The sequence below is a fragment of the Rhodanobacter caeni genome (assembly GCF_039523575.1).
GTDB lineage: Bacteria > Pseudomonadota > Gammaproteobacteria > Xanthomonadales > Rhodanobacteraceae > Rhodanobacter > Rhodanobacter caeni.
In genome coordinates, this window is sequence record NZ_BAAAFO010000005.1 from 1 (window position 1) to 55,997 (window position 55,997).

The 55,997-nt window shown below is 66.8% G+C and carries 52 protein-coding genes, 2 tRNA genes and 1 riboswitch (1 of these 55 running past the window's edge); of the genes, 36 read left to right on the forward strand and 18 right to left on the reverse strand.

All coding sequences use genetic code 11. The annotated features are described in order from the left end of the window. Positions 1–2,162 (forward strand): beta strand repeat-containing protein (locus ABD017_RS15890; RefSeq protein ID WP_425543753.1); only part of this gene is annotated, 2,162 nt, incomplete at its 5' end. Then, a complete protein-coding gene (locus ABD017_RS15895; RefSeq protein WP_343883789.1) occupies positions 2,152–3,303 on the forward strand; it encodes a hypothetical protein in 1,152 nt (383 codons plus the stop codon). The genes ABD017_RS15890 and ABD017_RS15895, both read left to right, overlap by 11 nt. Before the next feature lie 15 nt (positions 3,304–3,318). On the opposite strand, the gene tssA is transcribed toward ABD017_RS15895, so the two are convergent. Continuing rightward, the gene (tssA, locus tag ABD017_RS15900) at positions 3,319–4,380 is read right to left on the reverse strand and encodes a type VI secretion system protein TssA (protein ID WP_343883863.1); all 1,062 of its coding nucleotides are present in this window, start codon (positions 4,378–4,380) and stop codon (positions 3,319–3,321) included. 168 nt (positions 4,381–4,548) lie between these two features. Further along, complete coding sequence (locus ABD017_RS15905; protein WP_343883790.1) at positions 4,549–5,085, reverse strand: GspH/FimT family pseudopilin; 537 nt, start codon at positions 5,083–5,085, stop codon at positions 4,549–4,551. 171 nt (positions 5,086–5,256) lie between these two features. On the opposite strand from ABD017_RS15905, the gene uvrB reads away from it, so the two are divergent. The 3 genes from uvrB (at position 5,257) to ABD017_RS15920 (ending at position 8,147) form a co-directional block, all read left to right on the forward strand. Beyond that, positions 5,257–7,272, forward strand: a complete 2,016-nt coding sequence (uvrB, locus tag ABD017_RS15910; RefSeq protein WP_343883791.1) for an excinuclease ABC subunit UvrB — start codon at positions 5,257–5,259, stop codon at positions 7,270–7,272. Between the two features lie 290 nt (positions 7,273–7,562). Continuing rightward, a tRNA-Val gene (locus ABD017_RS15915) sits at positions 7,563–7,637 on the forward strand. A gap of 60 nt (positions 7,638–7,697) precedes the next feature. Next, positions 7,698–8,147, forward strand: a complete 450-nt coding sequence (locus tag ABD017_RS15920; RefSeq protein ID WP_343883792.1) for a CopD family protein — start codon at positions 7,698–7,700, stop codon at positions 8,145–8,147. Between the two features lie 100 nt (positions 8,148–8,247). Here the strand turns inward: ABD017_RS15920 and ABD017_RS15925 are convergent, their stop codons facing one another. Continuing rightward, on the reverse strand, positions 8,248–9,255 hold the full coding sequence (locus ABD017_RS15925; protein ID WP_343883793.1) for an NAD-dependent epimerase: 1,008 nt from the start codon (positions 9,253–9,255) through the stop codon (positions 8,248–8,250). A 160-nt stretch (positions 9,256–9,415) separates the two neighbouring features. Here ABD017_RS15925 and ABD017_RS15930 point away from each other — a divergent pair, with 160 nt between their 5' ends. From ABD017_RS15930 to ABD017_RS15975, 10 genes are all read left to right on the forward strand, one after another. Continuing rightward, the gene (locus ABD017_RS15930) at positions 9,416–10,291 is read left to right on the forward strand and encodes a glycine betaine ABC transporter substrate-binding protein (protein ID WP_343883794.1); all 876 of its coding nucleotides are present in this window, start codon (positions 9,416–9,418) and stop codon (positions 10,289–10,291) included. Positions 10,292–10,522: 231 nt separating this feature from the next. After that, positions 10,523–12,424 (forward strand): threonine--tRNA ligase, encoded by a 1,902-nt coding sequence (thrS, locus tag ABD017_RS15935; RefSeq protein WP_343883795.1) that lies wholly within the window; start codon positions 10,523–10,525, stop codon positions 12,422–12,424. 55 nt (positions 12,425–12,479) lie between these two features. After that, positions 12,480–13,004, forward strand: coding sequence for a translation initiation factor IF-3 (infC, locus tag ABD017_RS15940; protein ID WP_343883864.1), 525 nt, complete (start codon positions 12,480–12,482; stop codon positions 13,002–13,004). A gap of 239 nt (positions 13,005–13,243) precedes the next feature. Further along, positions 13,244–13,438 (forward strand): 50S ribosomal protein L35, encoded by a 195-nt coding sequence (rpmI, locus tag ABD017_RS15945; RefSeq protein ID WP_007080321.1) that lies wholly within the window; start codon positions 13,244–13,246, stop codon positions 13,436–13,438. Positions 13,439–13,454: 16 nt separating this feature from the next. Then, positions 13,455–13,814: a 50S ribosomal protein L20 gene (gene rplT, locus ABD017_RS15950; RefSeq protein WP_343883797.1), complete on the forward strand. Its 360-nt coding sequence runs from the start codon at positions 13,455–13,457 to the stop codon at positions 13,812–13,814. Between the two features lie 185 nt (positions 13,815–13,999). Beyond that, positions 14,000–14,995 (forward strand): phenylalanine--tRNA ligase subunit alpha, encoded by a 996-nt coding sequence (pheS, locus tag ABD017_RS15955; RefSeq protein ID WP_343883798.1) that lies wholly within the window; start codon positions 14,000–14,002, stop codon positions 14,993–14,995. Between the two features lie 107 nt (positions 14,996–15,102). Further along, positions 15,103–17,481 (forward strand): phenylalanine--tRNA ligase subunit beta, encoded by a 2,379-nt coding sequence (gene pheT / locus ABD017_RS15960; RefSeq protein WP_343883800.1) that lies wholly within the window; start codon positions 15,103–15,105, stop codon positions 17,479–17,481. A gap of 1 nt (position 17,482) precedes the next feature. Next, a complete protein-coding gene (ihfA, locus tag ABD017_RS15965) occupies positions 17,483–17,782 on the forward strand; it encodes an integration host factor subunit alpha (RefSeq protein ID WP_007080317.1) in 300 nt (99 codons plus the stop codon). Continuing rightward, positions 17,763–18,119, forward strand: a complete 357-nt coding sequence (locus ABD017_RS15970; RefSeq protein WP_343883801.1) for a MerR family transcriptional regulator — start codon at positions 17,763–17,765, stop codon at positions 18,117–18,119. Before ihfA ends, ABD017_RS15970 begins: the two co-directional genes overlap by 20 nt. 50 nt (positions 18,120–18,169) lie before the next feature. Next, a tRNA-Pro gene (locus tag ABD017_RS15975) sits at positions 18,170–18,246 on the forward strand. Positions 18,247–18,443: 197 nt separating this feature from the next. Here the strand turns inward: ABD017_RS15975 and serA are convergent. Next, on the reverse strand, positions 18,444–19,676 hold the full coding sequence (gene serA / locus ABD017_RS15980) for a phosphoglycerate dehydrogenase (RefSeq protein ID WP_343883802.1): 1,233 nt from the start codon (positions 19,674–19,676) through the stop codon (positions 18,444–18,446). 119 nt (positions 19,677–19,795) lie between these two features. Between serA and ABD017_RS15985 the strand changes: the two genes are divergently transcribed. Both ABD017_RS15985 and pip read left to right on the forward strand, forming a co-directional pair. Further along, positions 19,796–21,187: an FAD-binding oxidoreductase gene (locus ABD017_RS15985; RefSeq protein WP_343883803.1), complete on the forward strand. Its 1,392-nt coding sequence runs from the start codon at positions 19,796–19,798 to the stop codon at positions 21,185–21,187. 70 nt (positions 21,188–21,257) lie between these two features. Then, positions 21,258–22,214 (forward strand): prolyl aminopeptidase, encoded by a 957-nt coding sequence (gene pip / locus ABD017_RS15990; protein ID WP_343883804.1) that lies wholly within the window; start codon positions 21,258–21,260, stop codon positions 22,212–22,214. A gap of 35 nt (positions 22,215–22,249) precedes the next feature. Here the strand turns inward: pip and upp are convergent, their stop codons facing one another. The 3 genes from upp to ABD017_RS16005 all read right to left on the reverse strand — a co-directional run bounded on the left by upp (position 22,250) and on the right by ABD017_RS16005 (position 24,835). Further along, positions 22,250–22,894, reverse strand: coding sequence for a uracil phosphoribosyltransferase (upp, locus tag ABD017_RS15995; RefSeq protein ID WP_343883805.1), 645 nt, complete (start codon positions 22,892–22,894; stop codon positions 22,250–22,252). A gap of 82 nt (positions 22,895–22,976) precedes the next feature. After that, positions 22,977–23,201: a PsiF family protein gene (locus ABD017_RS16000; protein ID WP_425543755.1), complete on the reverse strand. Its 225-nt coding sequence runs from the start codon at positions 23,199–23,201 to the stop codon at positions 22,977–22,979. A gap of 137 nt (positions 23,202–23,338) precedes the next feature. Further along, complete coding sequence (locus tag ABD017_RS16005) at positions 23,339–24,835, reverse strand: aminotransferase class III-fold pyridoxal phosphate-dependent enzyme (protein WP_343883806.1); 1,497 nt, start codon at positions 24,833–24,835, stop codon at positions 23,339–23,341. A 277-nt stretch (positions 24,836–25,112) separates the two neighbouring features. Between ABD017_RS16005 and ABD017_RS16010 the strand changes: the two genes are divergently transcribed. The 5 genes from ABD017_RS16010 to queA all read left to right on the forward strand — a co-directional run bounded on the left by ABD017_RS16010 (position 25,113) and on the right by queA (position 29,875). Continuing rightward, entirely contained in the window at positions 25,113–26,042 is a 930-nt protein-coding gene (locus ABD017_RS16010) for an ABC transporter ATP-binding protein (protein ID WP_343883807.1), read from the forward strand. Between the two features lies 1 nt (position 26,043). Further along, positions 26,044–26,823 carry an ABC transporter permease gene (locus tag ABD017_RS16015; protein ID WP_425543756.1) on the forward strand — a complete coding sequence of 260 codons (780 nt, stop codon included), beginning with the start codon at positions 26,044–26,046 and terminating at the stop codon, positions 26,821–26,823. 40 nt (positions 26,824–26,863) lie between these two features. Then, positions 26,864–28,075 carry a sensor histidine kinase gene (locus ABD017_RS16020; protein WP_343883809.1) on the forward strand — a complete coding sequence of 404 codons (1,212 nt, stop codon included), beginning with the start codon at positions 26,864–26,866 and terminating at the stop codon, positions 28,073–28,075. Between the two features lie 64 nt (positions 28,076–28,139). Then, entirely contained in the window at positions 28,140–28,742 is a 603-nt protein-coding gene (locus ABD017_RS16025; RefSeq protein WP_343883810.1) for a response regulator transcription factor, read from the forward strand. A gap of 101 nt (positions 28,743–28,843) precedes the next feature. Next, positions 28,844–29,875, forward strand: a complete 1,032-nt coding sequence (gene queA, locus ABD017_RS16030; protein ID WP_343883811.1) for a tRNA preQ1(34) S-adenosylmethionine ribosyltransferase-isomerase QueA — start codon at positions 28,844–28,846, stop codon at positions 29,873–29,875. Between the two features lie 172 nt (positions 29,876–30,047). On the opposite strand, the gene ABD017_RS16035 is transcribed toward queA, so the two are convergent. Together ABD017_RS16035 and ABD017_RS16040 are read right to left on the reverse strand one after the other, a co-directional pair. Continuing rightward, positions 30,048–31,064, reverse strand: a complete 1,017-nt coding sequence (locus ABD017_RS16035) for a cysteine synthase A (RefSeq protein WP_343883812.1) — start codon at positions 31,062–31,064, stop codon at positions 30,048–30,050. Positions 31,065–31,169: 105 nt separating this feature from the next. Further along, complete coding sequence (locus ABD017_RS16040) at positions 31,170–31,805, reverse strand: peroxiredoxin (RefSeq protein ID WP_343883813.1); 636 nt, start codon at positions 31,803–31,805, stop codon at positions 31,170–31,172. Between the two features lie 142 nt (positions 31,806–31,947). Further along, positions 31,948–32,069: riboswitch (SAM riboswitch) on the forward strand. Between the two features lie 79 nt (positions 32,070–32,148). Between ABD017_RS16040 and metX the strand changes: the two genes are divergently transcribed. The 3 genes from metX (at position 32,149) to ABD017_RS16055 (ending at position 35,505) form a co-directional block, all read left to right on the forward strand. Beyond that, positions 32,149–33,171: a homoserine O-succinyltransferase MetX gene (metX, locus tag ABD017_RS16045; protein WP_343883814.1), complete on the forward strand. Its 1,023-nt coding sequence runs from the start codon at positions 32,149–32,151 to the stop codon at positions 33,169–33,171. A 70-nt stretch (positions 33,172–33,241) separates the two neighbouring features. Further along, on the forward strand, positions 33,242–34,429 hold the full coding sequence (gene metB / locus ABD017_RS16050; RefSeq protein ID WP_343883815.1) for a cystathionine gamma-synthase: 1,188 nt from the start codon (positions 33,242–33,244) through the stop codon (positions 34,427–34,429). Further along, positions 34,426–35,505, forward strand: coding sequence for a homoserine dehydrogenase family protein (locus tag ABD017_RS16055; protein ID WP_343883816.1), 1,080 nt, complete (start codon positions 34,426–34,428; stop codon positions 35,503–35,505). Before metB ends, ABD017_RS16055 begins: the two co-directional genes overlap by 4 nt. A gap of 165 nt (positions 35,506–35,670) precedes the next feature. Here ABD017_RS16055 and ABD017_RS16060 read toward each other — a convergent pair whose 3' ends face one another. Then, on the reverse strand, positions 35,671–38,127 hold the full coding sequence (locus ABD017_RS16060) for a TonB-dependent receptor plug domain-containing protein (protein WP_343883817.1): 2,457 nt from the start codon (positions 38,125–38,127) through the stop codon (positions 35,671–35,673). A 301-nt stretch (positions 38,128–38,428) separates the two neighbouring features. On the opposite strand from ABD017_RS16060, the gene ABD017_RS16065 reads away from it, so the two are divergent. Then, entirely contained in the window at positions 38,429–38,875 is a 447-nt protein-coding gene (locus ABD017_RS16065; RefSeq protein ID WP_343883818.1) for a DUF3574 domain-containing protein, read from the forward strand. Between the two features lie 28 nt (positions 38,876–38,903). Next, complete coding sequence (locus ABD017_RS16070; protein ID WP_343883819.1) at positions 38,904–40,496, forward strand: hypothetical protein; 1,593 nt, start codon at positions 38,904–38,906, stop codon at positions 40,494–40,496. A 54-nt stretch (positions 40,497–40,550) separates the two neighbouring features. Here ABD017_RS16070 and ABD017_RS16075 read toward each other — a convergent pair whose 3' ends face one another. Continuing rightward, positions 40,551–42,215 (reverse strand): APC family permease, encoded by a 1,665-nt coding sequence (locus ABD017_RS16075; protein ID WP_343883820.1) that lies wholly within the window; start codon positions 42,213–42,215, stop codon positions 40,551–40,553. A gap of 308 nt (positions 42,216–42,523) precedes the next feature. On the opposite strand from ABD017_RS16075, the gene ABD017_RS16080 reads away from it, so the two are divergent. The 3 genes from ABD017_RS16080 to tpx all read left to right on the forward strand — a co-directional run bounded on the left by ABD017_RS16080 (position 42,524) and on the right by tpx (position 44,063). Continuing rightward, positions 42,524–43,006, forward strand: coding sequence for a DnrO protein (locus ABD017_RS16080; protein ID WP_343883821.1), 483 nt, complete (start codon positions 42,524–42,526; stop codon positions 43,004–43,006). 92 nt (positions 43,007–43,098) lie between these two features. Next, a complete protein-coding gene (locus tag ABD017_RS16085; protein WP_343883822.1) occupies positions 43,099–43,536 on the forward strand; it encodes a CopD family copper resistance protein in 438 nt (145 codons plus the stop codon). A 26-nt stretch (positions 43,537–43,562) separates the two neighbouring features. After that, positions 43,563–44,063 (forward strand): thiol peroxidase, encoded by a 501-nt coding sequence (tpx, locus tag ABD017_RS16090; RefSeq protein WP_343883823.1) that lies wholly within the window; start codon positions 43,563–43,565, stop codon positions 44,061–44,063. 148 nt (positions 44,064–44,211) lie between these two features. Here tpx and ABD017_RS16095 read toward each other — a convergent pair whose 3' ends face one another. Both ABD017_RS16095 and azu read right to left on the reverse strand, forming a co-directional pair. Next, complete coding sequence (locus tag ABD017_RS16095; protein ID WP_343883824.1) at positions 44,212–44,619, reverse strand: group III truncated hemoglobin; 408 nt, start codon at positions 44,617–44,619, stop codon at positions 44,212–44,214. Between the two features lie 74 nt (positions 44,620–44,693). Next, positions 44,694–45,140: an azurin gene (azu, locus tag ABD017_RS16100; protein ID WP_343883825.1), complete on the reverse strand. Its 447-nt coding sequence runs from the start codon at positions 45,138–45,140 to the stop codon at positions 44,694–44,696. Positions 45,141–45,280: 140 nt separating this feature from the next. Between azu and fdxA the strand changes: the two genes are divergently transcribed. Next, the gene (gene fdxA, locus ABD017_RS16105) at positions 45,281–45,616 is read left to right on the forward strand and encodes a ferredoxin FdxA (protein WP_343883865.1); all 336 of its coding nucleotides are present in this window, start codon (positions 45,281–45,283) and stop codon (positions 45,614–45,616) included. A 133-nt stretch (positions 45,617–45,749) separates the two neighbouring features. Here the strand turns inward: fdxA and gap are convergent, their stop codons facing one another. Further along, positions 45,750–46,751, reverse strand: coding sequence for a type I glyceraldehyde-3-phosphate dehydrogenase (gap, locus tag ABD017_RS16110; protein ID WP_343883826.1), 1,002 nt, complete (start codon positions 46,749–46,751; stop codon positions 45,750–45,752). A gap of 146 nt (positions 46,752–46,897) precedes the next feature. Here gap and ABD017_RS16115 point away from each other — a divergent pair, with 146 nt between their 5' ends. The 4 genes from ABD017_RS16115 (at position 46,898) to ABD017_RS16130 (ending at position 50,952) form a co-directional block, all read left to right on the forward strand. Further along, a complete protein-coding gene (locus ABD017_RS16115) occupies positions 46,898–47,740 on the forward strand; it encodes a S1/P1 nuclease (protein WP_343883827.1) in 843 nt (280 codons plus the stop codon). Positions 47,741–47,773: 33 nt separating this feature from the next. After that, complete coding sequence (pyk, locus tag ABD017_RS16120) at positions 47,774–49,246, forward strand: pyruvate kinase (protein ID WP_343883828.1); 1,473 nt, start codon at positions 47,774–47,776, stop codon at positions 49,244–49,246. A gap of 103 nt (positions 49,247–49,349) precedes the next feature. Then, positions 49,350–49,802 carry an energy transducer TonB gene (locus ABD017_RS16125; RefSeq protein WP_343883830.1) on the forward strand — a complete coding sequence of 151 codons (453 nt, stop codon included), beginning with the start codon at positions 49,350–49,352 and terminating at the stop codon, positions 49,800–49,802. Between the two features lie 145 nt (positions 49,803–49,947). Beyond that, positions 49,948–50,952: a class I fructose-bisphosphate aldolase gene (locus tag ABD017_RS16130; protein WP_343883831.1), complete on the forward strand. Its 1,005-nt coding sequence runs from the start codon at positions 49,948–49,950 to the stop codon at positions 50,950–50,952. 109 nt (positions 50,953–51,061) lie between these two features. Here the strand turns inward: ABD017_RS16130 and ABD017_RS16135 are convergent, their stop codons facing one another. The 3 genes from ABD017_RS16135 to ABD017_RS16145 all read right to left on the reverse strand — a co-directional run bounded on the left by ABD017_RS16135 (position 51,062) and on the right by ABD017_RS16145 (position 53,242). Next, on the reverse strand, positions 51,062–51,649 hold the full coding sequence (locus tag ABD017_RS16135; RefSeq protein ID WP_343883832.1) for a porin family protein: 588 nt from the start codon (positions 51,647–51,649) through the stop codon (positions 51,062–51,064). Positions 51,650–51,793: 144 nt separating this feature from the next. Continuing rightward, a complete protein-coding gene (locus tag ABD017_RS16140) occupies positions 51,794–52,390 on the reverse strand; it encodes a porin family protein (RefSeq protein ID WP_343883833.1) in 597 nt (198 codons plus the stop codon). A 207-nt stretch (positions 52,391–52,597) separates the two neighbouring features. Further along, a complete protein-coding gene (locus ABD017_RS16145) occupies positions 52,598–53,242 on the reverse strand; it encodes an outer membrane protein (RefSeq protein ID WP_343883834.1) in 645 nt (214 codons plus the stop codon). Positions 53,243–53,493: 251 nt separating this feature from the next. On the opposite strand from ABD017_RS16145, the gene tkt reads away from it, so the two are divergent. Then, the gene (gene tkt, locus ABD017_RS16150; protein ID WP_343883835.1) at positions 53,494–55,503 is read left to right on the forward strand and encodes a transketolase; all 2,010 of its coding nucleotides are present in this window, start codon (positions 53,494–53,496) and stop codon (positions 55,501–55,503) included. 97 nt (positions 55,504–55,600) lie between these two features. On the opposite strand, the gene ABD017_RS16155 is transcribed toward tkt, so the two are convergent. Next, on the reverse strand, positions 55,601–55,997 hold the final stretch of the coding sequence (locus tag ABD017_RS16155; protein ID WP_343883836.1) for a XylR family transcriptional regulator. The gene runs 794 nt beyond the window's last position; 397 of the gene's 1,191 nt are visible here — the last part of the coding sequence; the start codon falls outside the window, past its right edge; its stop codon occupies positions 55,601–55,603.

The following is a 55,997-nucleotide window of genomic DNA, read 5'->3' on the forward strand; positions in this document are numbered from 1 at the left end:
GTTTCGGCCTGACCAACAGCCAGTCGCTGGCGGTCGCCGGCCCGGTCAATGGCGGCGCCAGCACGACGCTGGCCACCTCGGCCGGCAACCTGGCGATCAACGGTGCGGTGAGCGGCACCACCACCGCATTCGACGTGGCCGGCAACATCAGCCAGGGCGCCGGTAGCGTCATCACGGCCAATACCCTGCGCGGCAACGCCGGCGGCGCCGTGGCGCTCGGCGGCAACAACCGCATCGACACGCTGGGCGATTTCAGCGCGGCCGGCTTCAGCCTGAAGAACGTGCAGGACCTGACCGTCGCCGGTCCCGTGAATGGCGGCGCCAGCGTGGGGCTGGCGACGACAGGCAACCTGGTCATCAACGGCACACTCACGGGTGCGACGACCACGCTCGATGTTACCGGCGCCATCAGCGAGGCCAGCACGGGCAGCATCGTCGCCGGCACGCTCAGGGGCGATACCAGCGGGGCGGTAAGCCTTACCGGCAACAACCGCGTCGGCGCGCTGGGCGATTTCAGCGCGGCCTACCTCAACCTGCGCAATGCGCTGTGGCTGACCGTGGCCGGCACGGTGAACGGCGGCACCAGCACCACGCTGACCACCACCAGCGGCGACCTGACGATCAATGGCGCGCTCAAGGGCACGGCCATGACGCTCGACTCCGCCGGTGCGATCGGCCAGGGCAGCCACGGCGTGATCACCGCCGCCACGCTGAGCGGGCGCTCCACCGGCCTCACCGCGCTCAACGGCGCCAACCATGTCGGCACCCTGGGCAGCTTCGCCGCGGCGGGCCTCGACCTGACCAACGCGCAGGCGCTGGCCGTCAACGGCCCGCTGACGATCGCCAACGGCGGCCGCTTGCACCTGACGACGACGTCCGGCCTGCTGTCGGTCAACACGGCGGTGCGCGGTGGCGACGTGGGCCTGGCCTCCGCCGGCGACCTGACCCTGACCCACGCGGTGCAGGGCGATACGGTGACGCTGGTTTCCGGCGGCGACATCCGCCAGACCGCCAGCGGCATCATCACGGCAGGCACGCTCGGCGGCCGTTCGGCCGGCAGCACCGTGCTCGATCCGGTCAACCATGTCGATGCGCTGGGCAGCTTCAGCGCCGAGGGCTTCGACCTGGCCACCGACCGCACGCTGACCGTCACCGGTCCGGTCGATGGCGGCGACCACGTGAACCTGACCACCACCAACGGCGACATCGTCATCAATGGCCTGGTCAGTGGCACCCGCACCGCGCTTACCTCGGCCGGCGCCATCCGCCAGGGCGCGAGCGGCGGCATTGCGGCCAGCACGCTGACGGGCCGCTCCGCCGGCGCCACCGCGCTGGATGGCAGCGGCAACCGCGTGGCCACGCTGGAGGCTTTCAAGGCCGCCGGCTTCAGCTTCACCAATGGGCAATCGCTGATCGTGGCCGGTCCGATCGATGGCGGCGCGCGGACCACGCTCACCACCACCCGCGGCGGCGACCTGTCGATCGACGGGGCGGTCCAGGGCGGCATGATGACCCTGGTTTCCGCTGGTGCGATCAACGAAGGGGCCAGCGGCAAGCTCACCGCCGATACGCTCACCGGCAGTGCGGCGAGCATCGTCACCCTTGGCGACGCCGCGCACCCGCTGGCCAACTACATCGGCACGCTGGGCGGCTTTGCGGCGCCGGCCGGGTTCCGCCTCACCAACGCCCAGACCCTGAACCTGGCATCGGTGAACGGCAGCAAGTACACGGTGGATGCGGGCACGTCGTCGACCTACCTTTCGGTGACCAATGGCGACCTGCTGCAGAGCGACCAGGCGCCGCTGTACAACGGCGTGGGCGTCTGGGCATCGACCGGCCATATCGGTCTCGGCGGCGCCCCGGTCTACGTGGTGGGCGACGACGCGCAGGTCATCGTTCCGGGCGGGATCTCGCCAGCGTATTTCTATGCGGTGGACCGGCAGGGCAACATCCTGCCGCTCACCGGCGGCAGCAGCATCAACGTGCCCACGTCGGCGTTGACCAGTCGCGCGCAGAACACCAACAGGCACACCGATTCCTACATCGACCCCAGCGTGATCTCGGCGAACTACCGCGCCTTCGGCATCGTGCCGACCGGTTTGCTGCTGCCGCCCGACCAGCAGCGCTGCGCACCCGATGCGGTGGATTGCGATGACGAGTAACGCCGGCCCCGCTCCCGCGCACACCCTGCGCAGCAGCACCGCGTTGCGCTGGGGGATGGCCCTGGCCGGCTGCGCGCTGGCGGCCCCGGCCGGCGCCCAACTGGCGCCGCGGCTCACGGGCGAAGCCGTGATCGCCCAACTCGATTCGGCGCAGCGCGACCTGGCGGCCAGGGCGCAGGCCTCGGCCGATCCGCAGCTTGCGGCCACCAGCGGGCGACTGGCGCGCATCGCCAGCGACCTGCGCGCCGCCCTCGGCGGCGCCGATGCCACCCGGCCCGTGGACCTCATCGACGCGCGTGCGCAGGCCAAAGCCCGGCGCGCACAGGCTGCCGCGCAACGCACCCGCGCCTACCTGGACATTGCCGACGGGTGCCTCGGCGGCGATGCCAGCGCGATCACCGATGCCCTGGCAGCGAGCGTCAAGCGGTTGGCCGAGGCGGCGGATTCATCGCGGGAGGCGCAACCGGTGATCGACGCGGTCGAAACGCTGGACCACCAGCCGTTGTTCGCCGTGCAACCCGGCGACAAGCCGCTGGCGTTCGCCCTGGTGGGCGCCAACCTCTCCGACGCGCAATGCGCCGATCCCCAGATCATCGCCACCGACGCGCAAGGCGCGCCGCTGGCCGTGCAGCCGGTGATCACCGGCGTCTCGCCTGCCCGCATCGAACTGAAACTGCCGCCCAGCCAGATGCTCGATCCGGGCAACTACGTGCTGCACGTCGTGCCCAGGCGCAAGACCTTCCTGCTGGGTTGCACCGTCCAGCCCGAAGCGGTTGCCGTGGTGCAGGTCGCCAGGTCGCCGCAGTTTTCGGTGGACTACACCTTGACCGCGATGTGCGCTGCCGATGGCGGCGCGCAGAAAAGCGTGCCGCTGGGCGCGGGCACGCTGCCCGACATCGCCTACGGCAGCACCGTCTCGCAACAGATCGATACGACCGCCTGTGGCGATCCGTTGAGCTACGCGCTGACCGCCACCGTGCGCCGCGGGGATGGCAGCCGTGCGTCGGTCGGGCCGATCGTGCAAAGCGCCAACGCCAGCATCACCGCCGGCCTGCCCGGCGGGCTTTCGCTGAGCTGGAACCCCTCGGTCCACACAATGTTCGTGCGCTCCGGCGCAAACACCTGCAAGGGCGTCCACTGACGCCCTTGCCGTCGTTCATTCGTATTCCGAGCGGCCGGAGATGGCCTGCAGTTCGCTGACCCCGCCCGGAGCCAGGTCGTTCAGCAGGTCGACGAAGCTCTTGTCGACCAGGCGCTTGGCGCGTTCCAGCAACAACGGGATGGGGCTGGACGGCTCGTTCTTCGCGTAGTACTCGCACAGTTCGTCCAGCCGCCGGACGACGTCGCGCGAGTTTTCGATGCGGCCGCTGGCCACGGCCTTGGCCTGGCCCGATGCGGCAGCTTCGCCGGCTTCCTCCGCGCCGCTTTCGCCGACGGCGGCGTCGTCCTGCGGCATGCGCTTGCCTAGTTGCGCCTCAACGAATTTTTTCAGTTCGTGGATATCGCCGATCAAGGCCTTCAGATCCGGGCCGGCGGTACCAATCTGCTCGCTGAAAATGCCGTCGATCGCCTTGGCCTGATCCAGTGCCTCGTTAATCGCCGCGGCATTGGCCAGGAGTTGCTCTTCCGGGCAATCCAGGCAGCAGGCCTCGATCTCCGTCAGGGTGGGCAGTTCCTCGCCCTCGTCGGTGGACGTGCTGATTTTCAGCGTGCCCTGGGCAATCTCGAGATCGCGCAATGAAAAACGCCCCAGTCGCGGCGATTGCACAAACGGCGTGGTGCGGAAATAGCCGAGCACGCTCTGGGCATCGCTGATCGGCACCACGGCGTTGACGCGGGCGGTCGGATCGTTGTCGTCCTCGGCGTCCAGTTGCGGGTGCACGCTATCCCAGAAGTTTTCCAGCAGCGCGCGAATCAGGCCCAGGCCCGCCGCCCAGCCGGGCATGCCGTCGATACGCACCCAGGCCGTCGCCAGGTGCGTGGCGATGCGCAAATCCTTGGAACGCCCCAGCAGCGCCTCGGCCATGCTGGCGACCCTTTCCCAGTCCGGTTCCTCGGCGGCCTTGACGCTGTCGCCGATGGCGCGCTCGGCCTTGGGCGCGGCGGCGCGTTCAAGCGCCAGGAATTCCTGGTCGTACTCCAGGTTTTCACCGGTGGGCAATTCGTCGCCGAGCGGCGCAATCAACGATTCCAGATGATGATTTGACATGGCGTCCATATATCGCGGCAATGGAGGCCCACATGGTAACGCAGTTGCGCCGTTCCATACGTGTCGACAGACACGACGGAACAGTCTCCGATAATCGTTGTTTTTGGCTTCCGGCGGGTTAATGCGGGCTTTGCCAGATAATCGCCCGGACAGTCGCTGCAATCCCGCCTGGCGGGCTCATTGCTGTTGTGCGCAGCTGGCCGCCTGCGCGACGCTCGCGCGGCCGCCACGGATGCGACCGGAATTGGCGACCACGACGCTGAGCGCCTGCTCGGCCCTGCCGCGACGGCAGAAGACGAAGGTGAGATTGCTGCCGTGGGCGCTGCCATCGGCCTGGAAACGCACGTGGCGTCGACCCGCCGTACTCTGGATCGTGAGAGGCCCGTAACTTCCGTTGACAAACAGCGGCTGGCCGTCGGGCTGGTTGTCATGGTCGCCATCGGCGGCCAGCAACCAGCCGTGGTCCCAGCGCTCTTCATCGGCGCATTGCTGGCCGTCGTGGCTGGGACAGAACACGGCTGCCTGCCGCGCCAGCACGGCCGCTTCGCGGGTGTGATGCAGGGCGCCGATGAAGTCCGCCTGGGCGGTCTGCAGCCGGTTCCGATCGAGCAGGCGCCGCATCGACGGCATCGCCGCGCCGATCAGGGTCGCCATGATCGCCACCACCATGGCCTGCTCGACCAGCGTGACGCCACGCGCCCGGTGCCACCTCATCCATCCCTGATCCGGCACGTTCACGCTCCTGCGTCGCCTGGAACCGCCATGCTAGGCATGCGTCGGGAGCGTGGCTGTCGCCCAGTTGCCGGCCCCGGCGTCGGTCACTGCTGACGCCAGCTGTCAGCAGCCCCGATTTAAAATGCCCCGCCGCACCCACACATGTAGCCGATGACCGACCGCTTCCAGCTCGTTGCTCCGTACCAGCCCTCCGGTGACCAGCCGCAGGCGATCGCCCGCCTGGCCGAAGGCTTCGAGGCGGGTCTGGCTGCGCAGACGCTGCTGGGCGTCACCGGTTCGGGCAAGACCTACACCATCGCCAACGTGATCGAGAAGGTGCAGCGGCCCACCATCGTGATGGCGCCGAACAAGACGCTGGCGGCGCAGTTGTACGGGGAATTCAGGGAGTTTTTCCCGCACAACGCGGTGGAGTACTTCGTCAGCTACTACGACTACTACCAGCCGGAAGCCTACGTGGTGGCGTCTGACACCTTCATCGAGAAGGACGCCTCGATCAACGAGCACATCGAGCAGATGCGGCTGTCGGCGACCAAGGCGCTGCTGTCGCGGCGGGATGCCATCATCGTCGCCACCGTGTCGGCGATCTACGGCCTGGGCAATCCGGAGGACTACCTCAGCCTGCGCCTGATCCTGGCCAAGGGCGAGCGCATCGACCAGCGCAAGCTGATCCACCAGTTGACCGAACTGCAGTACACCCGCAACGAAATGGAACTGCGCCGCGGTACCTACCGCGTGCGCGGCGAGATCATCGACGTGTTTCCGGCCGAATCGGAAACCGAGGCGCTGCGCATCGAGCTGTTCGATGGCGAAGTGGAGGGCATGGCGCTGTTCGATCCGCTGACCGGCGAGACGATCCGCAAGATCCCGCGCTACACCGTCTATCCGCGCACGCACTACGCCAGCACCCGCGAGAGCGTGCTCAACGCCACCGAGACGATCAAGGCCGAGCTGAAGGACCGGCTGGAGGTGCTGTACCGCGACAACAAGCTGGTCGAGGCGCAGCGGCTGGACCAGCGCACCCGCTTCGACCTGGAGATGATGGTGGAGGTGGGTTACTGCCAGGGCATCGAGAACTACTCACGCCACCTCACCCGCCGCTTGCCGGGCGAGCCGCCGCCGACGCTGTTCGACTACCTGCCGCCCGACGGCCTGCTGGTGGTGGACGAGTCGCACGTCACCGTGCCGCAGCTGGGCGCCATGTACAAGGGCGACCGCTCGCGCAAGGAGACGCTGGTGGAGTTCGGGTTCCGCCTGCCTTCGGCGATGGACAACCGGCCATTGAAGTTCGAGGAATGGGAGCAGCGGGTGCCGCGCGCGATCTACGTCTCGGCCACCCCGCGCGACTACGAACTGCAGAAATCCGGCGATGCGGTAACCGAACTGGTGGTGCGCCCCACCGGCCTGGTCGACCCGGAAGTGGAAGTGCGTCCAGTGCGCACCCAGGTCGACGACCTGCTCAGCGAGGCACACAAGCGCATCGCCATGGGCGATCGCGTGCTGGTCACCACGCTGACCAAGCGCATGGCCGAGAACCTCACCGAATATCTCTCCGAGCACGACATCAAGGTGCGCTACCTGCACTCGGACATCGAGACGGTCGAGCGCAGCGAGATTATCCGCGACCTGCGCCTGGGCGAGTTCGACGTGCTGGTCGGCATCAACCTGCTGCGCGAGGGCCTGGACATGCCCGAGGTGTCGCTGGTGGCGGTGCTCGATGCGGACAAGGAGGGCTTCCTGCGTTCCACCGGTTCGCTGATCCAGACCATCGGCCGCGCCGCGCGCAACGTGCGCGGCAAGGCGATCCTCTACGCCGACAATGTCACCCGCTCGATGCAGGCGGCGATGGACGAAACCGCCCGCCGCCGCGAGAAGCAGATCGCCTGGAACGCCGCCAACGGCATCACGCCGAAAACCGTGGTGCGGCGCATCGCCGACATCATGGAGGGCGCACGCAGCGACGTCGGCAACCGCCGCGGCAGCAAGACGCGCGGCCGCGCCGTGGCCGAGCAGCCGGCCGACTACGCCGGCCTCAGCGCGTCGCAGGCTGCCAGCCTGCTGAAGAAGCTGGAGTCGCAGATGTACAAGCACGCGCAGAACCTGGAGTTCGAGGACGCCGCGAAGCTGCGCGACCAGATCCACCAACTGCGCGAGCAATCGCTGCGCTAGCTTTTCGCTCCCCTCGCGCAGCCCGCCATTGGCGAAAGCTCACTGCTGTGCAGACTGTTTCCCGCTGCCGGATAGGCACTTCCCCCTGCAAGCAGGGGAGGGTGCCTTGCGAGGCCCCTTCGGCGCGGGCTAGCAGTGAGCGAAAGCTGGGCCCCGGCACCCCAGGCGGCCCATCCGGCTGCGCAGCTTCCGCCGCGTCGCGGGAAGAAGGAAACCTGTTGCGCGGGTTATTGTCGACCGTCCACCGCTACCGTATACTGCGCGGCTCGCACGGCATGCCGTGGCGAGACGGGCGGTTAGCTCAGCGGTAGAGCACTACCTTGACATGGTAGGGGTCACAAGTTCGATCCTTGTACCGCCCACCAATACCCCGAACGGCGCGGCCCACAGGCCGCGCCGTTTTTGTTTGCCCACGGAGCGTTGTCATGACCTATCTGCTGATCAAGTCGCTGCATCTGCTGTTCGTGATCGCCTGGATGGCCACGGTGTTCTACCTGCCGCGCATCCTGGTGAACCTGGCCGAGACCGCCAACGAACCGGCCGTGCAGGCGCGGCTGCAGCTGATGGGGCGGCGGCTGTACAAGTTCGGCCACAACATGTTCGGCGTGGCTTTCGTGTTTGGCCTGGCCTTGTGGCAGGGCTGGCGGTTGTTTCCGACGACGCTGCCCAACGTCACTGCCGGCATGCACTGGATCGACGCCAAGCTGACCCTGGTGGCCGTGCTGCTGGTGTATTTCGTATGGGCCGGACGTGCGCTGAAGCGCAAGGCCGCGGGCGGCAACCTGCCCTCGGCCAGGGCGCTGCGCTTGATCAACGAACTGCCGGTGCTGCTGCTGCTGGGCGTGATCTTCCTGGTGCTCGCCAAGCCGTTCTGATGGGCCGGGCCTGATTGTAGGAGCGGCTTCAGCCGCGATGCTTTTCGGTGAGCTGCAAGAGCAAGAGCATCGCGGCTGAAGCCGCTCCCACAAGAGTTGTCTATTGCCCGTGGTATTGCCGGTACCACGCCACGAAACGCGCCACGCCCTCCTCGATCGAGGTGGCCGGTGCGTAGCCGACGTCGCGACGCAACGCCGAGACGTCGGCCCAGGTGTCGGCCACGTCGCCGGGCTGCATCGGCAGCAGGCGTTTTTCCGCGGTGCGGCCCAGGTTCTGTTCCAGCAATTCGATGAAGCGCATCAGCTGCACCGGCTGGTCGTTGCCGATGTTGTAGACGCGGTAGGGCGCGCTCGACGTGGCCGGGTTGGGGTTTTCGGCGTCATACATCGGGTCGGGTTCGGCGGGATGGTCGAGGGTGCGGACCACGCCTTCCACGATATCGTCGATATAGGTGAAATCGCGGCTGTGGTGGCCGTGGTTGAACACGTCGATCGGCTCGCCGCGGCTGATGCGGTCGGCGAAAAGGATCGGCGACATGTCCGGCCGGCCCCAGGGGCCGTACACGGTAAAGAAGCGAAGGCCGGTGGTGGGCAGGCCGTATAGATGGCTATACGTATGTGCCATCAGCTCGTTCGCCTTCTTGCTGGCCGCATACAGGCTCACCGGATGATCGACCGCATCCTCCAGCGAAAACGGCATCTTGCGGTTGGCACCATAGACCGAGCTGGACGAGGCGTAGACCAGATGCTCGATCCTGCCGTGGCGGCACGCTTCCAGCACGTTGACGAAACCTACCAGGTTGCTCTGCACGTAGGCACGCGGGTTCTGCAAGGAGTAGCGTACCCCCGCCTGCGCCGCCAGGTTCACCACCCGCTGCGGCTGGAACGCGGCGAACGCCTGATCCACCGCGGCGGCATCGGCCAGGTCGGCGCGCTGGTGCGTGTAGTTCGGATGGTCGACGAAGCGCGCCAGGCGCGCTTCCTTCAGTGCCGGGTCGTAATAGGCATTGTGGTTGTCGAAGCCGTACACCTCGTCGCCGCGGTCCAGCAGCCGTTGCGCCAGGGCGGCGCCGATGAAGCCGGCGGTGCCGGTAACCAGAATGCGCATGGATGGAATCCGGTGAGTGCGGGTCTGCGCATTCTACCGGCCGCCGCCTGCGTGGCGGCGCGCGACCGCCTGGCCTCGTCCTAGAATGGTTGTCGCGGGCCCATTCAGGGGGAATGCCATGATTGACAAGCCGCTCCAGCGTTGCCGGATGTTTGCCTGCATGCTCATCATCGCGCTGGTGAGCGGTTGCGCCGCATCCCCGGGCGACCCTGCGGATGCGCCGGCCGGAGCAGCGGCGCACGACGTGAAACTGGTCTATGTGGACTGGTCCAGTTGCGTCGCCGCCACCCGCGTCGTCAAGGCCGTGCTCGAGCAACAGGGCTTTCGCGTGGAAACGGTTCCCCTGACCGGCTCGGCAATGTATTCGGCCCTCGCGCAAGGCACCGCCGACGCCACGGTCTGCGCGTGGTTGCCCAGCACGCACGCGGCTTATTACGCGCGCGTGCGGAACCGGGTGACCAATCTCGGGCCGAACATGGCCGGCACGCGGATCGGCCTGGTGGTGCCCGATTACGTGTCGATCGACGCCATCGACCAGTTGGCTGCGCAGGCCGGCCGGTTCGGCCATCGCGTCATTGGCATCGATCCGGGCGCCGGCGAGATGGCCATTGCGCGCAAGGCCATCGCGATCTACCAGCTGCCGCTGACCCTGGTCGAGGGCACCGACGCCAGCATGACCGCCGCGCTGGAGCACGCGATCAACGAGCACGAGTGGATTGTGGTGACCGGCTGGACGCCGCACTGGATGTGGGCACGCTGGAAGCTGAAGTACCTGGCCGATCCCAGGGGCAGCTTCGGCGGCGCCGAGGATATCGACACGCTCGTGCGCAAGGGCCTGCAACGCGACAAGCCCAAGGCCTGTGCGGTACTCGATGGCTTTCGCTGGACCGCGGCGCAGATGCAGGAGGTGATGGCGGCCGATCTGCAGCCGGACGTGGATGCCGACGAGAATGCCCGCGCGTGGGTAAGCGCCCACCCGGAACGGGTGGCAGGCTGGGTCAGTGGCGGCGTTGACACCCGCACAGGCGCGAAGTAACTTTTCGATCCCTTCGCGCCCGCCGTGGTGGCCAGCAGGTAACTGCCGGTCGAGTGTGTGACATGGACACTACGAACGTTTCCGGTTGATTCCCCCCGCAAGGCAGAACCCGAAGGGCGCGCTTTGCGCCCTTTTTTGTGGCCGCTGTCCGGTCCGTTGCGGCCAATGGCCGCGCATGCAGTCATACTCCACTTTCGATCCGCCACCGGGGCGGATCATCAGGTGCCATCCATGATCGAGATCACGCTACCCGACGGCAGCAAGAGGCCGTTCGACCATCCCGTTACCGTGCAGGACGTGGCCGCCTCCATCGGCGCCGGCCTGGCCAAGGCCACGCTCGCCGGCAAGGTCGACGGCCAGCTGGTGGATGCCGGTTTCACCATCGATCGCGACGCCAGCGTGCAGATCGTGACCGACAAGAGCCCCGAGGCGCTGGAGATCCTGCGCCACTCCACCGCGCACCTGATGGGGCAGGCGGTGCAGCGGCTGTTCCCTGGCGCGCAGGTGACGATCGGGCCGGTGATCGACAACGGCTTCTACTACGACTTCGCCTACGAGCGCCCATTCACGCCCGAGGATCTGCCCCGGATCGAGGCGGAAATGCACAAGATCGTGGCCGAACAACTGCCGGTGACGCGCACGGTGAAATCGCGCGACGAGGCGGTGGCGTTCTTCCGCGGCCTGGGCGAGGAATACAAGGCCGAGATCATCGAGGGCATTCCCGCCAACGAGGCGCTTTCGCTGTACTCGCAGGGCGAGTTCACCGACCTGTGCCGCGGCCCGCATGTACCCAACACCGGCAAGCTGCGCTCGTTCAAGCTGATGAAGGTGGCCGGTGCCTATTGGCGCGGCGATTCCAACAACGCCATGCTGACCCGCATCTACGGCACCGCGTGGCTGAACGACAAGGACCTGAAGGCCTACCTGTTCCAGCTGGAGGAAGCCGAGAAGCGCGACCATCGCAAGATCGGCAAGCAGCTGGACCTGTTCCACCAGCAGGAAGAAAGCCCCGGCATGGTGTTCTGGCACCCTAACGGCTGGGCGATCTGGCAGCAGGTCGAGCAGTACATGCGCGGCGTGTACCGCAAGAGCGGCTACCAGGAAGTGCGCTGCCCGCAGGTGCTGGACGTGTCGCTGTGGAAGAAGTCCGGCCATTGGGACAACTACCAGGAGAACATGTTCTTCACCGAGTCGGAGAAGCACACCTTCGCGCTGAAACCGATGAACTGCCCCGGCCACGTGCAGGTGTTCAACACCAGCCTGCACAGCTATCGCGAGCTGCCGATCCGCTACGGCGAATTCGGCGGCTGCCACCGCAACGAACCCTCCGGCGCGCTGCACGGGATCATGCGCGTTCGCGCCTTCACCCAGGATGACGGCCACATCTTCTGCACGCCGGAGCAGATCGAATCCGAAGTCACCGCCTTCCATGCCCAAGCCATGCAGGTCTACGCCGATTTCGGTTTCGACCACATCGACGTGGCGCTGGCGCTGCGCCCGGAAAAACGCATCGGCGATGACGACGTGTGGGATCGCGCCGAGGCCGCGCTGCGCAGCGCGCTGTCGGCCGCCGGGGTGAAGTGGACCGAGCTGCCGGGCGAGGGCGCGTTCTACGGCCCCAAGATCGAGTACCACATGAAGGATTCGATCGGCCGCGACTGGCAGGTGGGCACCATGCAGGTGGATTTCATGATGCCCGAGCGCCTGGGTGCCGAGTACGTCGACGAGCACTCGCACAAGCGCCACCCCGTGATGCTGCATCGGGCCATCGTGGGCTCGATGGAGCGCTTCATCGGCATCCTGATCGAGCATCACGCCGGCCTGCTGCCGACCTGGCTGGCGCCGGTTCAGGCAGTGGCGTTCAGCATCACCGACGCGCAGGCCGACTATGCCGCCCAGGTGACGCAAGCCCTTGTCGACAAAGGTTTCCGGGTACAATCGGATTTGCGCAACGAGAAAGTCGGCTATAAAATCCGCGAGCATACGATGCAGAAAGTGCCTTACCTGCTCGTGGTCGGTGACCGCGAAAAGGAGACAGGGACGGTTTCTGTGCGTACCCGTTCCGGCGAGGACCTGGGCAGCATGCCGCTGACCGACTTCATCGAACGACTGGAGACCGAAACCCGGCGCTGAGCCCGATGCTCAGACTCGGCGGTCTTTTTCATCACTTCTTCTGGAGGATCGTGGTATCGCAACCACCGACAACAAGGGCAATCGCCGTAACCTCGAAATCCGCGTGCCGCGGGTGCGTGTCATCGGTGCCGATGCGGAACAGCTCGGTATCCTGAGCCGCGACGAAGCGCTGGCACTGGCGCAGGAAGCGGGCATGGATCTGGTCGAGATCCAGCCCAACGGCGATCCGCCGGTCTGCCGCATCATGGACTACGGCAAGTTCAAGTTCGAAGCCCAGAAGAAGGCGCAGGCCGCCAAGAAGAAGCAGAAGCAGGTCGAGATCAAGGAAGTGAAGTTCCGCCCTGTCACCGACGTGGGCGACTACCAGATCAAGCTGCGCAACATGCTGCGGTTCCTGGAGGAGGGCGACAAGGTCAAGGTCACCATCCGCTTCCGCGGCCGCGAGATGTCGCACCAGGACCTGGGCCAGAACCTGGCCCGCAAGATCCAGGAAGACATCGGCGACAGCGGACAGGTGGAGTCCTACCCGCGCCTGGAAGGCCGCCAGATGGTCATGATGATCGGGCCGAAAAAGAAGTAAATCCGGCATCACCCCCGTAGGAGCGCACCCTGTGCGCGATCGCTTTTCGTCACGCGGCGAAAGGCATCGCGCACAAGGTGCGCTCCTACTGGTATCGGCGGTTCCAACTCCGTATAATCACCGGTTCGGCCCGCCTGGATGGGCCGTGCACCGATCGTGGCAGGATGGAAAGCGCAACCTGCGGTTGCCGCCAGGTCAGTCAGAAACGGGGGTTTTTCCCCACCCTAAGGAGCATCACCATGCCCAAGATCAAGACCAACCGGGCGGCGGCGAAGCGTTTTCGCAAGACCGCGTCGGGCAAGATCAAGTGCGGTCACGCTTACCGGTCACACATCCTGACCAAGAAGTCGACCAAGTTGAAGCGCGGCCTGCGTGCCAAGAACCACCTGAAGGCGTGTGACGCCCCGGGTGTCGCCCGCATGTTGCCGTACTGAGACGAGGAGATAGACCATGGCTCGTGTAAAGCGTGGCGTTACCGCCCGTCGTCGTCACAAGAAAATCATCGGCCGCGCAAAGGGTTACTACAACGCCCGTCGCAAGGTCTTCCGCGTTGCCAACCAGGCCGTCATCAAGGCCGGTCAGTACGCCTATATCGGCCGCAAGCAGCGCAAGCGTCAGTTCCGCGCCCTGTGGATCGTCCGCATCAACGCCGCTGCGCGGATGTTCGGCCTGTCCTACAGCCGTCTGATCAATGGCCTCAGCAAGGCCGGCGTCACGGTGGACCGCAAGGTGCTGGCCGATATCGCCGTGCACGACATCAAGGCGTTTGGCGTGATCGCCGAGAAAGCAAAGGCCGGTCTGGCCGCTTGATCGTCGGACGCATCTGCGTCAGCACGATATGATGTAAAGCAAGCGGGGAGGAGGCTTTGGTCTCCTCCCCTTTTTTTTTGGCGGGATTCGGGATTGGGGATTCGGGATTGGCAAGAGCCACAGGGGCAGCCGATCCGGATATCCAATCCCTGATCCTGATTCCCGAGCAACCCGGAATCGCATCGATGGATGATCTGGAAAGCCGCGCCGCGCAGGCGCTGGCCGATATCGGCAACGCCGCCACGCTCGACGCGCTCGACGCCTTGCGGGTGGGCCTGCTGGGCAAGAGCGGCATCGTCACCGCCGCGCTGAAATCGCTGGGCACGCTGGCGCCGGACGAGCGCAAGGCACGTGGCGCCGAGGTCAACACGGTCAAGCAGGCCCTGGCCGACGCATTGGCCGCACGCAAGCAGCAACTGGAGCAGGTGGAGCTCGACCGCCGCCTGGCCTCCGAGAAGCTGGACATCAGCCTGCCCGGACGCGACGGCGAACGCGGCGGCATCCACCCGATCACCCGCGCGCTGGAGCGTATCGCCTCGATCTTCGCGCGGCTGGGCTACCAGCGTGCCGACGGCCCCGAGATCGAGGACGACTGGCACAACTTCGAGGCGCTGAATTTCCCGCCCCATCATCCGGCGCGCGCCATGCACGACACGTTCTATTTCGGCGATGGCCGCCTGCTGCGCACGCATACCTCGCCGGTGCAGATTCGCGCGATGGCCGGCCGCCAGCCGCCCATCCGCATCATCGCGCCGGGCAAGGTCTATCGCAGCGATTCGGACCAGACGCACTCGCCCATGTTCCACCAGATCGAGGGCCTGCTGGTCGACGAAACCTCCAGCATGGCCGACCTCAAGGGCACGCTGACGGAATTCCTGCGCGCGTTCTTCGAGCGCGATTTCGAGATGATGTTCAAACCCACCTATTTCCCCTTCGTGGAGCCGGGTGCGGACGTGATCATCCGCTGGGAGCAGGAGGACGGATCGAGCCGCTGGCTGGAGGTGCTCGGTTGCGGCATGGTGCACCCGAACGTGCTGAAAAACGTGGGCATCGATCCGGAGCGCTACACCGGTTTCGCGTTCGGCATGGGTGTCGAGCGTCTCGCCATGCTGCGTTACGGGGTGAAGGATCTGCGCGCGTTCTTCGAGAACGACCTGCGCTTCCTGAAACAGTTTGCTTAGAACGGGAATAGGGAATGGGGAATGGGGAATCGTAGAAGCGGCCGCGGCGCCTTGCCTTCTGCTCTTCCCGTCCTCCATTCCCGATTCCCCATTCCCGGGTCAAAACAATGAATTTTTCCGAGAACTGGTTGCGTGAGCTGGTCGAGATCGATGCCGATCGCGATACCCTGGTTCGCGCATTGACGATGGCTGGGCTGGAAGTCGAGGACGTCACTCCGCTTGGCGAAGGCCTCGACCATGTCGTCGTGGCGCAGATCGTTGCCGCCGAAAGGCATCCGCAGGCCGATCGCCTGCAGGTTTGCCAGGTGGACGCGGGCCTGGGCCAGCCGTTGCAGATCGTGTGTGGCGCGCCGAACGCCCGCGCCGGCATCAAGGTGCCGCTGGCGATGGTTGGCGCGAAATTACCCAATGGCATGGCGATACAGGCCGCGAAACTGCGCGGCGTCGAATCGAACGGCATGCTGTGCTCGGCCAGGGAACTGGCGATCGACACCGACGCGTCCGGCCTGATGGAACTGCCGTCCGATGCACCGGTCGGCCAGCCGCTGGCCGCTTACCTGGGGCTGCCCGATGCCAGCATCGAACTCAGCCTCACGCCCAATCGTGCCGATTGCCTCAGCCTGCATGGCCTGGCCTACGACGTGGCCGCCCTGTTCGGCAGCGTCGCGAAGCTGCCCGCGCCGGTCACGGTTCCGGTCGGTTCCGACGCGCGCCGCGGGATCCGGCTGGAGGCAGGCAAGGATGCGCCGCGTTACCTGGGGCGTGTCGTGGAGGGCGTCGATCCTTCCGTACGCACGCCGCTGTGGATGGCCGAGCGCCTGCGGCGCGCCCACCTGCGACCGATCAGTGCGGTGGTCGACATCACCAACTACGTGATGCTGGAACTGGGCCAGCCGATGCATGCGTTCGACAACGACGCGCTGCATGGCGACATCGTGGTGCGCCATTCGCGCGCGGGCGAGACGCTGAAGCTGCTCGATGGCAGCGATGCCCGCCTCGACGAGGGCTTTGTGCTCATCACCGACGCGCAGCAGGTGCTGGCCGTGGCCGGCGTGATGGGCGGCTACGATTCGCGCGCCACCGAGAGCACCCGCAACGTCTTCCTGGAATCGGCCCATTTCGCGCCGGCCGCAATCATGGGGCGCGCACGCAAGCTGGGCCTGCATACCGAGGCGTCGCACCGTTTCGAGCGCGGCGTGGACCCCGAACTGCCGCGGCGCGCGCTGGAGCGTGCCACCGAACTGCTGGTCGCCATCGCCGGCGGCAAGGCCGGTCCGATCCTGGTGGCAGAGAACATCGCCGACTTGCCGCGGCCCGCGCCTGTCGCACTGCGCCGCGCACGCCTGAAGCGCGTGCTCGGGGTGGATGTGGACGATAGCGAAGTGACGCGCATCTTCACCGCGCTGGGTATGCAGGTCACCCTCCTTCCCGATGGCTGGCAGGTCGTCGCGCCGAGCAGTCGTTTCGACATCGAGCGGGAGGAAGACCTGATCGAGGAAGTGGCGCGCATCTTCGGCTACGACAACATCCCCACGCTGCGCCCCAGCGGTGCGCTGGCGCTGGCGGTCGAGCCGGAAACGCGTATCGGCGAACTGGCCTTGCGCGAGCAGTTGGCGGCGCGCGGCTATCACGAGGCGATCAATCTGTCGTTCGTGCCATTGGACCTGCTGACTCGCTGGGGTTTCACCGACGAGCTGGTTTCATTGGCCAATCCGCTTTCGGCCGACCTGGCGGTGATGCAGCCTTCGCTGTTGCCCGGCCTGATCGAAGCCCTGCGCCACAACCGCGCGCGCCAGCAGGAGCGGGTGCGGTTGTTCGAGGTGGCCCGCGTTTTCGCGGCGGGCGATCCGCCGCGGGAGACGCCGAGCCTCGCCATCGTGGCCTGCGGCAACGCCCGGGCCGAGCAGTGGGGCGAGCCGTCGCGCGCGCTGGATTTCTACGACCTCAAGGGTGATCTCGATGCCCTGGTCGCCTGGGGCGGCGAGCCGTCGCGCTGGTCGGTCGACGCCACCGACCTGCCGGCCTGGCTGCATCCCGGCCGCGGCGCGCGGGTCATGCGCGATGGCCAGACGGTGGGTTACCTTGGCGCGCTGCATCCGCAGCTGGCCAAGGCTCTGGACCTGGGCGCCGACGTGCATGTGATGGAGCTGGCGCTGGAGCCGCTGCTGGCGCGCCGCCTGCCGATGGCGCAGGCAATCGGGCGGTTTCCCTCGGTACGCCGCGACATCGCCCTGGATCTGCCCGAGGAGGTGCGTTGGGCGCAGGTCGAGGAGGCGGTTCGGCAGGCCCTGGGCGATCGTTTGCAGGAACTGCGCCTGTTCGACCGCTACAGCGGAAAGGGCGTTGAAGCGGGCCGAAAAAGCCTCGCTATGGGCTTGATTTTGCAGGACGCTTCACGCACGCTTACCGATGACGACGCGGACCGTTGCATACGAGAAGCGGTGGCCGCGTTGGAGCACACATGCAAGGCAAAGTTGCGAGGATGAGATGGCGCTGACCAAGGCGGAGATGGCCGAGCGGCTTTTCCTCGACGTAGGCCTGAACAAGCGTGAGGCGAAGGAATTCGTGGATGCCTATTTCGAGGTGGTCCGCGAAGCTCTGGAGAAAGGGGAGCAGGTGAAACTGTCGGGTTTCGGCAACTTCGACCTGCGGCTCAAGAACCAGCGACCGGGACGCAACCCGAAAACCGGCGAGGAGATACCCATCTCCGCCCGCCGCGTGGTGACGTTCCGCCCGGGACAAAAGCTCAAGGTGAGAGTCGAGAGTTATGCTGGATCAGGGGAATAACACCGAGCTGCCTGCCATCCCGGCGAAACGCTATTTCACCATCGGTGAAGTGGGTGAGCTTTGCGGGGTGAAGCCGCACGTGCTGCGCTATTGGGAGCAGGAGTTTCCCGCGCTCAATCCGGTCAAGCGCCGGGGCAATCGGCGTTATTACCAGCGCCACGACGTGTTGATGATCCGCCAGATCCGCTCGCTGCTCTACGAAGAGGGCTTCACCATTACCGGCGCCCGCGCCCGGCTGGAAGGCCCGCAGGCACGCATGGAAGCCAGCATTTCGCACCAGATCGTGCGCCAGGTACGGATGGAGCTGGAAGAAGTGCTGGCGCTGTTGCGCCGCTGAACATCAGGCTTCCGGGAAGACCCGTGTAGCTGCTAGAATCCCGGTTCTGTCGGGGCGTAGCGCAGCCTGGTAGCGCACTACGCTGGGGGTGTAGTGGTCGCGAGTTCGAATCTCGCCGCCCCGACCAATCATCGAAAACGACAACGGCACCCGCGGGTGCCGTTGTCGTTTCTGCGCGTTGGATGGCTTGAGCGCCTGGTGGGGGCGTCTCCTGTAGGAGCGACTTCAGTCGCGACGCCTTTGCTCCGGGACTCCGGGAAAGAGCATCGCGACTGAAGTCGCTCCTACAAAAGTCGTACCCACAAGCCTTGCCCGTAGCCCGCCTCAGTACAGGATGCGGGTGCGCAGCGTGCCCGGGATGGCTGCCAGCTTCGCCTTCAGCTCCTTGGCCTTCGCTTCCTCGGCGGACACGTCGATCACCACGTAGCCCACCTGGGCGTCGGTCTGCAGGAACTGGGCATTGATGTTGACGTTCTCGCCCGAGAACACCTCGTTGATGCGCGACAGGATGCCCGGCACGTTGCGATGGATGTGCAGCAGGCGCCGGCTTTGCGGATGTTCCGGCAGGCTCACCTCGGGGAAGTTCACGGCCGACAACGTGGAGCCGTTGTCGCTGTAGCGGATCAGCTTGCTCGATACCTCGACGCCGATGTTGTCCTGCGCCTCCAGCGTGCTGCCGCCGATGTGCGGGGTGAGGATGACGTTGTCCAGGCCGATCAGCGGCGACACGAACGGTTCACCGTTGCCCTTGGGCTCCACCGGGAACACGTCGACGGCGGCACCCGACAGATGGCCGCTCTTCAACGATTCGGCCAGCGCCTCGATGTCCACCACGCTGCCGCGCGAGGCATTGATCAGCATGGCGCCCTTGCGCATCTTTGCCAGCTGGTCGCGGCCGAACATCATCTTGGTGGCAGGCGTTTCCGGCACGTGCAGCGTGACCACGTCCGAGCGTTCCAGCAGCTCGTCCAGGGTTGCCACGGCATGGGCATTGCCCATCGCCAGCTTCGCCTCGATGTCGTAGAACAGCACGCGCATGCCGAGGCTTTCGGCCAGCACGCCGGTCTGCGTGCCGATGTGGCCGTAGCCGATGATGCCCAGCACCTTGTCGCGCGCCTCGTAACTGCCCACCGCCGACTTGTCCCAGCCACCGACATGGCATTGGGCGTTCTTGTGCGGGATGCCGCGCAACAACATGATCGCTTCGGCCACCACCAGCTCGGCCACGCTGCGGGTGTTGGAATAAGGCGCGTTGAAAACCGGAATGCCCAGCTTGCTCGCCTCGACCAGGTCGACCTGGTTGGTGCCGATGCAGAAGCAGCCCACCGCCATCAGTCGCTTGGCGTGCGAGAGCACGTCGGCCGTCAGCTGGGTGCGCGAGCGCAGGCCGATGATGTGCGCATCGGCGATGCGCTCCTTCAACTCGGCTTCGGGCAGGGATTTCGCATGCAGCTCGATCTGGCTGTAGCCTGCACGGCGGAAATTTTCGACCGCGGTGGCACTGAGACCTTCCAGCAACAGCACCTTGATGTCTTCTTTCGGGAACGAGGTTTGCATGAGAGCCCTTAGGTAAATGGACGTCCATACTATGCCACGAATTTGTCCTTTTGTCGCAGCGCAGCACTGGACAGCCACAACCCGGGCTGGCACGCTTCCGCTGACCACCTGGAATTCCGATGACCGATCCTCGCCTTGCCGGGCTCGCTGCCCGATTGCCTGAATTGCGCCTGCTTTGCGAGCCCGCCGAGCTCGAACATTACGGCCGCGACTGGACCCGCCGCTGGACGCCTTCCCCGCTGGCGATCGCCTTGCCCGCCAGCATCGACGAAGTGCAGGCGATCGTGCGCTGGGCCAACGAGGAGCGCGTGGCGATCGTGCCGTCGGGTGGCCGTACCGGGCTTTCCGGCGGTGCGGTAGCCGCCAACGGCGAGCTGGTGCTGAGCCTGGAGCGGATGAACCAGGTGCTGGATTTCAACGCCGTCGATCGCACGCTGACCGTGCAGCCGGGCGTCATCCTGCAGAAAGTGCACGAAGCAGCGCAGGAGCACGAGCTGATCTACCCGGTGGATTTCGCCGCGCGTGGCTCGTGCTCGATCGGCGGCAACATCGCCACCAATGCCGGCGGCATCCGGGTGATCCGCTACGGCAATACGCGCGAGTGGATCGCCGGGCTGAAGGTCGTCGCCGGCAACGGCGAGTTGCTCGAGCTCAACCGCGGCCTCATCAAGAACTCCAGTGGCTACGATTTCCGCCAGTTGGTGATCGGCTCCGAAGGCACGCTGGGCATCGTGGTGGAAGCGACCCTGAAGCTGGCCGAGCCGCCACCGCCGTCGCAGGTGATGTTGCTGGCGTTGCCGGACATGGACGCGTTGATGCAGGTGTTCGCGCTGTTCCGCCAGCGCCTGAATCTGCAAGCGTTCGAGTTTTTCACCGACATCGCGCTGAAGCACGTGCTGGCCCACGGCGCGCAGCGGGCGATCGATGGGGACTACCCGTACTACGTGGTCACCGAGTTCGATGCCGCCGACGAAACCGCGCAGGAAACCGCGCTGGCTGCGTTCGAGCATGCGCTGGAGCAGGGTTGGGTGAGCGATGGCGCAATCGCGCAAAGCGAAACCCAGGCCGCTGCCTTGTGGCGACTGCGCGAGGGCATCACCGAGAGCCTGGCGTCATACAAGCCGTACAAGAACGATGTATCCGTGCGCATCAGTGCGGTGCCCGCCTTCCTGCATGACATGCAGGATCTGCTGGGCCGCGAGTATCCGCATATCGAGGTGGTGTGGTTCGGGCACATCGGCGACGGCAACCTGCACATCAACGTGCTGCGGCCCGACGACCTGGCCGAGGACGCGTTCATCGCGCAGTGCGAACACGTCACCAAGCTGCTGGCCGAAACGCTGCATCGCCACGGTGGCAGCATTTCCGCCGAGCACGGCATCGGCCTGGTCAAGCGCGCCTACCTGGAAAGCACGCGCAGCGAGGCCGAAATCGCCTTGATGCGCGGGGTGCGCCAGGTGTTCGATCCCAACGGCGTGCTCAATCCCGGCAAGGTGATGACGGCCGACTGAGGCGCGCTGCCTACGGCGCGCCGACCCCGTGGATGGTAGCCTGCGAGGCATCATCGCCCCAGGAGTCGCCATGTCACCGGAACGCCGTTCGTTGTACCCCGAGATCGAGCCGTTCGACCACGGGATGCTCAAGGTGTCCGACCTGCACACGCTGTATTACGAGCAATGCGGCAACCCGCAGGGCAAGCCGGTGGTGTTTCTGCATGGCGGTCCCGGGGGTGGCACCAATCCCAAATGCCGGCGTTTCTTCGACCCGGTGGTCTATCGCATCGTGCTGTTCGACCAGCGCGGTTGCGGCAAGTCCACGCCGCACGCCGAACTGAGCGGCAATACCACCTGGGACCTGGTGGCCGATATCGAGCGCGTGCGCGCCCACCTGGGTATCGACCGCTGGCAGGTGTTTGGCGGCTCGTGGGGCTCCACGCTGGCGCTGGCCTATGCGCAAACGCATCCGGACAAGGTCACCGAGCTGGTCCTGCGCGGCATCTTCATGCTGCGCCGGCAGGAGCTGGAGTGGTTCTACCAGCACGGCTGCAACGCGCTGTACCCGGATGCGTGGGAAACCTACCTCGGGGCCATCCCCGAAGTGGAACGCGGCGACCTGATGAGTGCCTACCATCGCCGCCTCACCAGTGCCGACGCCGGCACGCGCGTCGCCGCGGCACGCGCCTGGTCGGTGTGGGAGGGCGCCACCAGTTTTCTGTGGCAGGACGCCTCGCATATCCAGTCCAGCGGCGAGGACGACTTCGCGCTGGCGTTCGCGCGCATTGAATGCCACTACTTCGTGCATGGCGGCTTCTTCGAACACGACGACCAGCTGCTGCGCAACGTGGATCGCATCCGCCACATCCCCGCCGTGATCGTGCAGGGCCGCTACGACGTGGTTTGCCCGTTGCAGAGTGCCTGGGATCTGCATCGCGCCTGGCCCGAGGCGGACTTGCGCATCGTGCAGGACGCCGGCCACTCGGCATTCGAGCCGGGCAACCTGCATGAGTTGATCGAGGCGACCGATCGCTTCGGTCGTTGAGGCATTGCTCCCACAGGAACAAGACAATGCCGGGGTTACTCGTTCGGCGGCAGCTGCTTGGTACCGAAAATCTTGTCGCCCGCGTCGCCCAGGCCGGGCAGGATGTAGCCGTTTTCGTTGAGCCGTTCATCGATCGAGGCGGTGTAGATCTCGATGTCGGGATGCGCCGCCTCGATGCGCGCCAGGCCCTCGGGCGCAGCCACGAGGAACAAGCCCTTGATGCGTGTGCAGCCGGCGGCTTTCAGCATGTCGACGGTGGCGACCAGCGTACCGGCAGTGGCCAGCATCGGGTCGACGATCAGCGCGATGCGCTGGTCCATGCGGCCGCTGAGCTTTTCGTAATAGGTCTTCGGTTGCAGCGTGTCTTCGTCGCGCTGCACGCCGACCACGCTGACTTTGGCCGCGGGGATCATGTCGAGCACGCCGGGCAGCATGCCCAGCCCCGCGCGCAGGATCGGCACGATGGTGATCTTCTTGCCCTTGATGCGGTGCACCTGCAGCGGCCCGGCCCAGCCGGTGATTTCCTCCGCGACAGTTTCCAGGTCCTTGGTCGCTTCGTAGGTGAGTAGCGCGGCCACTTCGGAGGCCAGTGCGCGGAACTCCCTGGTGCTGATGGCGGCGTGGCGCATCAGGCCCAGCTTGTGCTGGATCAGCGGATGCCGGACCTCGACGATCTTCATGGGCGGGTGCCGGTCTAGGCGGCATTCGAGCTTAACGAAGCGGCCCCGCGCATGCATCTGCGCGGGGTCGCGGTTGCTTCATTCAGGGCGCGGCCGGCGCCGCCTTCTTCTTGAGGCAGGAGCTCATGAACGCCTTGCGCTCGTCGCCCTTCTTGCCGGTCGCGCGCTTGTTGCAATCGGCCATGCGCTGCTGTTGCGCGGTGCGGTGCTTGACCGGCGGCGCGTCCGTTTTCGGGGCGGCGGCGAGGGTGCTTCCGGCGAACGCCAGCGCCGCGCTGGCGGCCAGTACACGCAATGAGATCGACATCCTTGAATCCTCCGTGTGACCGGCGGGCGCCGGCCACTGCGAGTGTGATCCGAAGGGGCAGCCGGGGACGTGGGAAAAGCCTGATGGCGACGCCATATTCCGCAGCGTCGCCGTGTCACCCGCCGCCGCGTGCCGGCTCAGGCGGCCTGCTCGCCGGCGAGCCGCGGCCCTTCCAGCAAGGCCTTGCGCACGCTGGCCACGACAAGGTCCACCTCGGCGCTGGTGACCTTGAAGTGCGGGGTGAAGCGCAGGGAATTGACGCCGCCATGGATCACGCCCACGCCGTGCTCGCGCAGGTATTCCTCGATCGAGCCGGCGCCGTAGCACTTGTACTGCGGCGCCAGCTCGCAGGAGAACAGCAGGCCGGTGCCTTGCACCTTGGTGATCAGGCCACCCAGCTCGTCCTTCAGCGCTGTGAGCTTGTCCACGAACTCGCGACCGCGGGCGCGGATGTTGTCGCGCACGTCATCGGTCAGCAGGTCCAGCGTGGCCAGCGCCACGTCGAGCGCGCGCGGGTTGGCGGTCATGGTGTTGCCGTAGGTGCCCTTGCGGTAGAGCGCCGCGGTGCGTTCGGTCACCGCCAGCACCGAGAGCGGATACTGGCCGGCGTTGAGCGCCTTGGAGAAAGTCTCCATGTCCGGCGGGGGCAGCTCCTCGAAGCCGGGGTAGGCGGTGATCGACAGCACGCCATGGGCGCGCAGGCCGGCCTGGATGGAGTCGACCAGCAACAGGCTGCCGTGCGCCTCGGTCAGGGTGCGCGCCGCCTGGTAGAACGCGGGCGTGACCGCGCGGCCGGGGTCGCCTTCGCCCATCACCGGTTCGAGGAACATCGCCTCGATGAACCAGCCATGCTGCTCGGCTTCGGCAAACACGTTCTGCAGCTGCTCGACGTCGTACGGCGCCACGGTAATCACGCTGTCCTCGTGGCGGTAGCTGGCGAGGTTCTGCTGGTAGGCCTTGCGGCTGGAATCGGAATACAGCGCCGGCCGATCGGTGCGGCCGTGAAAGGCCCCTTTCACCGCCACCCGCTTGATCGTGCGCCCGGCGTGGCGCGCGCCGGCGTCGGTCATCGCCTTGGCGTTGACGTCGGCGATGCGGCAGGCCAGCGTCACCGATTCGGAGCCGGAATTGAGGCACATGTAGCGCGCGTACGGATTGCCGCCGCGGCGACGGCCCAGCTCGTCGTTCATGGCCTGGGTGAAGCGCCATTGCGACACGCTGGGCGACATCACGTTGGCCATCACCTGCGGGCGCGCCAGTGTGGCCAGGATCGCGGGCTGGTTGTGGCCGAAACCCAGCATGCCGTAGCCACCGTTGTCGTGCAGCACGGCGCCTTTCAGCGTCACCACCCACGGCCCGCGCGCGGCCGCCGGCAGGTACGGGTTGATGGCATCGTCGGGGTAGAAGTTCACCAGGCCGGCCTGCGCTCGCGTCAGCTGGTCGCTTTCGTCCAGGCGCAGGAAATCGGCCATGTCGGTGCGCAGTTCGCGATGACGCGCCACGGCGTCGGTGACCGCCTCGCCCAGGTTCGGATCGATCGCCGCCATGCGCTCGATGCTGGCGTCATCCAAGCCGCCGGTTCTCGGCTTGCCGCCGAATTCGCGCAGTTCGCGCAACTGATCGATCACGCCCATCTGACTACTCCGTCGATCTCCCGGCCGGTGGTTGCCTGCGTGGCCAGGAGTGCATACGTATCGGGAAGGGATACGCGGTAGCCGGCATTTCCGAGCTTGATTTCTGCGTCAGCCGCCAGGTTTCGCGGGGAAAAACCGACCTCAATGCCGGCAGGATAACGTGCGTCGCAGGCGCCCGGTACCCCTCCATGACGTCTGTCACAGGTGATGGCTGACGCCCCCAACTGCCGGAAAAGTCTTGTGCCGTGCACGATAAATCGCCCTCGTGGAGATCGACATGAACCTCGCTTCCAACACCGTCGCACGCCTTGCCGGCGCCACCCGACGCTACGGCCGGCAGACGGCGCTGGATGCCGTGGATCTCGTGGTGCAGCGCGGCGAATTGCTGGCCCTGCTGGGCCCCAACGGCGCCGGAAAAACCACCGCGATCGGTTTGCTGCTGGGCTTGGCGCGGGCTGACGCCGGCACGGTGGAGCTGTTCGGCATGGACCCGCAGCGGATCGAGGCGCGTCGGCGCATCGGCGTGATGCTGCAGAGCGCCGAGCTGCCACCCACCTTGCGCGTGGGCGAGCTGCTGCGGCTGACCGCCAGCTATTACCCCGCGCCGCGCCGCATGGAGGAAACCGCCGCCATGGCCGACATCGGCGACCTGCTGAAGCGCCCCTACGCGAGGCTTTCCGGCGGCCAGCAGCGACGTGTGCAATTCGCGCTGGCGCTGTGTGGCCGGCCGGAACTGCTGTTCCTGGACGAGCCCACCGTGGGCATGGACATCGAGGCGCGCCACCGGCTGTGGGCGGCGATCCGCCAGCTGATCGCCGAGGGTTGCTCGGTGTTGTTGACCACGCATTACCTGGAGGAGGCCGAGGCGCTGGCCGATCGTGTCTGCGTGATGACGCGCGGCCGGGTGATCCACGAAGGCACGGTCGAGGCCTTGCGGGCACGCGTGGCACTGCGGCGTATTCGCTGCGTAAGCGCGTTGCCGACCGAAACACTGCACGGATGGCCGGAGATTTCCGAGGTGCAGCGCGAAAACGAACGCCTGCACATCACCGCCGCCGACGCCGAGAGCGTGGTGCGACGTTTGCTCGCGGCCGACCCGCATTTGCGCGAACTGGAGGTGCAGCGTGCCGGCTTGGCCGAGGCGTTCACCGAACTCACCCGGGATGCCGCCGAAACAGCCGGCACCGACCAACGCGAGGCTGCCTGAAATGGAAACCGCCATGCCTGCCCAGACCCTGGCCATGCCGCGTCGTCGCGTGATCGGCGCGTATCTCGAAGAAGCACGCAGCGAGTGCCTGCGCTACATGCGCGCGCCCGGTTTCATGCTGCCGATCATGCTGTTTCCGGCGATGTTCTACCTGCTGTTCGGCGTGCTGATGGCCAAGGCGAACGGCGCCGATGCGGCGCGCTACCTGCTCGCCAGCTACGGCGTGTTCGGCGTGATGAGCCCGGGCCTGTTCGGTTTTGGCGTGTCGCTGGCGCTGGAACGCGACGGCGGCCTGCTCACCTTCAAGCGTGCGTTGCCGATGCCGCCGGGCGCGTACCTGCTCGGCAAGATGCTGATGGCGATGGCCGCCGCGACGGTCGTCATCGTGCTGTTGCTGGCGCTGGCGCTATCGCTGGGGCATGTGGCGCTGGGCGTGGCCCAGGCCGGCGCGCTGCTGCTCACCGGGACGCTGGGCGTGTTGCCGTTCTGCGCGCTGGGCATGTTCGTGGGCACGCTGATCAAGGGGCAGGGCGCACCGGGCATGCTGCAGCTGATCTACCTGCCGATGTCGTTCATGTCCGGGCTGTGGTTTCCGCTGCCGATGCTGCCGAGCTTCCTGCAACGGATCGCGCCGGTGTGGCCCAGCTATCACCTGGACAGGCTGGCGCTGGCGGCCGTGGGAATGAACGACGAACCGCTGCTGGGCCATCTGGCGGTGCTGCTGGGTGTCACCGCCGGCTTCGCGCTGCTGGCGGCCCGACGCCTGCGCCGGCACGGTTGAAGTAGCATGCGACGCTCGAACGCTCGGCGAGGCTAGCGACATGAATCGACGCATCGCGACCTTCCTTTCGCCCGCCCCGGATTCGCTGGCGGCGGCCACCCTGCGACGGGGCAAATCGCCATGGGTGGATGCGGTGCACCTGCTGTGGTCGTTCTGGTTGTTCGTCACGCCGCTGTGGAGCCGCGACGGCTGGGACGCGCGCTGGGTAGCCTTCACGCTGGCCAGCTACCCGGTGTTTCTGCTGCTGTACTACAAGAGCGTGGTGGCGCCCCGGTCCACCGCACGCGGCTACGCGCTGGGGCTGGTGCTGCTGAGCATGGTCATCGTCCCGTGGTACCCCAGCGGCCTGACCTACTTCGTCTATGGCTGCGTGATGCTGCGCGTCTGCCGCATGCGGTTTCACGTGTACCTGGCGTCGCTGGCCGCGCTCAACGCTGCCCTGCTGCTGGAAACGTGGCTGCTGCAGTACCCCTGGCAGGCGATATTCACCATCCCGCTGACCTCGTTCATCATCGGCATCGTGATCAACGCGGAGCGCAGCAGTGAAGAGAAGGACGCCCAGCTGCAGCTCTCCCATGACGAGGTGCGCCGGCTGGCCGCGACCGCCGAGCGCGAGCGCATCGGCCGCGACCTGCACGACCTGCTCGGCCATACGCTGTCGCTGATCACCTTGAAGCTGGAGCTGTCGCGCAAGCTGATCGATCGCGATGCCGACGCCGCCCGGCGCGAGATCGAGGACGCCGAGAAAGTCGCGCGTCACGCCCTGGCCGAAGTGCGCAGCGCGGTGACCGGCATCCGCACGACGGACCTGGCCGCCGAACTGGCATCGGCCCGGTTGCTGCTGGCCTCCTCGACGGTGCACCTGGATTACGGCCCGCCACCGGAGCTGCCCGGCGAGATCGAACGCGGCTTGTCGCTGGTGCTGCGCGAGGCGGCCACCAATATCGCGCGCCACGCCACGGCCAGCCGCGCGCGGTTCGAATGGATGCACGAGCACGCCCGCGTCTGCATGCAGGTCAGCGACAACGGCCGCGGCGGCATCGACGGCGACGGCAACGGATTGAGCGGCATGCGCGAACGGGTGCGGGCGCTGGGCGGCAGCTTGACGATCGACTCGCCGCGCGGCCAGGGCACGTGCCTGAAGGTGGTCGTGCCGGTGCCCGCGCTGCGCCTGGTGGAGACACCCTCCGCGTTCACCGATCCGGCGCCACAAGACCGCACCACGACGCTTTCGGAGCAGCCCGCCGCATGAAAACCTGCCGCTTGTCGAACATCGCCACCGGCTCGTTGCGTGCGGCCGGCCGGGGAGCAGAGGCATGATCCGCATCCTGCTGGCCGAGGACCAGGCCATGGTGCGCGGGGCGCTGTCGGCCTTGCTGGGGCTGGAATCGGACATCGAGGTGCTCGGTTCGGCAGCCGATGGCGAAACCGCCTGGCGCGAGCTGCAGCGACTCGTTCCCGACGTGCTGGTCACCGACATCGAGATGCCCGGCCTGACCGGGCTGGAGCTGGCGCAGCGCATCAAGCGCCACGAATTGCCGATCAAGGTGGTCATCGTCACCACCTTCGCGCGGCCCGGCTTCCTGCGCCGCGCGCTGGATGCGGGCGTGTCGGGCTACCTGCTGAAGGACGCGCCCGCGGAAAACCTCGCCGAGGCGCTGCGCACCGTGCACCGCGGTGGCCGCGCGATCGATCCGCAGCTGGCGCTGGAGGCGTGGTCGGAGGCCGACCCGCTGAACGACCGCGAACGCCAGGTGTTGCGCCTGGCCGGCGAAGGGCAGGGCGCGGGCGACATCGCCTCGCAACTCAATCTTTCGCACGGCACCGTGCGCAATTATCTGTCCGAGGCGATCGGCAAACTGGGCGTCAGCAACCGCATCGAGGCCTACCGGCTGGCACGTCAGAAAGGCTGGCTTTGACGCCGGTGCCACGGCGCATGGGCCTGCGGGCGTGCCGGCCGGCGTTCGCTGCGGGATAATGCGCCGTTTCCCGCCAGGCGCGGGCGCCACGCGAGTCCCAGGTGAAGAAGTCCGATTTCGATTTTGAGTTGCCGCCCGAGCTGATTGCGCAGGCGCCGCTGGCCCAGCGCTCGGCCAGTCGCCTGCTGCTGCTGGATGCTTCCGCGCCCGCGTTGCAGGACCGCATGTTTCGCGAGTTGCCGCAGATCCTGCGGCCCGGCGATCTGCTGGTGTTCAACGACACGCGAGTGTTGCCGGCGCGCCTGTTCGGGCACAAGAGCACCGGCGGTGCGGTGGAGATCCTGATCGAGCGCGTTACCGGCGCGCACGAGGCGACGGTGCAGCTGGGCGTCAGCAAGAAGCCGAAGGTTGGCGCCCGCATCGAGCTGGCCGATGGCAGCCACGCGCTGGTGCTGGGGCGCGACGAGGGCTTCTTCCAGTTGCGTTTCGAGGCGCCCGAGCCGCTGGAGAAACTGTTGCTGAAGCTGGGCGAGATGCCGCTGCCGCCGTACATCGCGCGGCATCCCGACGCCAGCGACATGGAGCGCTACCAGACCGTCTACGCGCGCGAGCCCGGCGCCGTGGCGGCGCCCACGGCGGGCCTGCATTTCGACCAGGCCACGCTGGACGCGCTGCGCGAGCGCGGCATCGATACCGGCTACATCACGCTGCACGTGGGCGCCGGCACGTTCCAGCCGGTGCGTGCGGAGAACCTCGAAGACCACCACATGCACCGCGAATGGCTCAACGTGGGCGCGCACCTGATCGGGCAGATCCAGCGCACCCGCGCCGCCGGCGGGCGGGTGATCGCGGTGGGCACCACGGTGGTGCGCGCGCTGGAAAGCGCCAGCAGGGATGGCCAGCTGCATCCTTTCGCGGGCGAGACGCAGATCTTCATCTTTCCCGGCTACCACTTCACCGCCATCGACGGCCTGCTCACCAATTTCCACCTGCCGCAATCGACGCTGCTGATGCTGGTGTCGGCACTGGCCGGGCGCGAGGTGATCCTGGATGCCTACCGCCATGCGGTGGCGGAGCGCTACCGGTTCTTCTCCTACGGCGACGCGATGCTGATCCTGCCGCCAGCCGGTTGAGGTGTTTGGATGGGCAGCCCGTGCATGTACTCGTCATCCTCGCGAGACGCTTTTCAACAGCCGAAGGCTGGTCAAGCGAGGATCCAGTGACCTTGGCGCGCGAAGAGGCTGAAGTCACTGGATTCCTGCTTGCGCAGGAATGACTGACATGGACTTTGGGGCGCCGTTGGGATCAGGCCGGAAACGCCTTGTCCAGCCAGGCCGGTACCGGGATGGCTTTTTCGCGCAGGAACGGCGGGTTGAACAGCTTGGCCTGATAGCGCGTGCCGGCGTCGGCCAGGATGGTGACGATGATGTGGCCCGGGCCCAGCTCGCGCGCCAGCCGGATCGCGCCGGCCAGGTTGACGCCGCTGGACCCGCCGGCGCAGATGCCTTCCTCGTGCAGCAGGCGATGGATCAGCGGCACCGATTCGTCATCCGGGATCGACCAGGCCAGGTCGATCGGGGCGTCGGCGAAGTTTGCCGTGATGCGGCTGGAGCCGATGCCTTCGCTGATCGAACTGCCGCTGGCCAGCAGCTCGCCCGCGTTGATGTAGTGCGCCAGCGCCGAGCCGGCCGGGTCGGCCAGCGCAATGCGCACGGCCGCGTTGCGCGCCTTGAGTGCGCGGCCCACGCCGGCCAGCGTGCCGCCGGTGCCGGCGGCGCAGACGAAGCCGTCGATCCTGCCTGCCGTGTCCTCCCAGATTTCCACGCCCGTGGTGGTCTCGTGGTAATCGCGGTTGGCGGTGTTGTCGAACTGGTTGGCAAACCACGCGCTGCCGGGCTTTGCTGCGTTCAGCGCCTCGGCATGGGCGCGGGCGTGATGCGCATAGTGGTTGGGGTTGCTGTACGGCACGGCCGGTACCAGCCGCACGTCGGCGCCGGAGACGCGCAAGGTGTCGATCTTCTCGCGGCTCTGCGTCTCGGGCATGAAGATTACGGTGCGGTAGCCGCGGCTGGCGCCGATCAGGGTCAGGCCGATGCCGGTATTGCCCGCGGTGCCTTCCACGATGATGCCGCCGGGCAGCAGCTCGCCGCGTTGTTCGGCATCGAGGATCAGGCCCAGCGCGGTGCGGTCCTTGATCGAGCCGCCGGGGTTGATCAACTCCGCCTTGGCCAGGATGTCGCAACCGGTGAGTTCGGAGGCATGGCGCAGACGCAGCAGCGGGGTGTGTCCCACGCTGGCGGAAAGATCGGGGCGAATACTCATGAGCGGTGTGGCCGTGGACGAAAGTTTCAATAGTGACGCATATCAACGATTGTGCCCCCATCCGCAGAACGGATGGAGGCACGGGGTGTTGCGCAGTGGTCGCGCTCAGGCGGCCGGCGGCGGCACCAGGCGCAGGTACGACTTCAGGGTCTTCCAGCCGTTCGGGTAGATCGCCTTGGCCTCTTCGTCGGATACGGACGGCGCGATGATCACGTCCTCACCGGCCTTCCAGTCGACCGGGGTGGTCAGCTTGCGGCCGTCGGTGAGCTGCAGCGAGTCGAGGATGCGCAGCACTTCGTCGATGTTGCGGCCGGCGCTGGCCGGGTAGGTCAGCACGGTGCGCACCTTCTTGTTCGGGTCGATGAAGAAGATCGAGCGCACGGTGGCGGTGGAGTCGGCCTTCGGATGGATCATGCCGTACAGCCCGGCGACCTTGCGGTCCTGGTCGGCCAGCAGCGGGTAGTTCAGCGCGGTGCCGCCCACGTCCTGGATGTCCTTGGCCCAGCCGTGATGGTCGGCGACCGAGTCGACCGACAGGCCGATCAGCTTGGTGTTGCGGGCGTCGAATTCGCCCTTGCGGCGGGCGAACGCGCCCAGCTCGGTAGTGCACACCGGGGTGAAATCCTTCGGGTGCGAGAAGAACACCACCCAGCTGTTGCCCGCGTACTCGTAGAAATTGGTCGACCCGGCGGTGGAGTCGATGGTGAAGTCGGGGGCGGTGTCGCCAAGCTGAAGGCTCATGGGAAGGTTCTCCGGTAGTTGGTGCCAACGAGCATGCGTCCACGGGGCGTCAAAGGCTAATGGCATGTTCGAATAAACATATATGCGTTTAGATGTTTAGACGGCTATTGACAGGTCTCCATAAAGCATTTAGTGTGCGCGTCACTCATCGAGACCGGCGGAGGGACAGGCCCTTGGATGCCGGGGCAACCTGCGAGGCTGCATTTTCGCGACGGTGCCAACTCCTGCGGAGGTGTCGGATCGACATCAACCGGTAGATGGGCGTCATGCGTAACCGGCGATTCCGCCCGTTGCGCCGGGCGGCCCTTCCGGTCTTCGCAGGCGATGACGATCGGAGAGCCGCATGACCCGTCAGCCCGAAATCAGCCCGACCCACACGGCCTCCATCGTGGAGTTTCCGGCGACGCGTGCGCGTGGCGAGCTCGGCACGCAGCGCAGCAGCCGGCGGCTGACGCTGACGCCCAAGTACGGCAAGGGCCCGTGCGAAGTCGACGTGCGCTACCTGTGGTGCGGCGCGGCCGACGCGCCCACGGTGGCGGTGCTGGGCGGCATCTCGGCCACCCGCGATGTCACCACCCTGGACGAGAGCGGCACGCCCGGCTGGTGGCAGTCGCTGGTATCCGCCGGTGGCGGCGTGGACCTGGATCACTACCGGGTGCTGGCTATCGACTGGCTGACCCCGAACGAATTGAACGCCGCCGCGGTGTCCAGCGAGGACCAGGCCGACGCGCTGGCCGCGTTGCTGAGCGCCCTGGGCATCGCCCAGCTGCATGCCTTCGTCGGCGCCTCCTATGGCGCGATGACCGCGCTCGCGTTCGCCCAGCGCCATCCGCGCCATGTCGGCCGGCTGGTATTGCTGGCCGGCGCCCACCGCTCGCACCCGCTGTCCACCGCCCAGCGCAGCGTGCAGCGCGGCATCGTGCGCATGGGCCAGGCCACGGGGGAGGTGGATCAGGCGCTGTCGCTGGCACGTCAGCTGGCGATGACCACCTACCGCGGCAGCGCCGAGTTCGGCCGCCGTTTTTCCGGCGAGCCGCAGTGGCGCGGCGACCGCTTCCACTTCCCGGTGGAGGACTACCTCGACCACGCCGGCCAGCGCTTCGTGGAGCGCTTTGACGCCGACCGGTTCCTGGCCCTGTCCGAATCGATCGACCTGCACGAGGTGGCGCCCGAGCAGGTGCACGCGCCGTCCACGCTGATCGGCTTTCCGTCCGACCGGCTGGTGCCGCTGGCCGACCTGTGCGAGCTGCAGCGCCGGCTGCATGGGCCGGCCACGCTCGAAGTGGTGGAGTCGCCGTACGGCCACGACGCCTTCCTGAAAGAACCCGAACAACTGGTGCCGCTGTTGCGCCAGGCCCTGCGTTGAACGCCCCCGCGGCCTGTCCGCCCTCGAGCCATTGCGCATACACCGCTACACAAGGAATCCGGAGAACCCCATGAGCGAGACTTCCGCCCCCAGCACCCGCGCGGTGCGTGCCGGCATCGAGAGCGACACCCAGCACGGCGCCGTGGTGCCGCCGCTGCACCTGTCCAGCAACTACAGCTTCGCCGGGTTCGGCAACAAGCGCGTCTACGATTACTCGCGCAGCGGCAACCCCACGCGCGACCTGCTGGGCAATGCGCTGGCCGAGCTGGAGCAGGGCGCCGGTGGCGTGATCACCTCCAGCGGCATGTCGGCGGTGGCGCTGGCGCTGGAGCTGGTGCCGGCCGGGGCAAGGGTATTGGCGGCGCACGATTGCTACGGTGGCACTTGGCGGCTGCTGGACGCCTGGGCGAAGAAGGGCCGTTTCACGCTGGAATTCGCCGACCTCACCGACCCCGCCGCGTTGGCCCGCGGCCTGGCCAGCAAGCCGGCGCTGGTCTGGGTGGAAACCCCGTCCAACCCGCTGCTGCGGATCACCGACGTGCGCCACGTGACCCAGGCGGCCCACGCGGTGGGCGCACTGGTGGTGGTGGACAACACCTTCCTGTCGCCGGCGTTGCAGCAGCCGCTGGCGCTGGGTGCGGACGTGGTGCTGCATTCCACCACCAAGTACATCAACGGCCACAGCGACGTGGTCGGCGGCGCGGTGGTGGCGCGCGACGCAGCGGTTGTCGACCAGCTGAAGTGGTGGGCCAACTGCAATGGTCTCACCGGCGCGCCGTTCGACAGCTACCTCACCTTGCGCGGCCTGCGCACGCTGTCGGTGCGGCTGCGCCAGCACCAGGAAAACGCCGAGCGCATCGCCGCGCGGCTGGAGTCCCACGGCGCCGTGCGCAAGGTCTACTACCCGGGGCTGGCGAGCCATGCCGGCCACGCGCTGGCGGCGCGCCAGCAGAAAGGCTTCGGCGCGATGCTGAGCTTCGAGCTCGATGGCGATCTGCAGCAGGTCGAGGCCTTCGTCAACGGCCTCGAATATTTCTCGCTGGCCGAGTCGCTGGGCGGCGTGGAGAGCCTGGTGGCCCATCCCGCGTCGATGACGCATGCCTCGATGGCACCGGAGGCGCGCCGCGCGGCCGGCATCGCCGACAGCCTGCTGCGCCTCTCGGTGGGCATCGAGGACGGCGACGACCTGTTGCGGGATCTGGACGGCGCGCTGGAACGCGCGCAGGCGGTGCTCTCCAAACGTCGGGTCAGCGCATGAGTGTGCCGGCCAGTGACGCATCGCCCTTCGTCCGTCGCGACACCGCCGACATCGCCCTGGTGCTGCTGGGCACCGGCGTGGTGGGCGGCGCCCTGCTGGAGCTGTTGAAAACCCCGGTGGCGAAGCACGTGCGCCTGATCGGCGTGGCCAACTCGCGCCAGCAGCAGATCGACGCGGACGGCATCGCCTCGCGCGAGTTGCGCGGTTCCTGGCAGCAGCACGGCCAGCCGCGCGACGACGACGCCCTGCTGGCGGCGCTGGACGCCAGCGGCAACCGCTTGAAAGTCGTGGTCGACGCCACCGCCTGTACGGCGCTGGCTTCGCGCCACGCCGACTGGCTGGCACGCGGCTATCACGTGGTCACGGCGAACAAGTCGCTGGCGGGCGGGCATCTTTCCGGTTGGCGCGCGCTGCAGGCGGCCCGTGCCCATGGCGGCAGCTACGGCGATGCCGCCACGGTCGGCGCCGGCTTGCCGGTGATCTCCACGTTGCGCCGCCTGCTTGGTTGCGGCGACAGCCTGCTCACGCTGGAAGGCGTGTTCTCCGGCTCGCTGTCCTACCTGTTCAACCAGTACGACGGCAGCCAGCCGTTCTCCGCGCTGCTGCGCGACGCGCGCAAGCTCGGCTATACCGAGCCCGACCCGCGTGCCGACCTTTCCGGTGAGGACGTGGCGCGCAAACTGCTCATCCTGGCCCGCAACGCCGGCTTCGCCCTGGGCAGCGAAGAGGTGATCGTGGAAAGCCTGGTGCCCGAATCCCTGCGCGATCTGGACACCGAGCAGTTCCTCACCCGGCTGGAAGAGCTCGATGCCCCGTTGGCCGCACGCCACGCCGATGCCCAATCACGCGGCAACGTGCTGCGCTACCTGGCCCGCCTCAACCAGCGCGGCCGTGCCCGCGTCGGCCTGGTGGAAGTTGCGCCGAGCCACCCGGCCGCACGGCTCAACGGCACCGACAACCAGTTCGCCATCACCACCACCCGCTACAACACCACGCCACTGGTGATCCAGGGGCCGGGCGCCGGTCCGGAAGTGACGGCGCAGGCGCTGCTTGGCGACGTGCTGGCGTTGGGCTGAGCCTCGCCGCGACCGCTTTGTAGGAGCGACTTCAGTCGCGATGCTCTTCGCCACGTGCCCCATGGGAAATCCATTCCGCGGGCCGTGACAGGAAAGTATCGCGGCTGAAGCCGCTCCTACGGGCAAAAAAAACGCTCCCGCGCGAGGCGGGAGCGACGTCGGCCCTCAGAACGCGTAGCGCACCCGGCCGTACCAGTAGGCGCCGTTGTTGCCGATCGGCGAGATCACGTCGTACGGGAAATTCTCCGCGTAGTTGATGTCGCTGTTGGAGCGGGTCGGGTACTGGTTGGTGAGGTTGTAGCCGCCCAGCGCGAGGGTGAAGCGCGGCGTGGCGTGGAACGCCACCTCCGCATCGAGCTGCCAGCGTGCCGCATAGGTCTGTGTCGGCTCGTAGCCATCGCCGAAATCGAACACGCGGGTGGTCGCACCCTGGCGGATCACGCGGCCCAGCAATCCCCAGCGTGCGCTGTCCCAGCGGGCGCTGAACGAGCCGCGCTGGCGCGGCGCGGCGTCGGTCAGCGTGTTGCGCTCCTCGTCGCCGAACAGCACGTTGCCGGCGCCGATCGCGGTCAGTTGCGCCGGTGTGTCGCGTACTTTGCGGATGTCGGTCTTGTTGTGGCTGTACGCGGCGGTCAGCAGCAACTGGCCGCCGGCCAGCGGCGTGCGGTAGTTGCCCACCAGTTCGGCGCCGCGCGTGCGCGTGTCCACCGCGTTGGTGAAGAACGCCACGCTCTGCACGCCCGGCACGCCGAACTGCTGCAGGATGTAGTCCTCCAGGCCGTCGCTGCGGATGGTCTGCGACAGGGTGACGCGATTGTCGATGATGATCTGGTAGACGTCCAGGCTGGCGTCGAAGCCACCGCCGAGCTGCGCGGTGAGGCCCAGGCTGAAGTTGCGCGACTTCTCCGGCGTCAGCGGCACCGCGCCCAGACCCCGCGCGATCGGGTTGTTCACCGACAGGATGCGCCCGGTGACCAGCTTGCCGTCGGCGCCGTAGCCGGTGGTGGTGGACTCGAAGCCGATCTGGCTCAGCGACGGCGCGCGGAAGTTGTTGGAGGCCGCGCCGCGCAGCGCGAAGCCCGGAACGAACTCCCAGCGCGCGCTGAGCTTGCCGCTCCAGTTGCCGCCGAAGTCGCTGTAGTGCTCGTAGCGGGTGGCCGCATCGACGAACAGGTGATCGGTGAGGTCGCTGGAAACCTCCGCGTACACCGCCTTGACGTGGCGCGAAAGATTGGCCGCGTCCTGCGGCTGCAGGCCGCCGCCGGCCTGCGCGCCGGCCGGCGCGTCGAGTACCGGACCGACCGCGTACGAGGCCGGGTCACCCGGCCGGGTCACGAAGCTCTCGCGGCGGAATTCGCCGCCCACGGCGAGAGTGAGCGAGCGCTCGCCCACGTCGAACGCGCGGTTGGCATCGAGGTTGGCGCTGCCCTGGTCGAAGCGGTAGCTGCCGATGTGGAACGCCGTGGGGCTGTCCGCGCCCAGCGACGCATTGAGCGAGTGGCGCAAGTCGTAGTCGAAGCCGTTGCTGCCCCAGTTGAAGCTGCCGTCGTAGCTCCACTCGCCGGCGGTGCCCTTCACGCCGGCCGCCGTTTGCACGTCGCGGTTGTGGCCCAGCGATTCGGGCCGGTAGCCCTCGGGGTAGATCGAGGGGATGTTGGCGCTGCTGTCCGGGTAGCGGAAATAGTTGTCGCCGATGGTATGGCGCTGGGTATAGGTGCCGAACCAGTAGAGCCTGGCCGTGTCGCCCAGCGGGATCTCGCTGTTGAGCCAGCCGTTGTAGCTCTCGCTCTGCGGATCGCCGGCCGCGTAGTTGCGCTTGCCGCGCAGGGCCAGGTTGGCCGGCGTGGGATCGGCCAGCCAGTCCGGCACGGTGTCCAGGCCGGCGCGGTTGGTGGCGTCGTGGTGGGTCACTTCCACGCCCGCGCGCAGGAAACCGCTGCCGCCCAGCCGGGTGCCGAAATTGGCGGCGCCGTAGCTGCTCTGGCCATCGGTGAGGGTTTGCTGGCTGGGGGCGAAGTAGGTGTGGTTGACGCCGTAGCTGCTCTCCAGTTCGCCGCCTTCTGGCGAATCCTTGAGGATGATGTTGACCACGCCGGCGATGGCGTCGGAGCCGTATTGCGCACCGGCGCCGTCGCGCAGCACCTCGATGCGCTTGATCGCGCTGATCGGGATCGCGTTGAAATCCACCGGCGTGGTGCCGCGGCCGATCTTGGTGTCGGTGTTGACCAGGGCCGAGGTGTGGAAGCGCTTGCCGTTGACCAGCACCAGCACCTGGTCGGGCGAGAGCCCGCGCAATTGCGCGGCGCGCACGTGATCGGAACCGCCGGAATTGGACTGCCGCGGGAAATTGAACGAGGGCAGCAGGTTGGCCAGTGCCTGGCCAAGTTCGCCGTTCAGCGCGCCGGCGTCGCGCAGGTCGTCCGGCGTGAGCACGTCGATCGGCACCGGCGATTCCAGCGCGGTACGGCTGCTGGCACGCACGCCGGTCACCACCACCTGATCCAGCGTCCTGGCCTGGTCGGCGTCGGCCTGCTGGGCGTGGGCGGGCAACGTGGCGAGACCGGCCAGCAGCACGGCGGTATAAAGGCGGCTGTGCCGCGGGAGGGCGATGGCGGTGGACATGAGCGGTTCCTTCGATGGCGCGTGCCATCGGCGGGGACGCGATGGCGGGGATGTGGGAGTGGGGCGGCGCGGATGGCGTCGCGGAGGGAATCTCAGCGACAGCGGCGGCACCGCGGCGTCATGCGCCGTGGCATGAGCTTTTCGTGGCGATGGTCGTGATGCACGTCGTGGCAAGTCCCTGGGCGAGGGCAACGCCGCTGGCGAAAGACAAGGGTTGCCTCGCGACGAGGTTGCTGCCAATACTCTATCGCCAAACCCGTCTATACGTATAGACGTCCAAATGATCATCGGAAATGTGCTAATGAAATTTCGTTTGCTTTTGAGCCTGGGACTGCTGGCGCTGCTGGCCGGCTGCGCCACGCAACCGGGCGTTGCCGACGCCGTGCTGCACGGCGATGCCGCGCATCCGGCGCAGACCCAGGGCTGGGTCGACACCCGACTGTATTTCGGCCTGGGCCTGGCCGACCAGCCGCAGCAGGGCATCAGCGAGCAGGCGTGGCGTGAGTTCCTCGACCGCGAGGTCAGCACGCGCTTTCCCGACGGGCTCAGCGTGATCGACGTCTACGGCCAGTGGCAGGGCAGGCAGCAGGCCCATCCCGAGCGGCTGCGCTCGAAGATGCTGGTGATCGACTACCCCGACACGCCGGCCAACCGCGCCAAGGTCGAGGCGATCCGCGCGGCGTGGAAGCAGCGCACCGGCGACCAGTCGGTACTGCGCGTGACGCAGCCCGCCGACGTGTCGTTCTGACCCGCCCTTTCACCTGCAGGCTTCCCACGTGACGACTTCGCGCAACCGCTGGTTCGCCCCCGGCGACCTCAATGGCTTCCTCGGCCTGGTGGTGGACAACCTGTCCATCATGGCCTTCCTCGCCGCGGCGCTGATCGGCATCTTCGGCTTTCCCGCCGACATCGTTTTCCTGCGCATGTTTCCCGGCACCGCCTTCGGCGTGCTGCTGGGCAACCTGGCCTACACGGCGATGGCGCGCCGGTTGGCGCGGCGCAACGGGCGCGACGATGTCACCGCGATGCCGCTGGGGCTGGATGCGCCCACCAGCATCGGCATGGCGTTGCTGGTGCTGGGGCCGGCCTTCCTCGGCTTCCGGCAGGGCGGCATGGACGAGCATGCGGCGGCAATCGCCACCTGGCAGCTGGGCATGGCTTCGCTGGTGGTGATGGGCGTGCTGAAGTTCGTGCTGTCGTTCTTCGGCGCGATGGTGCAGCGGCACGTGCCGCGCGCCGGCCTGCTCGGTTCGATCGCCGGCATCGCGCTGGTGCTGATGGGCTTCCTGCCGCTGGTGGAAATCCTGAAGCTGCCGGTGGTGGGCTTCGCCGGGCTCGGCGTGGTGCTGTACGCGCTGGTGGCCAGGGCGCGCATGCCGTTCGGGTTGCCCGGCGTGCTGGTGGCGTTCGTGGTTGGCGCGCTGCTGTATTACTTGCTGGGGCCGCTGGGCTGGCTGGGCGCGGGCTATCACGCGCCAGCCGCATGGCAGTGGCGCTTCGCGTTGCCGTGGCCGACGCTGCAATGGGTTGACGGGCTGGCGTACGTGGTGCCGTACCTGCCGCTGATCCTGCCGTTCGGCCTGCTGATGGTGGTGGGCGGCATCAACGTCACCGAGAGCGCGCGGGCGGCGGGCGACGATTATTCGACCCGCGACATCCTGCTGGTGGAGGCGCTGGCTACGCTGGCGGCGGGCTTCTGCGGTGGGGTGGCGCAGACCACGCCGTACATCGGCCAACCCGCGTACAAGGCGATGGGTGCACGCAGCGGCTATACGCTGCTCACCGGCATCGTGATCGGGCTGGGCGGCATCTTCGGCTACCTGTCCAATCTGGTCGAACTGCTGCCGCTGCCGGTGCTGGCGCCGATCCTGGTGTTCGTGGCCATCGGCATCACCGTGCAGGCGTTCGAGGCCACGCCGGTGCGCTACGCGGCGGCGGTGGTGTTCAGCTTCTTCCCGGCGATCGCGCGGATGCTGACGATCAAGCTCAGCGACCCGGCCTACGTGTCGCCGGAACATTTCGCGCGGTTGTTCAACGACGGCGCGCACGGCATTCCGGAACTGGCGGTGATCACCGTGCTGGGCAACGGTTTCATCATCACCGCGATGGTGTGGGCCAGCTTCGTGGTGGCGCTGATCGATGCGCGTCCGTTGCGCGCCGCGCTGATCCTGCTGCTGGGCGCGGCGCTGAGTCTGTTCGGCGTGATCCACTCGGTGGAGTTGTCCGGCGGCATCTACCTGCCGTGGCAGCTGGATGCGCCGCTGCAGGGCATGGTGTGGCAGTTCGCCGGGGCCTACCTGGTGCTGGCCGTGGTGCTGGTGCTGCTGTCGCTGGGCGGTTTGCGGCGCGCCAACGGTGCGGTACGCTGAAACGCGAACGCGCGGCTCGTGGCCGCGCGTTCGCGTCGATCGGAAGGGCGCGGCTCAGTGCCCGGTGATGCGCTCGGCGGTTTCCTCGTCCGGCGGTACCAGCGGCTGGCCCGGGTCGACGCGCGCTTCCAGCTGTGCCGCTTCCACCGACGGCGTGCGCCAACCGCTCTTCACGCCCCACAGGTAGAACACCAGCCCGATCACGGCCACCACCACCAGGTCCCAGCCGTACGACAGGTAGCCCTTGCCGCCAAACGTGGTGCTGCCGGCCCAGGACACCACGGCCAGCGTGGGCAGGTAGAACACCAGCCACCAGGCACCCTTCATCTGCCGGCCGAAGTCGTGCCAGCCGGCCTTGGCCTGGTAATAGAAATACACCGGCAGCGCGACCACCATCAGCAGGATGATCTGGCCGGTCAGCGGCCACTTGGCCCAGTACAGCAGCTCGGTGGACATGACGAAGGCGACGCCGGCCAGCAGCGGCAGGCCGCTCAATCGCAGGGGGCGGATCAACTCCGGTGCGGTGCGGCGCAGGGTCATCACGCTGACCGGGCCGGTGAGGTAGGAAATGATCGTTGCCACCGAAATCACCGCCGCCAGCGCGCCCCAGCCGCGGAAAAAGAACAGGAACATGAACGACACCGCCAGGTTCACCCACATCGCCGGCCGCGGCACGCCCCACTTCGGATGCACGCGCCCCAGGATTTTCGGCAGCGTGCCGTTGCGCTCCATGCCGTAGAGCATGCGCGCGGTGGTGGCGGTGTAGGTCATGCCGGTGCCGCTGGGGCTGACCACCGCGTCGATGAACAGCAGCGTGGCCAGCCACTGCATGCCCAGGATGATCGCCAGGTCGGCGAACGGCGAGCTGAAGTTGATGCCGTGCCAGCCCACGTTGGCCAGCATCTCGCGCGGTACCGCGCCGATGAACGCCACCTGCAGCAGCACGTAGACCACCGTGGCCAGCAGGATCGAGCAGACGATCGCGAACGGGATGCTGCGGCCTGGGTTGCGCGCCTCGCCGGCCAGGTTCACCGGGCTCTGGAAGCCGTTGAAGCTGAACACGATGCCGGCGATCGCCACCGCGGTGAGGATCGAGGGGAAGTCCGTTTCGTGCAGTTCGCCGTGAATGCCGACCGCAAAGTTTTCGGCATGGAAGCCGCTGGCGATCAGCAGCAGCGCGGTGAGCGCGGGGATCACCAGCTTGAACAGCGTGATCGCGGTGTTGGAGCGCGCGAACAGCTTCACGCTCCAGTAGTTGAACAGGAAATACACCACCACCAGCGCGCCGGCGATCATCAGGCCCAGCGTGCTCAGTTCGCCGTGGCTGCCGGGTACCTGGTGGTACAGGCCTTGGGCCCACTGCCATTTCCACGACGACATGTACTGGGTCGAGGCTTCCGCCTCCACCGAGATCACCGACACGATGGCGATCCAGTTCGCCCACGCTGCGATGAAACCCACCAGCGAGCCGTGCGAATAATGCCCGTAGCGCACCATGCCGCCGGATTCGGGAAACATCGCGCCCAACTCGGCATAGGTCAGCGCCACCGTCATGATGATCGCCGCGCCGATCACCCAGGCCCAGATGGCGCCGGGGCCGGCAATCTGCGCCGCCCGCCATGCACCGAACAGCCAGCCCGAGCCGATGATTGAACCCAGGCCGGTAAGCATCAGGGCGAACGGCCCCACGTCGCGGCGAATCTGGCTGGCTTGGGACATGGAAACTCCTGTGCGGGCGCTGGCGCGAGAAAAAAGAGCCCGATGGTTGCAGAGTCCAACGGCGGCTGTCATCTACCACTGGTCATGGCGTTCGGCGCCTCCCACGGCCCGACGCGACGAGGCGTGCAGGCCGGTGGAGGCGGCCCCACCGACATTGCGTTCATCCGCGATGCGATCCCGCGCATGCCGCGCGGCGGGTGCGTGCAAACGGCGCTGCCCGAACTGACATGGGTCACCCGGCGGCGCGCGATGACGCGCTAGCATCGCCTCGTCCGCGGCACGCTTGCCGCCTGTTGGAGTCGCTCCGCATGAAGCCCCTCTGCACCGTTCTCGCCCTGGCCTGTGCGCTTGCAATCGCCGTTCCGGTCCAGGCTTCTGCGCAGCATGTCCATGGGCATGCTGGACACGAGGCTGCAACCGAGGCACCGGCGCCGGCGCAGCGCTGGATTCCCGACGCGCCGTTGCGCCAGGGCATCCGTCGCGCCAACACCGCGGTGGAGCAGTTGCGCCATTACGAGATGGGCCACATGAGCGCGGCGATGGCCGTCGATCGTGCCGCCGATGTCGAGGCGGCGGTCCACTTCATGTTTGCCCACTGCAAGCTGAGCGCCGAGCCGGATGCCGCCTTGCACGGCATCCTGGTGCCCTTGCTCGGCGCGGCGCAGTCACTGAAGGCCAACCCCGGCGACGTCGCGGCGGTGGCGACCATGCGCGAGGCGCTTGCGCGTTATCCGCACTACTTCGACGACCCTGGCTGGGACACGCCGCTGCCGGTGGTGTCCGACGATTGAAAACATCACCGCGGCATCGTTGATGCAGGTCATGGCCGCTGCCGGCCGGGCGGCCGATAGTGGCGGCCTCGTCATGCATTCGCGGTACGCCCATGTCCACCTGGTATCCCTGGATCGTCCTGCTCCACCTCGCCTGCGCCATCGTTTTCGTGGGCGCGGTGGCGTTCGAGGTACTGGTGGTCGAGTCGCTGCACAAGCGGTTCGACACGGCCACCATGCAGCGCATCGAGCAGGCGGTGATGGCGCGGGTGCGGCGCTTCATGCCGGTGGTGGTGGTGCTGCTTTTCGTCAGCGGCGGCGTGCTGTTCGACATCCGCTGCGACGGTTTCGCCTGCGTGGGCTCGCGCTTCGGCAACTGGCTGCTGCTGAAGGTGGTGCTGGCGTTTGCGGTGCTTGGCGTGTTCGTCAACGCGATGTGGGCGATGCGCCGTGGGAAGATGAACGTATGCCGCTTCAGGCACACGCATCGCGTGGTGCTGGCATTGATGGTCGGCATCGTGTTTCTCGCCAAGACCATGTTCTACTTGTAACGATCATTTCCCCAAGGAGTTGCAGCATGTCCAACGTCACCTTCCATGGCAATCCGATCCGCGTCGATGGCCAGTTTCCCGCGGTGGGGTCGGCGGCGCCGGCGTTCAGCCTGGTCGCGGCCGATCTTGCCGACACCACGCTGGCGAAATTCGCCGGCAAGCGCAAGGTGCTCAACATCTTCCCCAGTGTCGATACGCCGACCTGCGCCGCCTCGGTGCGCCACTTCAACGAATCGGCCAGCAAGCTCGACAACGCCGTGGTGCTGTGCATCTCGGCCGACCTGCCGTTCGCGCAGGCGCGTTTCTGCGGCGCCGAAGGCCTGGACAAGGTGGTCAACCTGTCGCTGATGCGCGGGCGCCAGTTCCTCGACGACTACGGCGTGGCGATCGCCGAAGGTCCGTTGGCCGGCCTGGCCGCGCGTGCGGTGGTGGTACTGGACGAGCACGACAAGGTGCTGCATGCCGAGCTGGTCGGCGAGATCGGCAACGAGCCGAACTACGACGCCGCGCTCGCTGCCTTGGCGTGATCGACGCCCACTAGCGCGAGCAACTCTAGGAGCGACTCAGTCGCGATGCTCTTGTTTGTCGGCTCCCAAAAGAGCGGGCCTCGAAAGAAGAAGCATCGCGACTGAAGTCGCCCCTGCAATCGCGGCCATATCTTCGGGACGGCCGCGCTCAGCGGCCCACGCCCACCACCGGCACGCCGAAGGCGCGCCCTTCCGGATGCAAACCCAGGCCGAACTTCAGGCTGCGCCCGATGCGCTGGGCGTAGTCGAGCATCTGCGCGGCGTTTGCCTCGTCGAGTTCCTCGCCGCAGGTTTCCCGCCACAGTTCGAGCCAGCGGTCGAAGTGCCTGGCCTGGATCGGGTGTGGCCGGTGCGCGGCCATCGGGTTGCCGCGATAACTGCCCGCGCGCAACGCCACCGACGCCCAGAACGAGGTCAGCAGGCGCTTGTGCTCGTCCCAGTCATGCACGGCGGCGTTGAATATCGGGCCGATGTCCGGGTCGCGTCTTACCTTCTCGTAGAAATGGTCGACCAGCGTGGCGAGTAGGGCTTCGTCCAGTGCGGCAGGTGGGTTCATTCGGTTCGTGACTTGGAATGAAGGGCGCACGGCGAACCGCGCGCCCGGAGGGTGGCTTGCTGTTGGCGTCGAGCTTACTTGCCCAGGCTGAGCGTACCCTTCATCAGCGCGGCGTGGCCGGGGAAGGTGCAGAAATAGGCGTACTGCTCACCGGCCTTGAGCTTGGCCACATTGATGGTGGCGGTGTCGGACTGACCGCCGCCGATCAGCTTGGTGTGGGCAATGATGCGGGCATCACCGGGCTTCTCGTAGCTGTTGGCCGCGCCGGCCTTCATGCCGTCGGCGATCACGCCGGCCTCGTCGGCGCTGTGCGACAGCACCCAGTTGTGGCCCATCGCGGCGACGGGCAGCTTGCCGGTGTGCTTGAGGGTCACCGCGAACGTCTTGCAGGTCTTCGGCACGGTGATGGTTTTGACGTTGAACTGCATGGCGTCGTTGGCTTCGACGGTGGTGGCGCATTCGGCGGCCATCAGCGGGGTGGACAACAGGCCGAGCAGGGCAATTGCGATCAACTTGCGCATGGGGAATTACTCCGGCAGAGGGGACATGGATAAACTGCAGGCCGATTGTGCCCCCGCCGCGCAGGCGTCGGCACTGACTTGGATCATCGCCGTGCGGCAAGCCGTACGCGACACTGTCGATGCCAGACGAGGTAAAGCTGATGACGCATGTGGTCACCGAAAATTGCATCAACTGCAAGCACACCGACTGCGTGGAGGTGTGCCCGGTCGATTGTTTCCATGCCGGCCCGAATTTTCTGGTGATCGATCCGGACGAATGCATCGACTGCACCTTGTGCGTCGAGGAATGCCCGGTGGGCGCGATCTTCCCCGAACTGGACGTGCCAGCCGGGCAGGAAGGTTTTCTGGCCATCAATGCGGAGCTGGCGCGCGAGTGGCCGGTACTGACCAGCAAGATCGCCGCGATGGAAGACGCCGCCAAGTGGGACGGCGTGCCGAACAAGTTGCCGCTGCTGAAGCGGAGTCTGGAGGAGTGAGTGAAGAGGAGTGAGGAGTGAGAAGGCGGCGACGAACGCCGGCTCCTCTCCCACTTCTCACTCCTCTTCACTCACTTCCAGCGCTTCAAAAAAAAGCCGGGCAATGCCCGGCTTTTTGCGAAGCGCGAAAGCCTCAGCCTGCCACGACCCGCACCATCTCCAGGCACTTGTTCGAGTAGCCCCACTCGTTGTCGTACCAGCTGACCAGCTTGACGAAGGTGCTGTCCAGGGCGATGCCGGCGTCGGCATCGAACACCGAGGTGCAGGTTTCGCCGCGGAAGTCGGTGGCCACGACCTTGTCCTCGGTGTAGCCGAGCACGCCCTTCAGCGCGCCTTCGCTCTGTGCCTTCATTTCGGCGCAGATCTCGGCGTAGGTCGCGTCCTTGACCAGTTCCACCGTGAGGTCGACCACCGACACGTCGGCGGTGGGCACGCGGAAGCTCATGCCGGTGAGCTTCTTGTTGAGCTCCGGGATCACCACGCCCACCGCCTTGGCCGCGCCGGTGGACGACGGAATGATGTTCTCCAGGATGCTGCGGCCGCCGCGCCAGTCCTTGTTGCTGGGTCCGTCGACCGTCTTCTGGGTGGCGGTGGCGGCGTGCACGGTGGTCATCAGGCCGCGCTTGATGCCCCACTTGTCGTTGATCACCTTGGCGATGGGCGCCAGGCAGTTGGTGGTGCAGCTGGCGTTGGAGATGATCGCTTCGCCCTTGTAGGTCTTGTCGTTGACGCCATAGACGAACATCGGCGTGTCGTCCTTCGACGGCGCGGACAGGATCACCTTCTTCGCGCCCGCGTCGAGGTGCTTCTGCGCGGTTTCCTTGGTCAGGAACAGGCCGGTGGATTCGATCACCACGTCGGCGTTCACCTCGTTCCATTTCAGGTTGGCCGGGTCGCGCTCCTGGCTCAGCCGGATCGTCTTGCCGTTGACCACCAGATGGCCGTTCTCGATCTTCGCTTCGCCCTTGAACCGGCCGTGCACGGAGTCGTAGCTCAACATGTAGGCGAGGTAATTGGGCTCGAGCAGGTCGTTGATTGCCACGATCTCGATGTCGTTGCCGAAGTTCTGCACGGCTGCACGCAGCACGTTGCGACCGATGCGGCCGAAGCCGTTGATGCCGACCCTGATGGTCATGAGAGAGCGTCCTCCGTTGCGAAGATGGATGGCTGCCGCGGGGTACGGCGCCGGTGTTTCAGCCCTCGAATCTTACAATGAAAGTGCTTTTCCCGGGGGCCCGATTCGCGCTGTGGCAGACTTCCGTCTTTGTGCGAGTGCCCGCGATGTTGCTTGCAAGACTGCCACTCATGCTGGCCTCGGCCACGCTCCTGGTTGCACCATCCGCCCGGGCATGGGGACCACTGGGCCACAGCGTGGTGGCCGAACTGGCGCAACGCCGGCTGACTCCCGCGGCCGAAAGGGAGGTGGAACGGCTGCTGGCGCCGGGGCACACCACGCGTCTGGCCGACGTGGCCAACTGGCCCGATCAGATCCGCAACGATTCCGCCCGGCAGGCGTTGTGGAAGCGCACCAGCCGCTGGCACTACATCAATTTTTCCAGCGACCGCTGCCGCTACGTGGCGCTGCGCGATTGCCCCGGGGGCGAGTGCGTGGTCGCCGCGCTGGCGCGCGAGGTGCGGGTGCTGGGTGATCGTTCGCAACCCGATACGGTGCGTCGCGAGGCGCTGAAGTTCGTGGTGCATCTGGTGGGCGACGTGCACCAGCCGCTGCACGCCGGCTACCGGCCGGACCGCGGCGGCAACCAGTACCAGGTGCAGTTCGAGGGCAAGGGCAGCAACCTGCACAAGGTGTGGGATTCGGGCCTGCTTGGCACGAGCCATCTGCGCTGGCAGGCGTATGCCAATTGGCTCGACGCGCGACCGCCGGTGGCCTTGCCGCAGGCGATTGCGCCGCTGGACGATCCGTACGCCCAATGGGCCGAGGAGTCGTGCCGGCTGACGGCGGCAATGGACTTCTATCCGTCCAGACGGCGGATCGGTTTGGCCTATGTGGACAGGAGCCTGCCGCTCGCCGAGCGGCGCTTGCGCGAGGCGGGAGCGCGCCTGGCCGAGGTCCTGAACAGCCAGTTGGGCGACGTCGTCACGCAACATGCGCACAGGCATTGATATGGGGGCGGAGAGTTCTGGTAATCTGAATTGATGACTACCGAACCCCAATCCCGCCGCACCCGAATCGTCGCCACGCTCGGCCCCGCCACCGATGCCCCCGGCATGCTCGAACAGATCATCGCCGATGGCGTGGACGTGGTCCGACTCAATCTCTCCCATGGCCAGCCCGACGACCATCGCGCCCGCGCCGCCGCGGTACGCGCCGCCGCCACGAGCGCCGGTCGCGAGGTCGGCATCCTGGCCGACCTGCAGGGCCCCAAGATCCGCATCGAGAAGTTCGCCAACGGTCCGATCGAACTGGTCAACGGCGCACCCTTCGTACTGGATTGCCGTCCCGATGCACCGGCGGGCAACGACCAGCGCGTCGGCGTCAGCTACTACGGCCTTCCCAACGACGTGCATGCCGGCGACGTGCTGTTGCTGGACGACGGCCTGCTGGCGCTGACGGTAACGGAAGTGGCGGGCGCCGAAGTGCGCTGCCGGGTGCTGATCGGCGGGCGCCTGTCCGATCGCAAGGGCCTCAATCGCCAGGGTGGCGGGCTTTCGGTGACAGCGCTGTCGGACAAGGACAAGGCCGACATCAAGCTGGCCGCCGAGATCGGCGCCGATTTCCTGGCCGTCTCGTTCGTGCGCTCCGCCGACGACATGCACCAGGCGCGTCGTCTGCTGCAGGAAGCGGGCGGCAACGCCTCGCTGGTGGCCAAGATCGAGCGTGCCGATGCGATCCCGGTGCTGGGCGAGATCATCGACGCGTCCGACGTGGTGATGGTGGCGCGCGGCGACCTTGGCGTGGAGATCGGCGATGCCGAACTGCCGGGCCTGCAGAAGAAGATCATCCGCGAGTCGGTGCAGCGCAACCGCTCGGTGATCACCGCCACGCAGATGCTGCAGTCGATGGTCTATGCGCCGATCCCCACCCGCGCCGAAGTGCTGGACGTGGCCAACGCCGTGATCGACGGCACCGACGCGGTGATGCTTTCGCAGGAAACCGCCGCCGGCGCGCATCCGGACAAGGCCGTGGCGGCGATGGTGCGCATCTGCCTGGGCGCCGAGCGCCAGTTCGAACCCAAGGATGACCTCACCACCGCCGGCCATCGGCTCGATCGCACCGATCAGGCGATCGCGCTGGCGGCGATGCTGGTGGCCAAGGAGCTGGGCGTGCGCGCGATCATCGCGCTGACCGAGTCGGGCGCCACCGCGCAGTGGCTGTCGCGCTACCGCACCTCGGTGCCGATCTATGCGCTGTCTCCCTTCGCCGACGCGCGCCGGCGCATGCTGGTGTTGCGCGACGTCAAACCCGTGGCATTCAACCATGCCGACCAGAGCCTGGCGGCCTCCGCCCGCTCCGCGGTGCAGTTGCTGTTCGACCAGGGCAAGCTCAACGAGGGTGACCGCGTGGTGGTCACCCACGGCGACCACGTCGGTCGCGGCGGCGGCACCAACACGCTCAAACTGCTGGCGGTCGGCACCGGCGGCATGGTGGAAAGTCTGCGCGATCTTTGAGGATGCTCTGAACGGATCAGGGCATTCTCGAGGGCCAGTGCGATTTCTACACGTGCCCGCCGCTACACTGCGGGGCAGGCGCTTGCATCTCCCGGAGGCTGTCATGAAATCGTCGTTCCGTCCCTCGTCAACCATCGTGCTGTCCGTGTTGATGGCGCTGGTCGCCCTGCCGTTGCTGGCGCAGGCGCAGGTGCGCAAGCTCGATCCGCAGAACCTCTACCGCTACTGGATCCTGCTCAACACGCAGATCAAGCTGGATGCGCCCAACAGCGGCCTGAACCTCGACAAGCCCGGTTGCGCCGCGGTGACCTACATGGTCGGTTCGGACGGCGTGCCCATGGATGTGGAGCTGGTCAAGCTGGTGCCCAAGAGCGACCTGGGCCCGATGGCCGTCAACGCGGTATCCAGCTTCCGCTACGGGCCGTCGCTGACCAACCGCAACGCCGAGCCGGTGGCCACCTACTACATCGTGCCGTTCAACGCGCCCGAGGACAAAGCGGCGCGGCAGCAGGTGATCGACGCCTGCAAGCTGCCGGGATACGACAGCCCGCACTGAGCGCAGGCTGTCCGCCGGGCGGGGCCACCGGGTTCCCGTGCGCGCATCTGGCCTATAATGGCGAGCTCTGAACCGTACCGGCGCGCATGTTGGTGCGGCATCGTCCCTCGTGCGGTCTGTCGCCGCCGCGTTCCACGGAGTCGCCATGAGTATTGAAGATCTCGAAAGCATCGCCCTGGCCATGGTCGCGCCCGGCAAGGGCATCATCGCCATCGATGAGTCGACCAAGACGATCGGCAAGCGCCTGGCCGCCGTCGGCGTCGAGAGCACCGAGGAAACCCGGCGCGCGTATCGCGAAATGCTGCTGACCACGCCCGGTCTTGGCGAGCATATTTCCGGCGCGATCCTGTACGACGAAACGATCCGCCAGTCGACGAAGGATGGCGTGCCGTTCACCACCGTCATGAAGAAGGCCGGCATCATTCCCGGCATCAAGGTGGACAAGGGCACGGTCCCGCTGGCCGGTTTCCCGGGCGACATGGTCACCGAAGGCCTGGACGGGCTGCGCGAGCGGCTGCGGGAATACGCCAAGCTGGGTGCGCAGTTCGCCAAGTGGCGGGCGGTGATCAGCATTTCCGAGGACAACCCCAGCTCCACCGCGATCGAGGCGAACTGCCACGCACTGGCACGCTACGCCGCGCTGTGCCAGGAGGCCGGGCTGGTGCCGATGGTGGAGCCCGAAGTGCTGATGGACGGCGACCACTCGATCGACGTCAGCTACGAGGTGCACGAGGCCGTGCTGCGCAGCCTGTTCAACGCGCTGTACGAGCAGAACGTGATGCTGGAAGGCACCATCCTGAAGATCAGCATGGTCATCCCGGGCAAGGACAGCGAGGAGCAGGTGGATGCCGAGGAAGTGGCCGAGGCCACCGTGCGGGTGCTGAAATCGTGCGTGCCGGCGTCGTTGCCGGGCATCGTGTTCCTGTCCGGCGGCCAGAGCGACGCGCAGGCCACCAGCCACCTCAACGCGATCAACCATATCGGCCCGCACCCGTGGCCGCTGTCGTTCTCGTATGGGCGCGCCATGCAGCAGGCCGCATTGAAGCTGTGGGCGAAAGATCCGCAGGCGAACAAGGCCGCCGCGCAGAAGATCGTCCACGCCCGCGCCCACGACAACGGCCTGGCTGCACTGGGCCGCTGGAACGGCTGAGCCCTGGCGCACGCCTCGGTCTATGCCTCCACGAAAAAGGGCACCGCAGGGTGCCCTTTTTCGTTGGCTCTCGCAGCAGGCCAGACGCGTGCGGGTCTGGCTGCACCGCTCAGAAGCGGTACTCGGCGCTGACCGAGAAGATCCGCGTGCCCACTTCGTACACGTCCTTGTCGATCTTGTAGTAGTCGAAGTTGCCGCCAACGCTCCAGTGGCGGTTGATGTCGTAGCCGGTGCCCACGCCGGCGTACCAGCCCAGCGACTGCTCGCTGGCGCGGAACGTCTCGGCGCTGCCGTCGTCATAGGCGATGCGTGCCTTGGCGTGCAGCTTCCACAGGAAGGCGCCGCCACGGGCGGAGATGTACCAGTGGCTGGTGGGGTTGAAATGGCCGTTGAGGCCCAGCGTCCAGCCGTCGCCGGACAGCTTCACGCGGTCGCCGAAATCATCGCTTTCGCTGATGCTGCCCAGGTTGGTGTAGCCAGCCTCGAAGCCGAGGATGCGCTGATCGCGATAGCCGGCGTTGACGATGAACGCCGTGCCGGTTTCGGTACCCGAGCCGAAATCGTCGACCTCGGCGCTGTAGTGCGAGCTGCCGACGTTGCCGTTGACGAACCAGCCGTTGGGCTGTTCCGCGTGGGCGGTCGCGACGAAGGCCATCGTGCTGGCGGCGATGGAGAAAGCAAGCAGGTTCTTTTGCATGGGGATGGACCCTCCTGATGGTCCAGTCGTTCCGATGAGCCGCTTCTGCGGCGATGCGATTGTAGCGGCTCGCGAAAACGCATCCAAAAAGAAGGGCGCCCTCCGGCGCCCTTCCTCATGTCGCTCGAACGCGTGCTGGCTGGATCAGAAGCGGAATTCCGCGCTGACCGAGACCATGTCCGTGCTCAGGTCGACGCGATCCTTCTTGGCGTCGTAGTAGTCGTAGTTCAGGCCCAGGCTGACGTTGTTGCTGAAGTCGTAGCCCACGCCGGCGCCGGCGTACCAGCTGGTGTCATCCAGACCCTTGCGGATCGGGTTCTCGTTGTTGCTCAGGCCGTGGCCCTTCCAGCCGTAGATGCCAGTGCGGGCGCTGACGTACCAGTTCGGGGTGACGTTGAAATGACCGTTCACGCCCGCCGTCCAGCCATGCAGCTGCGACTTGCCGCGTTCCACCACCGGATCGTCATTGAAGACGTTCTTCGCGTCGATGTTGCCCAGGTCGTTGTAGCCGACCTCGGCGCCCAGCGCGACCGACGGGTTCAAGGCCCAGCGATAACCACCGTTGATGGCGTAGCCGGTGTCGTTGTCGTCGTAGGGACCGTGGTCGATCGAGGTGCGGCCGACATTGCCGTTGACGAACCAGCCGCCGTTCTGGGTGGGCGCGCTCTGCGCGAAGGCCGCGGGGACGGCAACCAGGCCGGCGGTGGCAAGTGCGAGGGCAAGCAGACTCTTGTTCTTCATGGATATCTCCAGTTTTTTTTGTGGCAGGCGGCCCGTTGGGGGATGGCCGCTGCGGGTGCGTGCCCCGGGTGGGGCGACGACACCTGAGCCCTTAGATGGCGCTGCGATCCGAAGATTCAATACCGGCAAGTTCAGTATTAAGTCCGGGTTAAGCCGCGGCGCAAGAGGCCCGGCGGCTCAGGCCGCGCCTCTTGCGGTCGTCGTCGGTCAGAACCGGTATTCGGCCGATACGGTGGCCGTGTCCGAGCTCAGGCTGATGCCGTGCTTCCTGGCGTGGTAGTAGTCGTACGCCAGGCCCAGGCTGAAGTTGTCGTTGAAGTCGTAGCCCACGCCGGCGCCGGCGTAGTAATCGACCTTGTCCAGGGAGTGACGGTTGACGTCCTGGTTGCTGTAGCCGTGGCCCCTCCAGCCGTACACGCCGGCGCGGCCGCTGACATACAGGCCCTGCCACACGTTGATGCGACCGTTCACGCCGGCGGTCCAGCCGCGCAACGCATTGCGCCGGTCGGTGAGGTTGACCTCGTCGCTGTTGAAGGCGTTCTTCAGGCGGAAATTGCCCAGATCGTTGTAGCCGATATCGACGCCCAGGCCGACGTCGGGGCCGACCTTCCAGCGATAGCCGCCGGTCAGTGCGTAGGTGGTCGGATGATCGTTGTACGGACCTTGCGCCACGTGGGCCTGGCCGACGTTGGCGCCGATGAACCAGTTGCCGCTGCCGACGGCCTGGTTCGGCTGGTAGTTGCCGCTCGCCGATGTCGGCGCGCTGTTGGAGAGGGTGTCGTCCTGCGCCAGGGCGGGCAGGGCGCAAAGAGACGCGGAGGTGATCGCCAGGGCCAGTAGTGTTTTTTTCATGAGGGAACTCCTGCGTATAACCAATGCATGCATCGCCGGGTCGGGGAAAGCCCGGTGACGACCCCCGGAATTCGAGGGCGGGTGCATTGAACAGGGCCGAGCCTGAAGCGTGCCGATATGTGCTGATCAAAAATTAAGGCCGAATTAATGTTTGGCCTTTCAGCCGTCCAAATGCATGGCCTCCCAAAATGCGCGACAGTGACAAGCTGAATCGGCGATAATGGGACTTTGCCCGCCCCGGAGAGAAGCTGATGCCCACCCGTCGTGAACTTGCCAATGCCGTGCGTGCCCTGGCCATGGATGCCGTCGAGGCGGCGAAATCGGGCCATCCGGGCATGCCGATGGGCATGGCCGACATCGCCGAGGTGCTGTGGAACGATTTCCTCAAGTTCAATCCGGGCAACCCGGGCTGGTTCAACCGCGATCGTTTCGTGCTGTCCAACGGCCACGGCTCGATGCTGCAGTATGCGCTGCTGCACCTGTCCGGCTACGACCTGCCGATCGACGAGCTGAAGCACTTCCGCCAGCTGCATTCGAAGACCGCCGGCCATCCCGAATACGGCCACACGCCGGGCGCCGAGACCACCACCGGTCCGCTGGGCCAGGGCCTGGCCAACGCGGTGGGCTTTGCGCTGGCGGAGAAGATCCTGGCGGCGCGCTTCAACCGTCCCGGTCATGCCATCGTCGATCACCACACCTACGTGTTCCTGGGCGACGGCTGCCTGATGGAAGGCATCTCGCACGAAGTCGCCTCGCTGGCCGGCACCTGGCAGCTGGGCAAGCTGGTGGCGGTGTACGACGACAACGGCATCTCCATCGACGGCGAGGTCGAAGGCTGGTTCACCGACGACACGCCGGCCCGCTTCGAAGCCTATGGCTGGAACGTGATCCGCGACGTCGACGGCCATGACGCCGAGGCGGTGAAGAAGGCGCTGGCGCAGGCCACCGCGCAAAGCGAGCGTCCCACCCTCATCTGCGCCAAGACCATCATCGGTTTCGGCGCACCCAACAAGCAGGGCAAGGAAGAGAGCCACGGCGCCGCGCTGGGCAAGGACGAGATCGCCGCCGCGCGCGTGCAGTTGCAGTGGAACCATGCGCCGTTCGAGATTCCGGCCGAGATCTATGCCGGCTGGAACCAGCGCGACAAGGGCGCCGCCCGCGAGCGCAGCTGGGACGAGGCGTTCGCCGCCTACGCCGCGGCGCACCCGGAGCTGGCGGCCGAGTTGAAGCGCCGCCTGGCCGGCGAGCTGCCGCAGGATTGGGCCGCGAAATCGCAGGCGTTCATCGAGAAGCTGCAGGCGGAGGGGCCGGAAGTGGCGTCGCGCAAGGCCTCGCAGATGACGCTGGATGCCTACGGCCCGCTGCTGCCCGAACTGCTGGGTGGCTCGGCCGACCTGGCCGCCTCCAACCTCACCAAGTGGAAGGGCAGCCTTGACGCCGGCAATGGCAACAGCGCCGACGGCAAGGGCAACTACGTCTATTACGGCGTGCGCGAATTCGGCATGACCGCCATCGCCAACGGCCTGGCCCTGCATGGAGGCTTCATTCCGTACGATGCCACCTTCATGGTGTTCTCCGACTACGCCCGCAACGCGGTGCGCATGAGCGCGCTGATCCCGGCGCACGCGATCCACGTCTACACCCACGATTCGATCGGCCTGGGCGAGGACGGCCCCACCCACCAGCCGGTGGAACACATGGCCAGCCTGCGGCTGATCCCGAACAACCACGTGTGGCGTCCCTGCGACGCGGTGGAGTCGGCGGTGTCGTGGAAGGCCGCGATCGAACGCCGCGGCGCGCCGTCGTGCCTGGTGTTCTCGCGCCAGAACCTGAAACACCAGCAGCGCGATGCGCAGCAGTTGTCCGACATCACCCGCGGCGGCTACGTGCTGTCCGATCCGGCGGATGCGAAATTCCAGGTGATCCTGATCGGCACCGGCTCCGAGGTGGAGCTGGCGATGGAAGCCTCGCGCGTGCTGGCCCAGCAGGGCATTGCCGCGCGCGTGGTGTCGATGCCGTGCACGGACGTATTCGACGAGCAGCCGCTGGAGTACCGCGAAGGCGTGCTGCCGGGCTGGTGCCGTGCCCGCGTCGCGGTGGAAGCGGCCAGCACCGACTTCTGGGCCAAATACGTCGGCTTCGACGGCGAGGCCATCGGCATGAACACCTTCGGTGCCTCGGCGCCGGCACCGCAGTTGTTCGAGCACTTCGGCATCACCGTGGCGCACGTGGTCGAGGCGGCCAGGCGCGTGGTGAAATAAAGCGGATGCGCCTGTAGGAGCGCACCCTGTGCGCGATGCTTTCCGTCACTGACGACGAGCTATCGCGCACAGGGTGCGCTCCTACAGGAAAACGTGGCTACGTGCGGGCGTCGGCCAGCTGCTGTTCCTGGAACGCCCTGGGCGTGCAGCCCAGCTCGCGGCGGAACACGGTGTAGAGGTATTGCACCGAGGTGAAGCCGCAGCGCACGGCGATGTCGGCCATCGACGCTTCGCCCTGCCGCAGCAGATCCTGGGCGACCTCCAGCTTGTGCCGCAGGATTTCCTGGTGGACGCTGCGCTTCAGCGTGCGCCGGAAGTGCTCCTCCAGCAGCGAGCGCGACACCCCCACGTAATCGGCCACCTGGTCGGTACGGATGCCGAGGCAGCCGTACTGGCGGATGTAATGGCGCGCCCGCATCACGTACGGGCTGCACACGGACTGGTACATGCTGGACGCCGCCACGTGCAGGCTTTCCGGCGGCACCAGCACGCGG

Bases quoted from the DNA above. Each gene is read 5' to 3' on its own strand.
- ABD017_RS15895 (WP_343883789.1), top strand. From the start codon at position 2,152: ATGACGAGTAACGCCGGCCCCGCTCCCGCGCACACCCTGCGCAGCAGC.
- tssA (WP_343883863.1), bottom strand. From the start codon at position 4,380: ATGGACGCCATGTCAAATCATCATCTGGAATCGTTGATTGCGCCGCTC.
- ABD017_RS15905 (WP_343883790.1), bottom strand. From the start codon at position 5,085: ATGAGGTGGCACCGGGCGCGTGGCGTCACGCTGGTCGAGCAGGCCATG.
- uvrB (WP_343883791.1), top strand. From the start codon at position 5,257: ATGACCGACCGCTTCCAGCTCGTTGCTCCGTACCAGCCCTCCGGTGAC.
- ABD017_RS15920 (WP_343883792.1), top strand. From the start codon at position 7,698: ATGACCTATCTGCTGATCAAGTCGCTGCATCTGCTGTTCGTGATCGCC.
- ABD017_RS15925 (WP_343883793.1), bottom strand. From the start codon at position 9,255: ATGCGCATTCTGGTTACCGGCACCGCCGGCTTCATCGGCGCCGCCCTG.
- ABD017_RS15930 (WP_343883794.1), top strand. From the start codon at position 9,416: ATGCTCATCATCGCGCTGGTGAGCGGTTGCGCCGCATCCCCGGGCGAC.
- thrS (WP_343883795.1), top strand. From the start codon at position 10,523: ATGATCGAGATCACGCTACCCGACGGCAGCAAGAGGCCGTTCGACCAT.
- rpmI (WP_007080321.1), top strand. From the start codon at position 13,244: ATGCCCAAGATCAAGACCAACCGGGCGGCGGCGAAGCGTTTTCGCAAG.
- rplT (WP_343883797.1), top strand. From the start codon at position 13,455: ATGGCTCGTGTAAAGCGTGGCGTTACCGCCCGTCGTCGTCACAAGAAA.
- pheS (WP_343883798.1), top strand. From the start codon at position 14,000: ATGGATGATCTGGAAAGCCGCGCCGCGCAGGCGCTGGCCGATATCGGC.
- pheT (WP_343883800.1), top strand. From the start codon at position 15,103: ATGAATTTTTCCGAGAACTGGTTGCGTGAGCTGGTCGAGATCGATGCC.
- ihfA (WP_007080317.1), top strand. From the start codon at position 17,483: ATGGCGCTGACCAAGGCGGAGATGGCCGAGCGGCTTTTCCTCGACGTA.
- ABD017_RS15970 (WP_343883801.1), top strand. From the start codon at position 17,763: ATGCTGGATCAGGGGAATAACACCGAGCTGCCTGCCATCCCGGCGAAA.
- serA (WP_343883802.1), bottom strand. From the start codon at position 19,676: ATGCAAACCTCGTTCCCGAAAGAAGACATCAAGGTGCTGTTGCTGGAA.
- ABD017_RS15985 (WP_343883803.1), top strand. From the start codon at position 19,796: ATGACCGATCCTCGCCTTGCCGGGCTCGCTGCCCGATTGCCTGAATTG.
- pip (WP_343883804.1), top strand. From the start codon at position 21,258: ATGTCACCGGAACGCCGTTCGTTGTACCCCGAGATCGAGCCGTTCGAC.
- upp (WP_343883805.1), bottom strand. From the start codon at position 22,894: ATGAAGATCGTCGAGGTCCGGCATCCGCTGATCCAGCACAAGCTGGGC.
- ABD017_RS16000 (WP_425543755.1), bottom strand. From the start codon at position 23,201: ATGTCGATCTCATTGCGTGTACTGGCCGCCAGCGCGGCGCTGGCGTTC.
- ABD017_RS16005 (WP_343883806.1), bottom strand. From the start codon at position 24,835: ATGGGCGTGATCGATCAGTTGCGCGAACTGCGCGAATTCGGCGGCAAG.
- ABD017_RS16010 (WP_343883807.1), top strand. From the start codon at position 25,113: ATGAACCTCGCTTCCAACACCGTCGCACGCCTTGCCGGCGCCACCCGA.
- ABD017_RS16015 (WP_425543756.1), top strand. From the start codon at position 26,044: ATGGAAACCGCCATGCCTGCCCAGACCCTGGCCATGCCGCGTCGTCGC.
- ABD017_RS16020 (WP_343883809.1), top strand. From the start codon at position 26,864: ATGAATCGACGCATCGCGACCTTCCTTTCGCCCGCCCCGGATTCGCTG.
- ABD017_RS16025 (WP_343883810.1), top strand. From the start codon at position 28,140: ATGATCCGCATCCTGCTGGCCGAGGACCAGGCCATGGTGCGCGGGGCG.
- ABD017_RS16035 (WP_343883812.1), bottom strand. From the start codon at position 31,064: ATGAGTATTCGCCCCGATCTTTCCGCCAGCGTGGGACACACCCCGCTG.
- ABD017_RS16040 (WP_343883813.1), bottom strand. From the start codon at position 31,805: ATGAGCCTTCAGCTTGGCGACACCGCCCCCGACTTCACCATCGACTCC.
- metX (WP_343883814.1), top strand. From the start codon at position 32,149: ATGACCCGTCAGCCCGAAATCAGCCCGACCCACACGGCCTCCATCGTG.
- metB (WP_343883815.1), top strand. From the start codon at position 33,242: ATGAGCGAGACTTCCGCCCCCAGCACCCGCGCGGTGCGTGCCGGCATC.
- ABD017_RS16055 (WP_343883816.1), top strand. From the start codon at position 34,426: ATGAGTGTGCCGGCCAGTGACGCATCGCCCTTCGTCCGTCGCGACACC.
- ABD017_RS16060 (WP_343883817.1), bottom strand. From the start codon at position 38,127: ATGTCCACCGCCATCGCCCTCCCGCGGCACAGCCGCCTTTATACCGCC.
- ABD017_RS16065 (WP_343883818.1), top strand. From the start codon at position 38,429: ATGAAATTTCGTTTGCTTTTGAGCCTGGGACTGCTGGCGCTGCTGGCC.
- ABD017_RS16075 (WP_343883820.1), bottom strand. From the start codon at position 42,215: ATGTCCCAAGCCAGCCAGATTCGCCGCGACGTGGGGCCGTTCGCCCTG.
- ABD017_RS16080 (WP_343883821.1), top strand. From the start codon at position 42,524: ATGAAGCCCCTCTGCACCGTTCTCGCCCTGGCCTGTGCGCTTGCAATC.
- ABD017_RS16085 (WP_343883822.1), top strand. From the start codon at position 43,099: ATGTCCACCTGGTATCCCTGGATCGTCCTGCTCCACCTCGCCTGCGCC.
- tpx (WP_343883823.1), top strand. From the start codon at position 43,563: ATGTCCAACGTCACCTTCCATGGCAATCCGATCCGCGTCGATGGCCAG.
- ABD017_RS16095 (WP_343883824.1), bottom strand. From the start codon at position 44,619: ATGAACCCACCTGCCGCACTGGACGAAGCCCTACTCGCCACGCTGGTC.
- azu (WP_343883825.1), bottom strand. From the start codon at position 45,140: ATGCGCAAGTTGATCGCAATTGCCCTGCTCGGCCTGTTGTCCACCCCG.
- fdxA (WP_343883865.1), top strand. From the start codon at position 45,281: ATGACGCATGTGGTCACCGAAAATTGCATCAACTGCAAGCACACCGAC.
- gap (WP_343883826.1), bottom strand. From the start codon at position 46,751: ATGACCATCAGGGTCGGCATCAACGGCTTCGGCCGCATCGGTCGCAAC.
- ABD017_RS16115 (WP_343883827.1), top strand. From the start codon at position 46,898: ATGTTGCTTGCAAGACTGCCACTCATGCTGGCCTCGGCCACGCTCCTG.
- pyk (WP_343883828.1), top strand. From the start codon at position 47,774: ATGACTACCGAACCCCAATCCCGCCGCACCCGAATCGTCGCCACGCTC.
- ABD017_RS16125 (WP_343883830.1), top strand. From the start codon at position 49,350: ATGAAATCGTCGTTCCGTCCCTCGTCAACCATCGTGCTGTCCGTGTTG.
- ABD017_RS16130 (WP_343883831.1), top strand. From the start codon at position 49,948: ATGAGTATTGAAGATCTCGAAAGCATCGCCCTGGCCATGGTCGCGCCC.
- ABD017_RS16135 (WP_343883832.1), bottom strand. From the start codon at position 51,649: ATGCAAAAGAACCTGCTTGCTTTCTCCATCGCCGCCAGCACGATGGCC.
- ABD017_RS16140 (WP_343883833.1), bottom strand. From the start codon at position 52,390: ATGAAGAACAAGAGTCTGCTTGCCCTCGCACTTGCCACCGCCGGCCTG.
- ABD017_RS16145 (WP_343883834.1), bottom strand. From the start codon at position 53,242: ATGAAAAAAACACTACTGGCCCTGGCGATCACCTCCGCGTCTCTTTGC.
- tkt (WP_343883835.1), top strand. From the start codon at position 53,494: ATGCCCACCCGTCGTGAACTTGCCAATGCCGTGCGTGCCCTGGCCATG.